We start from the raw sequence: 57,671 nt of genomic DNA, 5'->3' as shown, positions 1-57,671 counted from the left end.
TTGTAATATGAACGGAAAAACTCTATATAGGATGTATTTTTCTTTATTCTAAAAAACTATATAACAACTTGAAACTAGAATATTATTAATTTTTGAGTGTGAATAAATTAAACTTTAATTTTTAAACAAACGTTTGGTTAATTCTATATAAACAATTTATAAGGATAAATTGAATTTAAAAAAGTTTCTTTATAGTGGAATAAAAGCTGCAAAATCAAAAAGGTGAATTTTATCAATACGAGTTTTTGCTTTTATATATTAAAATAGAAGTACCCTTTCAATGTATGCTGAACCCCTTCACAAATCGTGGAGGGATTTTTCGTTTAATAAATGAATTTTACAAAATATACAAAAATATTTAACTCATGAAATCCACTGATATCATTGGATTTTTATTTGGATATTTAACGACTTGTATTGCAATTTATAAAATGATGTAAATTTAGTTTTACTTTTTACAGATGAATCTTCCTAAAAAGTGATCAGTGTTTATAAAGGCACACCCTTTGGTTCGCTTTTTATTATTACTTGTTCAAAGATATAGAGAGCATTTGATATACCTATAAAAGTGTACCTTTATAAACAGTTATGAGTTGTAGGTTAGTAACTAGAAACGAAATCAATTTTCTATTGACTTACAATTTGAATTTTATTAAGGAATAAAAAGGGCCTATACTTCACTGAAGTATAGGGGGAGAGACTACAAGCAATCAGTTATTAATTTTGAATAGATACTTAAATCGATGAATTTTCCATTTGATTTTTCACTTTTTCTTAGAGTTCCTTCTAATGTGAATTTTAATTTTTTTAAAACGCTTATGGAATTTAGATTTTCAGGTTCAACTTTTGCTTCAATGCGGTTTAGTTTTAAATCAATAAATGCATAATCTATTAAAGCGGAGATTGCTTCAGGTGCATATCCTTTGCCCCAAAATGCTTTTGAAATATCATAGCCGATCTCAGTTTTAGAGTTTTCAAAATCTAAGAAATTATAACCACATGAGCCAATGATTTGATTAGATTTTGCTTCAATAATAGTAAATCGGATTGCTTTATTGTTTTGAGCCAGCTCATTTAGAAATTTAATCATATCTTTTGCCTGATCCTCATTAGTGAAATTAATAATATTCATGAATTTCGTAACATCTGGATCAGACCATATTTTAAATAAGCTTAATGAATCAGATTCTTCTGTTTTTCTTAAATATAATCTTTGTGTGTATAGTTCTGTAATCAATACTTTTACCTCCATTATATTGGTGATGGGTAGATGAAAAATATTGATATCTGTGCATAATTCAGCCCTTTCTACTCTTAGTTATTTTTTTATTATACATGAGATAAATAGAGGGGGGAATTATGTGGTTTTTTATATCAACTTTGTTTCTTAATTGTTTATTCCATTTAATAGCACGCGCGATTTTATTAAAATGAGAGGAGAAAAACTCTTGAATAGAAAGGATATTTAGTAAAAATTTATTCAAAGAGAAAATCTTTACTTCAAATATCGGTACATGATTGATATTAGTAATAATGAAATAGTTATTTAAACTTTAGGGGAGGAACAATAATATGGCAAAAGTTCTAATGTTTAATTTTCCAGGAGAAGGACATATTAATCCGACAATTGCACTTGTTGAAGAACTAATAAAAAGAGGCGAGGAAGTTATTTATTATTGCGTAGAAGAGTATAGAAGTAAAATAGAGAATACAGGAGCTTTGTTTCGACCATATGAAAATTTCATATCACAAATAGACATGGTAAAAAGAATGAATGGGCAAATAAATTCTCAAGAACTATTATTACACATGGTGAAATCCATGGATAAAATAATAGGGATAATTTTAGAAGAAGTAAAAGAAGAAGAATACGATTATGTTATATATGATAATAATTTCGCTGTTGGATGGATTATAGCTGAAGTACTACAAATACCTAAAATTTCTTCATGTACAACATTTGCCATTACTAAAAAAATAGTATCTGCTCTTATGAAGGATCATGAGGAAGAGAATAAAAAATCTCCTTTATATCAGAAAGTTATGCGTATTTTTAAAAAATGGGAAGATATTTATGGAATTACTCTTAATGAAAAACAAAATTTGATGACATGCCCAGGAGATATTACAATTGTATATACATCAAAATTATATCAACCAAATGTCGAAGAATTTGATGATTCTTATATATTTGTTGGGCCCTCTATTGCACAGCGTAAAGATGTAGATTCTTTTTCCTTAGAACAGGAAAAGGGAAACAAGCTGATTTTTATTTCTATGGGAACAGTATTTAACCAGCAACCCGATTTTTATCACACATGTTTTGAAGCATTTCGAAATATCTCGGTTACTGTCATATTAGCTGTAGGGAAGCAAAATGATATTAGTCAATTAAATAATATTCCTTCTAATTTTAAGCTATGTAATTACGTTCCTCAATTAGACATTTTACAACATACTGATCTATTTATTACACATGGGGGAATGAATAGTTCCAGTGAAAGCTTATATTTTGGTGTTCCTATGCTAGTTATTCCAGTTATGGGAGATCAGCCTATAATTGCTCAAAGAATAGAAGAATTAGAAGCCGGAGTCCAGTTAAATCGTAAATTGCTTACTCCGGAGATATTACGTAATACAGCAATGCATGTGTTATCAAATGATATTTATACAAAAAATAGCCATAGAATTGGAGAATCTTTAAAAAATGCTGGAGGATATAACAAGGCAGTCGATAAAATTGAAACCTTTAAATTTAAAATAGGTATTAAATAAAGCAAAACTATTGTGGCTGAAGAATTTGTGGAGCATGTGGTGATTGGAATGAAAATTCTATCGAATAACCTATCAGTTTTATATTGCTTATTGTTATTCAGTTAGTCGTTTATATCGTGTGTTTTACTGTAATCATGTTAATTTTTGGGATACTAGAAGTTGAATAATTAACAATAAATATGCTTGGTTTATATGTTGTTTTTTGGTTATTACGGTATTGAGTTATATGATGATACAATATTTTCTTATGTACGGAACCCAAGCTAGTTTAGTTCAAATGAAACTGATGTTTATTATCAAATTAAGTGTATTTTGGTATGTTATTTAGGGTACCGCCACAAGCCTATCAATCTAGTGAAATGAAACATCCCCAAAACATCTTTCTTGTTTTTGGGGACATTATGAAAAAATAGCTTATTGGCTATGGGCAGTATCCATATAGAAGGACTTTTTAAAAAGAGGTAGCTAAAATTCATCACCAAATTTAACTCTGAAATTGGTGAACAATGTTGATTATTTAATATAGAGTAATGTTTACAAATAATAAAGTTGGGTTTAAAATCTCTTTTTGTCTTTCGCGTACAATTCCCAGAATGACATAGTGCCCCCTAATAAAAGGAGAAATGAAATTTGAAATCATCTACAGATAATATTCAAGAAAGTGCAAAATCAAAAAATCAAGGGCAACCAATATGGAAATCAATGTCTATGTTTTTAGTTCCCTTGCTTTTAAGTAATATATTACAATCAGTTGGACAATTGTTTGGTATGGTAGTGGTAGGGCGATGGCTTGGTGTGAATGATTTAGCTGCTATTTCAGCGTTTTTCCCATTATTCTTTTTACTTGTATCATTTGTAATTGGGATTGGATCAGGTAGTTCGATTTTAATTGGTCAGGCATTTGGTGCCCGTAATGAAGATCGTTTAAAAGCTATCGTTGGTACGACGCTGACTTTTACCTTTATAATAGGAGCTATTTTGGCAGTAGTAGGAAGTATATTTGCCCTAAATATTATGCGCCTTATGGGTACGCCAGAAAATATAATTGATATGAGTGTGCATTATGCGCGTATCTTATTTATTTCTATGCCAGTTTTATTCTTATATTTTGCCTATACAACATTTATGCGAGGTACAGGAGATTCTAAAACACCATTTTATTTCTTAATTGTTAGTACAGCTTTAAATATGATTTTATTACCTATTCTAATTTTTGGCTGGCTAGGAATGCCGAAGTTTGATGTGTATGGGGCCGCTTATGCTTCTGTTATCTCAACAATTGTAACATTTGTTGTTATGCTTATTTATTTAAAGAAGAAGAATCATCCACTGCAATTAGATAAAACAGTACGGAAATATCTTCGTATGGATTGGGATTTATTAAAACTATTATTACGCCTTGGGATTCCAGCGAGTATTAATATGATACTTGTTTCGTTATCTGAGATTGCGGTAATCGCATTTGTGAATCGCTTCGGATCTGATGCGACTGCTGCATATGGGGTTGTGAACCAGGTTGCAAGTTATGTTCAGATGCCGGCAGTCAGTCTTGGAATTACGGTATCCATTTTCGCTGCACAATCCATTGGTGCGAATCAATTTAATCAATTACAGAAAGTTATTCGTGCTGGAATTGTTATGAACTATATAATTGGTGGAATATTAATCGCTCTTATTTACTTGTTTTCAAGAGAAATCCTATCGTTATTCTTAACGAGCCCGAATACAATCGAAATTGCTCATAGTTTAGTGATGATTACACTTTGGAGTTACTTAATTTTCGGTCATGCTCAAATTATTGGTGCGGCAATGCGAGCAAGTGGAACTGTACTATGGCCCACTGTTATCGGTGTCGTATCAATATGGGTTGTAGAAGTTCCAGTTGCTTATTACCTTTCTTATCATACAAATCTTGGTATAAGAGGAATATGGATTGGATATCCAGCTGCATTTATTGTGAGTTTACTTTTGCAATACGGATACTATAAACTTTCATGGCAGAAGAAACGAATTTCACGACTTGTTAGTTAGAATAGAAGGTGAAATTGGGTTTTAGAGCATATATATGACGATGAATTGGAGGACTTTCCGCTTTCTTCTTATATAAAAGTTGAAACAGCAAAGAGAAATATTCCAGAACTAGAAGATGAAATCGATTTTCAGCGTTATTTTAATAAGGATACACCTTACGACTTTTATTACTCGGATAAGATGTTTGCACTAAGAATTTTACAAGACGAGGGGCGATTCAATATGGCAAACATTAATGGTGTATGGGAAAGGTATACAGAAATGGTTTTAAAAGATGAAGAACCTTTCTGCAAATGGGATGATATGAAATATGTTGGAGGAATTTTAGGTGTATTAGGAGTATGCATTCTCATCTATCCAAATTTAAATAATTTTCAAGGTTTCAATGATATAAAAGGAATTATGGTCGCAATCTTAGGTACGCTTCTTACAGCAATAGGTGATGCGAGCTCGGCAAGAAATGCAAGTCACAAGGTGAATCCTATCTATGCAAATGCTATTGGATTTACAGTAGGTAGTTTATTGATGGGAGTAGTTGTATTATTTCAAGGACAAGAATTTACATTTCCGACATCTTTTTCATATGTATTTATGTTGCTATATTTAACTCTGTTTGCTTCTTTTGTAGCATGGTTATTCTATTTGAAGCTTGTAGAAAAAATTGGAGGAGCTCAAAGTGGATATATGGTTGCGCTATTCCCTGTAATTGGAGGGATAGCTTCCGTTTTAATCGGTGAGTCAGATCCATCTCTGTATTTGTTTGTTGGTTGTTTTTCAAGCTGTATTGGAGCGGCTATCGCATTAGGGTTTAGAGCTCAAAAGCAAGAATCGAAATTAACTCTAAAAAAGGTTAATTAAGAAAGGAATAAGTGAAATGAACTTGAAAATAGAGCCCATATATTTTTTGTTTTTTATGTATGAATTGTGAAGGTTCTTTTGCAAAAAAATACGCTATAAGGCGCTCAAAACCTGGGTAGATAAGGATTTGTTTTCTCCGATTTAAAGAAATTATGTATCAGCACTTTGAAAATATATCATGATATCCGTTCAATTTAATACGTATTATTTCATACTCTTTTTTAAACTTCTATATTGATAAAAGATTTAACATTGAAGTGGATACATAATAGTGGAGATAAGATTCAGAAAGTGTATAAGAAGTATATACGTTAGTTAATCGAAAAAAGCCCTACAGGGGACGTAGGGCAAGTCTAAGGGTATTGAAGAATTATCGATTCTAAAAATAAAGGACTTCTTGGAATGTAATAAGTTTAACATATAATCCGTTAAAATTATATATAATAATGTTAAATAAATGTGAATTTCTGCTTCTAAAGCATCGGCATTTAAGGCTGGAAAAGAATTAAAAAGAAGCAGTGAAATAATTATGGATAGTAAAAAAAGATTTGATATTCATATCAGATCCTTTTTTCATTATTAGTTTAGTATAATTGCTCATCGTAGCTACTTAATAAGGGTTTAGAAACTAGATATTTTTCAGGTACTACAATCTGAACCTAATAATTTTTTTTGTTTTTGGTATTCACTTTTCTTAGCTTAACGGACATGGGGCACTATATTATAAAAAGAAAATCAGATGTTTAGTATTAAATAAAATTAGTATCAAGACTATCTAGGTTCTTTAAGGAAACCAAATTAGAGAGCAACATTTCAAAGAGTATCCAGTGATATAACTAAGTAGAATTTTAAACAAGGGGATGATGAGATGAATAAATTGAAGGGGAAAGTTGCATTAGTAACAGGGGCTAGTAGGGGAATAGGACGAAGTATTGCATTACATTTGGCACAGGCTGGTGCGTTAGTTGTAGTTCACTATAGTAAAAGAAAAGAAGAAGCAGAAAATGTAGTGGATAAAATTAAACAAGATGGCGGTGCCGCATTTGCAATCAGTGCAGATTTAAGTACTTTTAAAGGCATTAATAACTTGTATTTAATGATGGATCAATCTCTTCAAAAACATATAGGTAATACTACATTTGATATTCTTGTAAACAATGCTGGAATTGGGCAGATTTTAATGTTAGAGGAATCTACAGAGGAGTCTTTTGATGAGGTTATGAATATTAATGTGAAGGCTCCATTTTTCATAATTCAAAAGGCTTTGCCACGTTTAAAAGATGGAGGGCGGATTATCAATATTTCATCATTTGTTACACGAGTAGCCTCCCCAAGTGTTTTTGCCTACAGTATATCTAAGGGGGCAATTAATACACTTACTCATACTTTAGCACAACAACTTGGTGCTTGTGGTATTACAGTAAATGCAATTCTCCCGGGTATAATTAATACAGAAATGAAAGCTGAGACATTGGGGAATAAAGATGGCCAAAAATATGCTGCAGGTTTATCGACTTTTAATAGGTGGGGAGAACCTAATGATATAGCTGATATTGTAGGTTTTCTTTCTTCATCAGACAGCCGATGGATAACTGGTGAGTTAATCGATGCAAGTGGTGGATCTTGCTTATAATGCTAGAGGAAAAACCGACTTAAATAGAGTTGGATTTGCAATTCTATTTTTTATTTGTTAAATAACCGAACTACGCACCATTTATTAGCTCTTACAAAAGTCACCTTGAAACGAGTCCAAGTATTGAAAGTCAATCAAGGTAGAGAACCAATTATGCTGTAGTAGGATTAATGGTAAATGCAATGAATATGCACAATTTCATATATAAATAGGTACTTTTTGTTAACTCTTTTACAGGGAACGAAATGTATGAAATTAGTATGATAGAATCAATTTGTATTAAATATAAAGGGGATGAGTGTATGCTAAAAAGAATGATTTTAGGAGTTTCATCATTAGTAGTGGGAGCAACAGTTGGTTTAGCGACAGATGTATCTGCAGCACCTGCACCACCATTAACATCATTAAATGTAGTAAAAGTTGAATCTCAATTAGGCGGAGTTGAATTTATTGGTGCAAACAACTTAAGTACGGTTAAAGATCATGGAGGAAGCTATTTATATATTTATACAAATGAAATGGGATATGGTAGAAATCCGATTGCTCAAATGAGTGGTCAAAAACTAAAAAAAGTAGATTCTAAGATGATTGATATTAATGGTGATAGAACAGTTGATGGATGGGAATATAAATGGGATGCTTCGGGACAGCAAAATGGACAATTCAAATATCAAAACACATCTACAAATGCACCTTGGAATACATTATTTACGTCATTAAATATCAAATAAGTTAACAGAAGAATTTAATGTTAATTTTTGGTTGGTTGTAATATTTAATGTTTAGGTAACTAAAGGAGTCTACGTTTTTTGTGGGCTCTTTTAATCTATTGAAAAGACACGTGCAAATTGATAAGCTATCTTATCTAATTATCACGATATATGTTTACATAATGTTATTTCCGTAAACAAATTTTAGTTAATAGTGTGAGTAATTAAGAAAATAAATCTATTGAAAAATCATGAAATATCAAAGGAGTCTTTTCAGCATCCTAATCTAAAACTATATATTTATGAATTTTTATAATATTTTTAGCCAACATTTAGTCATAAATCATACGATTTTCTTACAAAATACTATAATTTGATTAGTAATAGTAGTGAAAAAAACATTAAACATAACTAGGTAGTATAGCTAATGTTATTTTTTTACATAATTTGTTTAATAGTATGTATATCGTTATTATTCAATGTAACTAAAATAATTTAAAAGGAGATAGGAAGTTATGTTTAAAGAAAAAACAAATGGAAGATTAAAAAAGATTGTTATTATTACTGCGGCTTGCACCATGATGTCAATGTATGGAGCACCAATTTCTAGTACAAAGGCAGCAATCCGATCTCATGCTCCATCAGTTTATGTAACACCACAAAATACTGCTGCTTCAGATATTATTAGCATAGACTGGTCACCAGTCCAAACAGCACCTTATACGTATTGGGCTGTGCATAACTGGAATCAGGGGGGAGAGGGTGGTGGTTATGCTGGCTTCCAACAACAAAGTGGTTTTGATCAAACCGGTAAACGTACTCTTCATTTTGCGCTTTGGGATCCAATAGCATCAAACCAAGCAATAAAGGCTGAATATTTATCGCCGACTTCAGAAGCCAGTAGATTTGGTGGAGAAGGAACAGGTCTGAAGGTACAAACAACTTATAATTGGAAAGATAGTGAATGGTATCGAATGACTCTACGTTCTTGGCAAGAAGATGGCCATACAAAGTTTGGCCAGTGGATAAAAGATAATAAATTAAATCAATGGAAGTTAGTTGCTATTATGGATCATCCAGTTGCGAATGTTGCATTTAACTATGGTCTATCGATGTTTCAAGAGGACTGGGCTGGTAATGGACAAGATGTAAGAGAAGCACGCCTTAAAAATGGATACAGCAGAAAAGTTTCGGATCAACAATGGAATTCTTGGAATAATCAGCGTATCTCTGGGCAACATGATACGTCCTATCAATACGATGGAGGAGTAACTTCAGAATATCTCTGGGTTAAGGCAGGAGGAAATACTCAATCAACTATTGGTACTGGAAAAAGTTTTAATATAAATCAGCCTAGTCAACCAGAAATGGGAATTTTAGATTTTGATATTCAAAATATTCGCTTTGAAGATGAGAAATTAAATGTTTCTTGGAAATTGAAAGAACAAAGTACTCCACAATTTAAAGGGAAAATTGAAATCTATGACAATGAAAAGTTAATGGGACAACCTTTGAAAGTAATTGATAATATTAAGTCCTACCAAACTGAGGTAAGTCAAACTATGCAATTGCCTCAAACGGCTTTTGTTAAAATTACATTAACAGACATATTTGATCGAACTGTAGAGAAAAAAGTAGGAATTACAAATGGAAATTCTGATATTTTAGTAGGGACCCAATTTGCATGGTCTCTAAAGGGATATAGTGATCGAGAAATTGCAAAAGTAGATTATAATAAAGCGGCAGAAGAGTTGAAAATCAAATTAGAAGCTGGTGTACCGCATTCTTACTTCAATAGCACATATGCAAGTATGAAGGTCCAAAACTCATCTGGTAGCGTATTATACAATAAGGAAATCGTGGGGAATAGACAACAAAATACCGAAAGCCAAACTGTGTCTGTAAAAGTGGGGGATTACATTGAATTAACTCATATAGAAGGAGACGCAGTAAAGGAAAAGATACGCGCAACATTAACGAATCTTGAAAATAACAAAAATGAGACTATTGGAAAGACAGCAAGGTATCTGGTTACTAAAGAGGGATTAAAGAAAGTTGAAAAAATGCCAGAGACAACAATTCTAGATGGAAAACAATTTGCATGGTCATTAAAAGGATATAGTGATCGAGAAATTGCAAAAGTAGATTATAATAAAACAGCAGAAGAGCTGAAAATTAAATTAGAAGCTGGCGTACCGCATTCTTACTTTAATAGTACATATGCAAGTATTAAGGTCCAAGGCTCATCCGGTAGCGTTATGTACAATAAGGAAATCATGGGAAATAGACAACAAAATGCTGAAATCCAAACAGTACCTATAAAAGTGGGAGATTATATAGAATTTACTCATATAGAAGGGGAAGCAGCAAAGGAAAAATCGCGAGCGACTTTAACTAACCTTGAGAATGGAAAACAGGAATATATAGGTAAGAAAAGAACATATCAGGTCACATCCACAGGATTAATAAGACAATAGATGTATAAAAAAGTTGGGGGAATCCCCAACTTTTTTATCATTTTAGCCAAGAAGACTCCTTCTTCAAGGAACACGAAGTGAGTAGGTGGAGATGAATTGGCTTCGGACAAGGGATGGTAGGAAGCCATCTTAATTGTTCTACATACATAAGCTGTTACTCCACCGCCCATCGAATGTATGTAGGACTAAAGGATTTTGTCATCTTGTCAGATGGAATAACCTATAAAAATCCGAAGTTTTTCCAATCATTAGAAGAGAAGTTGGCGAAATCACAGCGTGTTCTTTCTAGAAGAATGAAAGATTCTTCTAGAAAAAATAAACAACGAGTGAAAGTAGCTAGAATTCATGAATAAATGAAAAATTCTACAAAAGATTACTTAGACAAAGTCTCAACTGAAATCATTAAAAACCACGATGTTATCGGAATAGAGGATTTGTATATATCAAATATGTTAAAGAATTGTAAGTTAGCAAAAGCGATTAGTGAGGTATCATGGTCACAGCTTCGAACTATGTTGCAATATAAAGCAAAATGGTATGGCAAACAAGTCATTGTCGTATCGAAAACATTTGCTTACAGCCAATTATGTTCTTATCGAAACAAAGACGTTAAAAACCTATACCTATGTAAATAGGACTGCCCCTCTTAATATGTAATACTCTATATAAACTTTATTAAATATGAACGATATTAACAGAACTTTGTTGATAATTAGTTAAAAAAGTATTGTATGATTAAACACATTATGTTACATTAATGTTACATTAATGTCACAAGTTTGTTACATAGTGTTATAAATGTTTCGATATTATTTCCTGTTATTTCCGTAGTGTTACAAAAAATGTATATGTTTTTATGTGTATAGGAGTGTGTGTAGTAAAGGGTCTGAGTTGAAAATACGTGCAAACTTTAAATTTTCTTTCTGTCTGAATGAAGAAGACTACCAACTAATTAAGGGGTTTAAAGTAAAAACTTTAAATAAAATGTGCTTCCTTTCCCACACACAATTTAGTACATATTTAAAGTACAGCCTAGTTGCTACACAGACTCTTGTACATATAAACATCAAGGTGAAATAGAGATAAGGATTCTTTATATAAAAAGCATTACTTAGCTAAACGTAAAAATATCATCTGTGCATTTTTATGAAATGTTAAAATGCCTAGATGATATTTTTTTGGAAATTTCTTGCATGTGTTTATGAATAACAATTTCTAATACTTAATGATTCTCTATTACTAAAATATCCAATTATTTGTGTAATTGGATTTACGGAGTGTATGTACAATCATTTATATAGGGAAAATGAGGTTTTTCATATGAAGTATAGTTATAAAGTTTTTATATTTATTTGGACAATTATTTTATTGTTTTTTCTACTTTGTTATGGTTACAATAAAATTTTCGAAACCGAACAAGTTCCAGTCATAATGATCAAACAATAGAAGTAAGAAATATTGGGAAAGCCAAATGAGATAAAAATAGATACAGTAGAAAGACTACTATAGGAAGTAATTAATCGTACGGAGTTAGATGGAATATTAGAAAGAAAAACTTTAATGGAACTGTTGTTTAGAACTTTGTTTTTGAACTAGAAAGCCCTTATGAAGTAATTGTTTAGGTGGATATTCTTAGTGGCTCGATTAAGTGTATATAAAAGAAGGACAGGAGAGGAACATCCATGAATCTGTGGGTAGCTCTCCTGATTTTTTTGGCAAAAAACCCACAGCAGTCAGTGAGTAGATAGCATTAAATAACCGTAATGCATCTACCTTTTCTATTTATTGGGAGTATCTCTACCGTGAAGTAACCCGTATTTATTTATGATAGGAATACAAGTTGGGTTTTTATCAAAATTACCCTGTTGGAAAACTTGGTTTAAAAAACCTAATACAGATACAAATGCAAATGCAACTAAATAGGCCTTATCTTTAGATTCGTCCTTTTGCGATACATCTTCATTTACTGTTATATACTGGTGTTTCAAACTTACTTTTTTTCCGGTTTTATACTTTTCGAACCTTTGGGATATAAGCATACGTACAATACCTGCAATAATAATGATTAAGCTTGGAATGGTTATCAAATAGTTTTCGTTCTCATAACTATATTCTTATTGTTAGTCTTGATGTAATTTATGTATAAAGTTTGATAGTCTAAGAGATTCTCTACTGTTGTTATTTTGTTTAATATAAAAATATTTAAATGTCCTTTTGTTATTATACAAGATGAATTGGAAAATTTAGAAATTGATACTAACATACACTATATTTAGGTATTATTCTAACCTCTCAAATGCATTCATATTGTAAGAATTTTAGAATATATGAGATAATAGCGCAAAGAAGAGAGGTGAAGACATGCCTACAATTATATATCTTGTTGGATTACCCGCAAGTGGAAAAAGCTCGTATGCAAAGATGCTTCAAAAACAATACCGTGCTGCAATCGTCTCGACAGATGAACTTCGCCAAACGTTATTTTATAGCGAAACGAAACAAGGGAAGACGGGAATGTTATACAGATATGCAATGGAACGTGTTCGTGAGCACTTAGAGGATGGTCGTAACGTCATTTTAGATGCGACAAACATTGAAAGGGAATTCCGTGTGAAAGCACTGCATCGTCTACGTGATATACCAAATCTAGAAAAACGATGTTATGTGGTGAACACACCCTATGAGGAATGTCAGAAGAGGAATCAAGAGCGAAAGCGAACGGTGGAAGAACGGATACTAGAAAAAATGTACAAAAAGGCTGAGTTCCCAGTAAAAGAGGAAGGATGGGACCAAATCGAAATTCTGCATACACCAGGTTCGTACAATATATCAAAAAATGAATTTCAAGAACTTCTGACTGGGTATCCAAGTTATGAAGAATTCTACGAAAGACTAAACACTATCTCGTTCTTTTCTGACATGTTTCAATATGACCAAGGAAACCCCTATCATTCCTTACCATTATGTCAACATACGTACATGGTCTATGCACATTTAACTGAGAATTATGTAGGAGAAGATTTGTTTCTACTACAAACTGCTGCAGCACTTCATGATACAGGGAAACCGTTCTGCCGTGTATTTAAAAAGCTGAAAGGCTATCATTCGTACTATGGTCACGAATATGTCAGTACCCATATTGCTTGCCACTTTTTAATGGAACTTGGTTTCGAATGGGAGTTTATTGAGAAAGTGTTAATGATAACCGAGTTTCATATGAAGATGCTACATGGCGGGGAAGAGGCAGTGCGTGAAATCTACCATTACTGCGGTGATGAGATGTTGACAAAACTATACTTTTTCCGTGATGCAGATGCATTTGCGAAGTAGAGAGGTGAGAAGAATGCTTGTGAAATATCCACGAACATTGCATGTCCCTTGGTCGATTGGGATAACAAGTGATGACCGTGTTCTTCAGAATATGGACGGGTTTCAAAATCAAGAAGTGGTGGTACTGGAAAAATTAGACGGTGAAAATACATCCTTATATAAAGACGCTATGCATGCTAGATCGTTATCGAGCATGCATCATCCTTCGCGTACATGGGTAAAGACATTACAAGGGAGTATAGGCTATAGAATTCCAGAAGGTTGGCGCATTTGTGGTGAAAATGTATATGCCTGTCATAGTATTCACTATACAGAACTGACATCCTATTTTTATGTCTTTTCTATATGGAATGAAAAGAATGAATGTTTATCGTGGGATGAAACAGTTGTATGGTGTGAAAAGCTAGGCCTTGTGCACGTTCCTGTGTTATACCGTGGTCCCTATAATGAAAAAGCGATTCGTTCATGCTATAGCGGAAAATCAATCTTTGGTGGCATTCAAGAGGGCTATGTACTTAGGTTTACGGAAACATTTCACTATGATGATTTTTCACAATCGGTAGGGAAATTTGTTCGAAAAGACCATGTACAAACAAATAAGCACTGGATGACACAGACGGTTATCCCAAATCAATTAGCAAAATAAAAACACACATTTCCAAATGGAACTGCGTGTTTTTTCGTTTTCTAACATCTTTTGACGTTCATGTATGGTGATTCATATGAGAGAATACAACTACCAAACAGGGAAAACTATTAATCGATTAGTTTTTATTCGTGATTTTTAAAGTATCTAACACGACTTTAGTTGTGCCTGCTATAAGTTTATCATCGTATTCTGCATCTTCTTTATCATGATTAGAAAGGATGGCAAGAACAATTGGTTTTTTATTTGGTGGCCAAATAATTGCAATATCATTCCTTGTCCCATAAGATCCTGCACCTGTTTTATCAGCTACTTCCCATCCTATTGGTACGCCCGCACGAATTAATTTATTAGAATCAAAAAAAGGAAGTAGCGGATTTAGAAAGTTATACAAAAGATAATAAATAATTTTAAGGAGAGTATATTTTGTATAAAAAATTGAAATGCAATTTAAATTGGCGATAGTAATAAAGTAAAACAATTAATAGCTAATGATAACGGGATTATAAATAAAAAGACTTTATTTTAAACCTAGTTACATATAGCTGCCAAAAAGGAGAATTCAATATAGTCAAATTCATCAGCTGAAGATAGTAATTTTGGTTGAGATTTGCTATGATGAAGTCCGAAAAACAATATACATATCTAAATTATAGTAAACTAATGAGAATCTATAATTTTAACGTATAAAAAGAATGCATCTAGAAGAGAATTTTTTTACTACAATAACTTTAAAGTAAATATTGTAATTGTCTATAAGAAAGTAATAAAAACACTCGAATTGAGTGTTTTTATTACTTTCATTTATCATTTATCTGGTACATAACAAGTGTTGTTATCCATATAGCATTTCTCTATCTTTGTTTTAGTATTACCTTTTTTATCCCTGTAAAAAACCTTAACTGTTCCCTTTGCACCATTATAATCAAATTCATATGCATTAGGGTATTTGTCTCTAACCCATATCAATCCTGAACCCGCACTTGCAGGCATTGCTGAAATAAGTAAAGCGGATGTTAAACTTAGCGCCCCAACGACCTTTTTAATTTTTGACTTTGACATAAAAAATCCCCTTCTATTTTTTTATTAATCTATTAGAATAACATATATTTAATTGGTTAATGGAATGGTGAAATATTCCACTTATGTTTTGTATTCGTTAAACTTGATAAATAAATATAAGAAATTATAAATGTACAATTTGATATTTTGTTCCGTATAAAAATTAAAGAATTAATATTATAAAACTATAAAATTTAAATTATACATATTAATATTATAGTAAACTAGATTGTTCGAATATGATAGTATCACTGTTGATTTTCTATTTAAATGGATGGAAATATAATGAAATAGAAGTAGAAATGTATACCGTGTGAGGGGATAATACATCGGGTTTTTGTTTGAACTTTTAAAAGAGAGTGAAAGAGCAATTAAGCGTGAGTATTCAACATATGTGCTAAGAAAGCAAGTGTATAAAAGGATGGCGGAAAATCCATTTTAGCTGTGGTAAGGTCGAGCGTAGGTCTAAAAAAGTAAAAGTATAGTAACGATCCTCTTGATAATAGCATCTTGTCTTTTTTAATTTATGTAATTTAGTTAAGTACTATACTTTTTATATTGAATATACATTAATCATACTATATTCTTGATTAATTCTTTATATTTTACTGTGAGAATTTATAATTCTGTTATAAAAAAATAGGCAATCCTCTTTATAAAGGAATTGCCTAATCAAATGAATTAAAACAAATAACAGATAAATCGATTATACTATAAATCTTAATATAATTATATAATGATTATAAAAATTTTATTTTTAATTAACAAAGGCTAAATATTCTATTATTAAATATACGTTAACAAGATATTAATTATAAGTAAATATAATTAAATGTAAATTAATTATTGTTTGCTCTTTTAAAGGAAATTTAACTATTAAATCTACCTTATACATAAGTCAATTATGATACTATGGAAATTCAAATTCATATAAATATCATACGTTTTTGTAAAAGACATCTATTGACACTTGTACATATAAGTAACTATAATCATTACATCAAATTGAATGCATGTTAATACAATCTGATTATGATTACAGGCATGTAAATATAAAAATAGAAAATCTCAATTTGATTAATACGATAGAATGGTAGAGGTGTATATTCTTATGAAGCACAAATTCATCGCAACAAGTATCCTCGCAGGAGCAATATTATCTTATTCTTCTAATATTTTAGCAGATACTCACAAATTTCCTGATGTTCCAAAGTGGGCAGAGCAATCCGTTAATTATTTAGTGGATAAACAAGTAATAAGTGGTTACCCAGACGGAAATTTTGGCTCAAATGATTCACTAGACAGAGCTTCCGCCGCAACAATTATGACAAAAGTTTTAGGTATACAAATTGACTACGATGCAAAACCATCCTTTACAGACTCACAAAGCCACTGGGGAACACCTTATATTGCCGCAGCTGAAAAAGCTGGCATTATTAAAGGCGAAGGTAATGGTATCTTCAATCCATCCGGAAAAGTAACGCGCGCTGCTATGGCGGCAATGCTAGTAAATGCATATAAACTTCAAAGTACAGCAAATGATAATGTCCAAAGTAAATTTGAGGATTTAACAGGCCATTGGGGTGAAAGATTCGCCAATATTTTAATTGATTTAAAAATTTCCGTTGGTACTGATAACGGTTGGCAACCAAATAGATTCATAACACGCGCTGAAGCTGCTCAACTTACTGCAAAAACAGATATGATGCAACTAACTCCAAAGAATGTTTTAAAGGAAAAAGAGATTATTACTGCTACCTCATATGAAGATTTGAATTTAACGGTGACTTCTAAAATTACAGCTCAAGAGATTGATAGTTTTATTGCAAAATATCATTCAGATAGTCCATTAGTTGGACATGGGCAAGATTTTATCAATGCGCAAAATCAATATGGCGTGAATGCTCATTATTTAGCGGCGCATGCGATTTTAGAATCTGGATACGGTAAATCAGAAATTGCATATCAAAAACATAATCTATTCGGATTACGTGCTTATGATAGAGATCCATTTAAATATGCAAAATACTTACCAACGTACGGAGACAGTATTGCTTATAACGCTAATTATGTACGAGAAAGATATTTAGAAGAAAGTGGTATGCATTATAACGGACCAACGTTAGCTGGTATGAACGTGAAATATGCATCAGATAAAGGCTGGGCAAAAAAAATTGCGGGTATTATGGAACGTATGAAACCATTCCGTGCAGAAGACTATACATATGCAAAAAAATTACCAAAGAGCCCTGAAACATTAGATGTTGAAGCATTATCTAATGAAATACCGTATAAAATGTATGCAGATGGTTCGAGCGCAAATATAGTATCATCAGCTACTTATTACTATGTACCTTATCCATTTGATTTGAAAATTAAAAGTAGATCAGATGTAGATGTAACGCAAAATAATGTTGGTACATTAACTCCTGGAACAAACATCTTTATTTATCGTGAAGATCCAAATGGATGGGTCGAATTCTCTTTTGACGCTAATGGGGAAAAATACTGGACATTAAAAAGTAAATTAAGCATGTAATCAAAAAGCTCTACTTTACTATTCTTAATTGTTTAGCTTTTAATCTCATATAATTAAGAGACAAGTTTTTTATTTTCTTAAAATATAGTTATGTATACAAAAAGTTAGAGAATTATTTTCTCTAACTTTTATCCGATAGTATATGGAATTAAAAAGATGGTGGGGTTACTCCGAATATAACAGTGACTTTGTTTAAAGAAGTGTTTTCCCATTTATGCTTTGCATATGGTGGGATTTTAACACTATCACCTGTATTGAGAAGTAAAACCTCATCATTTAAGTATAGTTTTACTTGTCCTTCCATAATAAATGCTATTTCTTCACCTTTATGTGCCACAGGTTCTATAGATGAAGCGGTTTGAGGTAACAGGTTCATTAAAGCCAATTCCAGTGATCCATCTAAATTGGGAGATAACAACTCATATGAAACGTTACCGCTTTCAGGGAAAGTTATTTTTTTTCTTTGATTAGCTCTTACGACTAATTCTTCCGTATTTGTATCTTCTAAGAAAAAATTAAATAATGGAATATTTAATGCTACAGAAATTAATTTTAGTGTTTGTAATGATGGATTCGTGATTCCTTTCTCAATCTGACTTAACATGGAAGGTGTTATATCAGCTAATTCAGCTAAACGTTTACTAGTTAATCCAGCAGCTTTTCTAAATGCCATAATTTTTTGACCAACATTAATATTGTTCATATGCGTAATCCCCTTTAAATAAGTAAAAAATATTAAATTAAAATTAATTTTATTTACTTATACTAAACATGTTGTTAATATATACTTAATTATAATAAAGTATGATTAATTTTCCAAGCACCTGTAAAGTTGTGAGAATAATAAATAAGACGAGAAATGAACGATATGTATTCTCGATGTTTGTTTTAGGTATGATGACCAGATTGCATGAGGGAATTTCCGTACAAGATATTAGGATTGATAATAAAAAAATAGCTGATGAACTGGCAGTAGGAAGAGCATCTGGGTTTGTAAATAGAACATTAAAACCATTTTTAAGCGGTGCATATACAACTAGTATTGTTTATTTATATATTTTATTAAAGCGATTAATAGATAAGGAGGATACCAGGTTAGAATTATTAGAATTAGCAGGAACAAATGGCCAATTAAATTGTATAAAGAGGGAAAAAACTATATACAAAAAAGTGCTTTAAAACAAAATTTGAATCAAGGTACACATATTGTATGAGGAATAGGAGGAAGTATGGTTCCAAAAGAAGTTATGGAAGAGTACTAACAAACAGATTCTTAATCAAAAAAAGAGTTTGGTTAAAGAACTCTGTTATTTAATAAAATGATGAAACTAAAAAACATAGAGTGGAATAATAGGATAGAAAGAAGAATTATAGTATGAAAATTAAGCTTAAGAAAAAAAGAATTATAAGCGTTTTGCTGGCTATTACATTAGTAGCAATAGGTTATTACATGTTTCAATCTATAACGAATCCTAAGCTAGTAAATGCAGAAGAGGAAAATAGTGTTCAACAAGTGAGCAGTCTTCCTAAAAATGAATTTAGAAAATCAATACCTAGTCGTTTTGATGGTAAAGAAAGAAAAGTTGTATATTTAACTTTTGATGATGGACCAGGAAAATATACAGCTAACCTATTAGATATATTAAAAAGAAATAATGTGAAAGCAACGTTCTTTTTAATTGGTGACAATGTGAAAAGGTTCCCAGATTTAGTGAAACGAGAACATGTAGAGGGTCATTATGTTGGCATGCATAGCATGACACATAATTTTAAAAGGTTATACACCAATAAAGAATATGTTAAGGAAATGAAAGAGGATCAATCTTTAATTAGAAATGTTATTGGAAATTCACCGAAATTAACACGGCCACCATATGGATCAATGCCTGGTTTAAATGAATCACTTCGAAATGAAGTGGTCGGAAATGATTTAAAAGTATGGGATTGGACAATTGATTCTTTAGATTGGAAATACAATAAATTAGCCGTTGATGTAGCAGCCGCAAAAATTGTGCAAAATGTATTGGCAGGTGCGACATCTTCAAAAGAAATTGTTTTAATGCATGATATTCATCCCCAATCTGTCGCGGCAGTTCCAGCAATTATAAAAGGATTAAAAGAAAAAGGTTATGAATTTGAAGCTTATAATGAGAATGATCATTTTCCAATAAACTTTTGGCATGATAATCGTATTTAAAAAGATATGTATTAGTAAAAAGGAAATCAGAATGGAATAAGCAATTACTATAGGGTTTAAATATTAGCAGGAGCGTGTTTAGATAAATAGATGAAAACACGCTCTTTTTACCGGACTATATTTAAATTTAGATTTAAATATGAACTTTCTTATTTTAGAAAACTTTATACGGTTTTTTAATAGATATAAACAATTAAATGTCTTTTATTTATGTAAATAAAATTATTTAATCATAATATAACAATGAGGTGAAGTTAATTGTCGTTTTTTAAAAACAGTAAAATTGGTACAACATTAAATGTATTAGTAATTATAGCAAGTGTGGCTTGTATAATATTATCTATACTAGGATTTTTGGGCCTGAAAAAGGGGGAGCATGCATCTAATACGATGTATGAAGATAGTTTATTACCAATTCAGTGGATAGGAGCTATAGAGTCTAATTTTTATCTAATCAATATGAATGTAAAGGAAACTATTCTATCAAAAGATCAGGAAAGAATAAAGGAGCTTTTGGCAGAAATAGATGTAGCTCGTACAGAAACTGATCAGTTAATAAAGAAGTTTGAGTCTAGAGTTAGTTCTAATAAAGAAAAAGAATTGTATTCAACATTTCATGAAGTATTTAATGAATTAAGAACACAACTGAGGAAAGTACAAGATTTGGGACAATCTAATAATGAAGAAGCATATGCTTATTATCTTAAAGAAGTTGACCCTAATATGAAAAAGGCAGTGCAGGCTATTCGTGAGCTCATTCAGGTTAATAATAATAATGCAGATCAATTACAAAAAAATAATACAGCCAGTGCAACAAATACTATAATGCTGTTTGTTAGTATCTCTATTATAGCAATCGCAATCGTTATTTTTATTGGATATATCATTAAAAGTGCAATTAGACAACCAATTGTATTATTAGAAAGAGATATGGAAAAGGTATCTGCAGGTGATTTAACGATACGTACTTCTTATAAATCGGATAATGAATTAGGAAGTATTGTAAGGTCTTTTAATAGTATGCTGGGTAACTTACAACAATTAATTGGAGAAGTAAAAATCACAACTCAAGAGGTCATTTATTCTACCAATGGAATGTTACAAGATACTAAACGAGCATCTCATATATCAAGAGAGGTAGTTCAAACTATATCCGAGGTTGATAAAAAAATAGAAGGGCAAGTTACTAGTATTCAAGAAAGCTCTTCATCAATGGAAGAAATTGCGACTGGCGTTCAAACTGTAGCTGAGTCTTCAGCAACGGTTACAGAAGTGGCGGTCACAACAACAGAACAAGTCAATTCTGGTAGTGAAGTAATCAAACAATCTATACTTCAAATGAATAGTATTCATGAGGTTGTTGAAGAAACATCCAAAGTAATAGAGAGACTTGTTATGCGTACACAGCAAATTGATAAAGCTCTAGATGCGATTACTAATATTGCTGAACAAACAAACCTCCTTGCCTTAAATGCTTCAATTGAAGCTGCACGTGCTGGAGAAAATGGAAAAGGATTCGCAGTGGTGGCAGCGGAAGTAGGGAATTTAGCTGAACAGTCTAAAGCATCTGCAGATGAAATCAATCATTTAATACTAGCCATTCAACAAGATACAAAAGATACAGTTGAGGCAATGCAAAAAGGTCAACAAAAAGCGTCGGAAGGAAAAGAAACAGCTAATAAAGCGGATCAAGCATTCTCATCTATTATGGTAGCTATTAATAAAATCACTAGTCAAATTCAAGAAGTATCTGCAGCGACAGAAGAAATGTCTGCCGGCACAGAAGAAGTAAACGCCTCTATGTCGAGTGTTTCTGAAACCGCAGCGCAAGTAGCTAAAGAAACAACTCAAACAGTACAGTCAATCGAATCACAGGCAGCCTCAATTGAAGAAATCTCGAATCAATCTAACAAAATAAAAGAAAAAGTAGAAGCATTATCAGAGTTAGTTTCGAAATTTATTATTGAGAAACAAGGCAAGGAGAAATAAGAGTAATAAAAAAGACCATTGTAACTTTTATAAATATGAAGTGCACCCCAATTGTTAGACACATAATTAACAATTGGAGGTGCATTTTTTATGGATAAATTTTCTTCAAAAGATAAATACAAGCAGTAAAACGATAATATCGTAAAATAGGTTATGTAATTAATATAAGAGAGCTATCTGTGAGAATTTAACATATTTTTCATTTTAGAGGTGACCCATTTTTTAGCTTGATAGCGATGTGGTGTTACCCTATGCCCATCAACTTAAGAATTCAGAATTACCCCAAAACGAAAAAATGAGCTTTTTTGTTACATATTAGTACAAAATTTCGTTCTGGGATACTATAGAATTTTAGCTTAATGGGCAGTGGGAGAGTTACCTCTATACATTTAATTTGCCTTTTATGCAGGGAAATAAGCATTATTTTCGAATAGATAGTTAGTAAAGTTAAGTAAATGAGGGGAATTTAAAGATCGGTTAAAGAAATATCATAAAAATCAAACAGCAATGAATTATGTAGTAAAGTTATACAAAGAAGGAAATATGACTGTACATCAAATTTGTGAAATTACAAATGTATCTAGAGCTTCATTATATAGAAAGTTATCGGAAGGGAACAAATAATCATTCCTTATTCTATTAAATGAACGAATTAATAGAACAAGAATAAATTATTTCTTCTATCGAAATATAATCCCAAAACAAAATAATCTATTAAGTAATTCTCATTTTACAAAAAAGAGGTGTGAAGAAATGTCATTAACATCAGTTTTATTAAATGTGTTATTTGAAAAGGGTGATGCTAAAAGAGATAAAGGGTTAACTACCCCAGAAAATATCGCAAGGTTTGACAACCTTGATTACTACGGGGATAAAAGTGAAGACCATTTGCTTGACGTGTATTATCCAAAAGATACGGAAAAACCTTTGCCAGTAATTATATCGATTCATGGTGGTGGCTGGGTGTACGGGAACAAGGAAGCTTATCAATTTTACTGCATGAATTTAGCCCAGTATGGGTTTACGGTAGTAAACTTCAACTACCGCCTTGCACCAAAATATAAATTTCCAGCAGCTCTGGAAGATGTAAATTCGGTTTTTCATTGGGTGAAGAATAGTTCAACAAAGTTTCATATGGACTTAAATAATTTGTTTATTGTAGGTGATTCAGCGGGGGCACAGATTGCAAGTCAGTATGCAGTAATTTTAACTAATTTAAAGTATGCAAAACTGTTTGACTTCAAAATGCCTGATATTAAAATAAAAGCAATGGGATTAAACCATGGAATGTATGATCCACTCGATAGAATAAAAAACAAAGAAACGAAAAAATGGTATAGGAATCTTTTAAATGCTTTGATGAAGGACTATCTTGGAAAAGAAATTTATAAATATGAAAAGGAAATGGATTTTCAGTCAAACATTACACCATCTTTTCCTCCGTCCTTTGTGACTTGCAGTGTTAATGATGGATTGGTTGGGATTCAACCTGCTTTCCTTAGTAAATTAGAATCCGCAGGACTTCATTATATTTACAAGGAATATGGTCATAATGACAAAGCGAGCGGTCATGTATTCCACCTTGACTTAAGAAAAGACGAAGCAACAATACTCAACAACGAACAAATAGAATTTTTCCACCAATACATATGCAAATGAGTAGATATCTAGTAAGAAAGTAATTAAAACAAGCTGAAAATGGGGTATCCCCACATGCCCATCAAGCTAACCAAGTAATTTAATAGGTACGAAATGATCCTTGTTTCAAAACTAGCAAGTGATAGAAAAGTAGGCATGCTAAAGAAGCCTATTAAAACGCGATTTTTTCGCTAGGCAGCTTGTCTATGCTTCACCGCCGTTTTATACACAATCCCTAGAATATTAAAGACGGTCATCTTCTTATACCTATGACATTTACGACCGTTTTTTTTTTGAGCAGCTGATAAAGGCGATGCAGAATTTTTAAAAGTTCTTCTGTGCCAACGGCTATCGCTTGAAACAGTAATGGAAAGTAATCTTTAATCATATAAATCGCTTTGTATTCACTCAGCTCCTGCTTTTTCTTTTCAAGCAGAAGCTGACGTATTTGAAACATCGTAGAAGAACAGAGGAGAATGCCGATGAGTTGTCCATATAAATGGCACTCTAGGCGTTCTCTTTTTATATTTTGACATTTATCAATTTCAAAGAATGACTTCCACGTTTTAAACAAAATTTCAATATGCCAACGAAGTGAATATAATGAATGCACGTAGTTCGTCGGTACTTCTTCTAGCGACGTGTTCGTGATATATACATTCATGCCCATTAAACGTTTACTTTTATCCTTCATGACAATGCCTTTCTTCTTTTCACGTATCGCTTGGTTTTTCAGTCGTGTTTGCGTTTGATCATCGGTTAAACGATGGATAATAACACGTGCTGGAAGTTTCTGATTTTGGCCAATGTATGCCTCAGGGATTTCTATCGTTTCACCAGGGATTAGATCAGACATCATTTGTGTCATATCAAGCTGGATGTATTCTGTCTGCTTTTTTACCGTACCATTGTTGAAGTATTCGGGTTCAGGGTTCTTGGTATAAATGTGTGTATTCAGCTTCAACCGAGAGATATAGTAAGCCTCTTTATCATGAATGGTTTGTAAGTCTCCTAAATCGAAGTAACCAAGATCACGTAAACACAAATCGCCTGCTTCTACGGTTTCAAGGCAGATGGTACCATATGTTTTATCATTATTCTTTCCTGGCCCAAGCTGCACGTTAAGAAATTGACCACTAAGTAAATCGTATTCTAATTGGATTTTCACGCCTGCCTTATTACTACTCCCACCTGAACCTTGATAGTCAGTAGCGAATTGATCAGGTAGTTGAAACACTGTTGCATCGAGAATACGGATACGATTAAAAGTAGAGATTATATGTGCAGAAAGTGAGTGATTTGAACAGAGTTTTTGTGTGAGAAGGGAAGTAAACACTTCTCGAAGAAATGCGACAGCTGCTGGATTAAAGCGTTGATTCAGTCCTTCTGGGCTCATGAGTGTAGCTGTATTTGTATAAAGCTGACTACATAATCGAGTAAGAGAATCGCTTGCTACGTGTTGACTACTCCAAATACATAAAGCGGCCAAATCTCGTGCGCCATATTTACTTTTACGTTTTACGAAACCCGTCTCCTGTGCGAGCTGTTGAAGGATACTTGGGGATAGATATCGCTGTAATTCTTCAGCGAATAAATGAAACTCATCTTGAATCGATAGAGTCATACAAAACGCCATCCTTTCTGTATTTTTCTACAAAAAGAATAGCGTTTTTTTGATTATATGGATACAAATTTACCTTAGATTGATAGCGATGTATGGTAACCCCAATTAGACTAACGATTTCTCCTTGGCTGAGTTTCGCTCCCCGACTTTTCCTATGGAAACGTAGAAAAACAAATGATTAAACAATTTATATTTTGTCTTTTTGTGGCTTTGTAAAATAGATTGATCATTTATAACAAAGTTTGATAATTAATAATAAAGATTGATGAAATTGTTAATTCAAATAAGACTTGTATTTGAATTATTCGTAATCTAAAATAATCAAATTTTATTTTACAGTAACAATAAAACAAAATTATTGACCGAGTGGTACAAAAAGAGTATTCTATTAATGTTATCTTTAAAATGAGAGGAGGATACGATTGAATAAACGCGGCAGACCTCGAGAGTTTGATTATTCCTCAATTGTAGATGTTGCAATGAAAACATTTTGGTTAAGAGGATATGAAGGGTGTTCTACACAAGATTTATGTAGTGATACAGGACTTGGAAAAGGAAGTTTATACAATACTTTCGGTAGTAAACATGAACTGTATAACCAAGTATTAGAACGCTACCATGAAATTGGGATTAGGGAACAAAGGAAATTGTTAGATACTCCAATTCCAGTTAAAGAACGATTAAGTAATTTTTTTGAATGGGCATTGAAAGAAGACTTTGAGAATATTGATCAAAAAGGATGTTTATTGATTAATGCCAGTATAGAACGTGCTAAAAACGATTTAATGGTACAAGAAATTTTCTCGAAGCATGTTGAACTTCTTAAACAAGCGATTGAAACAGTGATGGAGGAAGGATTGCAAACAGGTGAAATTTCAAAGAAGCAATCAGCTGAGGAATTAGCTAGTCTGCTTTTAAGCAGTTATTACGGATTCCGTGTTCTTAATGTATCGATGCAAAATCGGATGTTGTCTGAACAAGTTATCAAAGGAACAGTGGAGTCTATTTGTGGCGCTTAGTGCGCTCTTTTTTCGCACTATTTTTGTACCAATCATTACAATAATGAATAAGGAGTGTTTTTATGCCATCGATTATTTATTTATTAGCTTTAGCAATCTTTTGTATGACTACATCAGAATTTATGGTTGCAGGTATGATGAATGAACTTGCTGTTGCATTCCAGGTTTCTGTATCATCTATTGGGTATTTAATTTCAGCTTATGCAGGAGCAATGGTAATAGGAGGCCCCATTTTAACTGCAATCCTCTTACGAATGCGCAGCAAACAAGCATTATTGTTTTTAATGTTCGTATTTTTAATTGGTCAATCGCTCGGAGCTATTGCTTGGAACTATGATATTATGATGATTTCACGTATTATAACTGGTATTGCTTCAGCTTCATCTTTTGGAGTTGCGATTTCCTTTTCTGCAACATTGGTTCACTCTGATTCAAGGGGAAAAGCTGCATCAATTGTACTTGCAGGTTTAATGTTCGCAACTGTATTAGGTTTACCTATAACAACCGTTGTTTCGCAATATTTTGGCTGGCGTATTAGTTTTGGGGCTGTTTCTGTTCTTGTGCTAGTATCAGGGATTATGATTCAATGGTTGTTACCATCATCTTCAAATAAAGAGCAATTGAATTGGAAAAACGAACTTCTGCGATTTAAGAATATTCATCTTTGGGCAGCGTACGTAACAAGTATGTTCATTATTGGTGGTACGTTTGCAGCATTTAGTTATTTCACTCCTATCTTTACAAATGTCACAGGCTTTTCAAGTGCAAGTATTCCATATTTACTTGCTCTCTATGGTAGTGCGACGGTAGTTGGGAATATAGTGATTGGCAAGTTTGCTGATAAATATACAATGAAAATACTGGTGAGCGGATTGATTATATTAATAGTAGCATTGTCTTTATTTGCTTTAGGTGCAGAGAATAAATACATTGCGGTTATTTCTACGATTTTTATTGGTTTAACTGGTGTAGCATTGAATCCGGCTATGGTTGCGAGAGTAATGAAAACAGCTAGTAATGGAACAATGATAAATACCGTTCATAGTTCTTTTATTACGCTGGGTATTGTTATTGGTTCCTCACTAGGTGGTCTTGGAATCAGTAAAGGATATGGTTTTGTATCTCCGCTATGGATTGGAGCTTGTTTAGCTATCCTTGGGGTAATTTCATTATTTCCATATTTACATAAAGGAAAGGCAGATTAAGATGTTTAAAATTTCTTTATATAGGGTCACCATACATGCCCATCAACTTAAGAAATTGGTAGTTCCCCAAAACGAAGAAATTTTCGTTCTGGGGGTATTATAAAATTTAGCTTGATGGCGATGGGGTATCCCCAAAAAGATATAAATAATATCTTTTGATTAGAATTCTCCTTTGAACTACCCCCACTTTCACTTCGTTTAGAAGTGAGGGATTCCTAAGTAAAGAGTTCTATCGAACTCTAATTGATTAGGCTAACTCCGCAGTCCTTGCGGTTAGAAGCCTTACCGCTTCATTCTTTATATTGATACTTGCGTTAATATCCCTATCATGGTGTGTACGACAAGAAGGACATTCCCATTCACGTAAGTTTAGATTTTTAACGTCTTTATTTTGATATCCACAACAAGAACATAATTGGCTGGAAGCAAATGTTTTCGATACGACAATGACTTGTTTGCCGTACCATTTTGCTTTATATTCCAACATAGTTCGAAATTGTGACCATGATACCTCACTAATGGCTTTTGCTAATTTACGATTTTTTAACATATTCGATACTTGCAAATCCTCTATACCGATAACATCGTGATTTTTGATGATTTCAGTTGAGATTTTGTCTAAGTAATCTTTTCTAGCATTTGATATGTATTCATAAATTCTAGCTACCTTTACTCGTTGTTTATTCCAGTGAGAAGATCCTTTCATTCTTCTAGAAAGAACACGCTGTGCTTTCGCCAACTTATCTTCTAATGATCGGAAAAACTTCGGATTTTTATAGGGTGTTCCATCTGACAAAATGGCGAAATCTTTTAGTCCTACATCTATTCCAATGTAAGAATGTGTTTTCGGAAGTTCTTGTACTTCTGTTTCAACTAATAGTGACACAAAATATCTGCCAGAAGGGTTCCGTCTAACTGTAGCATTTACAATACGTCCCTCTACTTCGCGACTTTTGGCAAATCGAACAAGGCCTAGTTTCGGCAACTTTATTTTGTTCCCTACAACGGCAATGTTTTCATTTGTTTGTTTTGTGGTGTAAGATTGTACGTTGTTCTTCTTTGATTTAAAGCACGGTACGCTGTTTTGTTTTTTGAAAAAGCGCGTATAAGCATCCGCAAGGTTGCGAACAGACGACTGAATCGCAATACTATCCACTTCTTTGAGCCAAACAAACTCTTTCTTCATGGTAGGGAGTTTGGCAGAGCATGTACCATAGGTCAAGCCTTTTCCTGTCTCTTTGTATGTGTGATCCCATAAGGATAGGAAATGATTGAATACAAAGCGGGAACAACCAATCGTTTTGTTGATTAGAATTGCTTGTGCTTGATTTGGATAGATACGAAACTTATAGGCTTTATTGATCATCATTTCATTCACCTCCATTTCGGTATATAACTATTATACACCAAACATACATTCGATAGATAGTAAAGTAACACTTTCTGTATGTCGAACAATTAAGATGGCTTCCTGCCATCCCTTGTTCGAAGCCAATTCATCTCCGATCTACTCACTGGGCTGGGACCCTTCACGCTCCTTGAGGAAGGAGTCTTCTTGGCTAAAATGATAAAAATAGTTGAAAATGTAAATTTAGACGAATTTTGAACAAGGTTTTTCAAATATGGTATTTTGCAACTTTCTATTCCTATTATCTAAGATTTATAAGGGAATATTCTTATTACAATATAGTTTTTGATGTAAATAAAATTAGTTATCTATTAATTATTAAAAATTATTTAGAGTTACCTTCACTACATAATAATATTAATGTTAAATATTTCAAGTATTTACTATTATAAGTTATAGAAATTGCTTAGATGAGTACTCTTATATTAGAAAAGTATAAAAAATATACCAAGTCAGACTAAGTTTGAAAAATATCTAAATGTATTCCAAATCCTTCAAAAAAAGGGTACGTTTGTTATGAAAGTAATTATTATAGAAATATGAAATTTTATCCGAATTTTAAAATTTATTTTAAGGGAGACAAAAAAATGGGACAAAAAAGAACGCTATTCACTGTTATATGTGCATGTGGGATTGGGTTTGCAAGCTACACTAATTGTATTTCAGCTGCCTCTTTAGACAATGATACATTAATAAATAATGGAAACAAAATCAATTCTTCTATTATAACAAACTCTTCTCAAGTATCAGCTGTCGCTAAAGAGATGAAACCTTTTCCTCAACAAGTAAATTACTCAGGAATTTTAAAACCGAATCATGTTTCACAGGAAAGTTTGAATAATGCAGTTAAAAATTATTATAACGATTGGAAGAAGAAGTATCTAAAGAATGATTTATCTTCACTTCCTGGTGGGTATTATGTTAAGGGTGAGATTACGGGAAATCCAGATGGGTTTAGACCATTAGGAACTTCAGAAGGACAAGGATATGGGATGATTATCACAGTTTTAATGGCAGGACATGATTCAAATGCTCAGACTATTTATGATGGCTTATTTAAAACAGCAAGAGCTTTTAAAAGTTCCATAAACCCAAATTTAATGGGGTGGGTTGTAGCAGATGACAAGAAAGCACAAGGGCATTTTGATTCTGCAACAGATGGGGATTTAGACATTGCTTACTCACTTCTTCTTGCTCATAAGCAATGGGGATCAAGTGGGAAAATCAATTATTTAAAAGAATCTCAAAATATGATTACAAAAGGTATTAAGGCTAGTAATGTGACAAAAAATAATGGTTTGAATTTAGGGGATTGGGGAGACAAAAGTACATTTGATACTAGACCATCCGACTGGATGATGTCTCATTTAAGGGCATTCTACGAATTTACAGGAGATAAAACTTGGCTTAATGTTATTGATAATCTCTACAATACTTATACAAATTTCACAAATAAATATTCACCAAAGACAGGATTGATTTCTGATTTTGTTGTAAAAAATCCACCACAGCCTGCACCGAAAGGTTTTTTAGATGAATCAAAATATACTGATTCATATTACTATAATGCGAGTCGTGTACCACTCCGAATTGTTATGGACTATGCAATGTATGGAGAAAAGAGAGGTAAGGTGATTTCTGATAAAGTTGCTACATGGATAAAAGGTAAAACAAAAGGTAATCCATCGAAAATTGTTGACGGCTATAAACTAGATGGAACAAATATCGGTGATTATCCAACAGCCGTATACGTTTCGCCCTTTATTGCCGCTGGTACCACTAACAGCAAAAATCAAGAATGGGTAAATAGTGGTTGGGATTGGATGAAGAATAAGAAAGAGAGTTATTTCAGTGATAGTTATAATCTTTTAACCATGTTATTTTTAACAGGGAATTGGTGGAAACCGATTCCAGATGAAAAAAAGATACAAAGTCCAATAAATTTAGAAGTACAATCTGAATTGAAGGAACAGGATTAAGATTGTATGAATACCAAATTTAAAATTTGATATTTTTTTAAAATATAGATAAGCAATTAGCAGCAACTTATATAGTAAAAAACGTAGGAATTCATAATTTCTACGTTTTTTACTTATAAGATAGCTATATGGATTATATAAATCTTGGAGGATGGAAATAAAATATTGTACCCGTAGGAAGTTGATGTAAATAAACTTCAAAACTTTTCAATATATGATTTTACAGCTTGTAATAAAAACTCTTCTTGCCCCATACCAGATTCAGCAGCCATTTGAATTACTTTTTGCTTAAAGTCATGATCTGCATGAAAAGTTAATGGCTCTACATTACTTTTAAAATAAATACCTTCAACATGAGGGAGTATTGAGCCTGACTTCATATGTGAATGTAAATACTTAATCTCTTCTTGGAACTGTAATGGCTCTACCTGTAAAACAAATGGTTTAATTTCCAATCTGATGATATCTTGTGTAGTAGTCAATCGCATATTTGTGACACCAAGCTCTTTATAAAATAAATTTATTAGATTATAAGTAATAGAATTAAATAACTGAGGCTTTTTAAATGTAAAAGATAAATAGCCTCGCTTCGTAATCACTGTTTGTTTTTTGAAGGGTTCAAGGGAATAATCATGTTCTTTATAAGCTGATAATGAGAAAATTTCTTCATCTTCTGTAAGAACCTTTCCATCGGATCCATTAATTTCTATTACCCTAGCTTTTTTTTCTGTATGTCGCTGTATTAATAATTGATATAAATAAATGTCTGTGTCCTGAATCTTAGTAATGAATGTTTTACGTTCTTTTGTTGTAGTTTTTTCGTAATTAAGCTGGAAATTTTCTAGTTCTTCTTCATCAATGACATATACTTGTTTACCCCGCTTTTCTACCATCGTGGCTTTTAATTTTCCAGATTTAATATATGTAAAGATAGTGGAGGGTGCTACGTTTAGAATTTCTGCTGCTTTTTTTGTACTTAATCCTTTTATTTCATCGTTATTCATTAACCGTTCAATATCTTCTAAATAGAATATTTTACTTCCGAATTGCTTCCAATTATCTTTATATACACATTCTATTAGGCCTTCTTTTTCTTTTTTTAAAATGGTCTGAACGGTAACTCCCATTAAATCTGCTGCTTCTTTTGTCGTTACTGTAGGTTTTGTGATAAACAGTAAATCTTGTGTCATGAAAGTATACCTCCTTATTTACTCACGATAATTCATAAAGTATGTATATATCATATCAGATTCTTAATTAGATATAAAATAAGATTTAAATATAAAATAAAATATCATAAAACAAATATGTTAATGTACTTTATAATTTTATTTAAATGTAAGGCATAATTTAATGTCTATTAATATGTAGATATTTTATGAAATTGTATAAATTAACGTCATATGTTTATCTATTTAATAAAAAATTATTAGAAATTATATATATAATTAAATATAGAAGAATATAGACTTATTACAGAAATAATATGATTATTAATTTCTATAATTGATGTAAGTGATATAAAAATCATAGTATACTTAATAAATATACTAAAGATTAAAATCTATACAAGAAGAGGTGATGTATAGGTATGGATAATAAAAGTCAAAACGAAAATTTACCTATTTTAAAAAGTCAAAGAGAATTTACAGATATATATTTAGACAATATAAAAGGTATATCTTCATTTATGTATAACAATCGTTATATGAATGATTTGGAACAAAAGATAGAGGATGCAGAAAAAGAAGGAAAGGGAAAATATGCATTTCTAGGTGATCTTGAAGTGATATATCATTTTGTAAATTTACAAAATGATATGGATGAAAAGAAAAATAGAAAGGATGATACAAAAAAGAGTTATGTGTCTGAGATACTATCATTTTGCGAATGTATGGTGCAGCATGCAGAAGAGTTTGAAGTGAATGGGGAAGAAGTTCAGCGAAATGCTTCCTTATTAAAAACATTAAAGCCTTGGCATATTCGTAAATTTAATTACTGGTTAAAAAATATACAAAATGGTCGAGGTGGGAATACGTATGCTGTTGCAACTTTGGCGAAGAAAACGGTATTGATTCGTTCTTTTTTAAAACATCTTCATGTATTTGGGTATATTGAAAAACCACTTCATGAAGAATTACAGCGTGCAAATGTAAATGAAAAAGATCGGCCGAATCGAGATTTATCCTATGAGGAAGTCATGAAAATATTAGGTTTTTATAAAGAAAGAGGACATTTAATAAACTATACAATAATACTTGCATTAGCTAGTACTGGTGCACGTATTCAGGAGTTGTGTACTGCAAGAGTAAAGGATTTACACTATGATGGAAATTATTGGTTAAAGGTTAGGGGGAAAGGGGACAAAGTGCGTGAACTTTTCGTTTCAGAACATTTATACCAATGTATTTGTGAGGTGAGGAGAAGAAGGGGTTTCCAAACGGTATTGGAAAAAGGGGATGAGAGTCCGTTATTTATAAATCAAAGAGGAAGTGCATATAACTCTAAAACATTATCAAACCAAGTAACAGATATGATAAAGAAGACAAACTTAGAGTTCTTACAATATCGTGAAAATCCAGTAACCGCACATACATTTCGACATGCTTTTGCAATTATGGCAGTAGAACAAGGAAATGCAGATTTATATCATTTAATGCAAACACTTGGTCACGAAAATATTCAAACAACAAAAATTTATTTAGAAAAGCATATGAAGCGTAAAAATAACGTTGGATCTGCTTTCGCTGATATGTTGATATGAGTTTTATAATGATTATCACTTGTATTTAATTATGTATTTTTTACATAATTAAATACAGTTAATTCTCATTTATTTTTAATTGATATGAGTCATTAATCAAAATTAATTAATTGAAGATAAAAAAATTACTTCTATTATATACAAAGTTATCCATAGTGAAAAAACACATAAAAGTGCATAGAGTCAAGTAGAACTGTTAAATATAATCTCTATGAATAGTAAATGATAGATTTGATTAAATATAGAAAAAACCAGGATGATATTAAAAAGTTATCCTGGTTTTTTGAATGAACATAATTAGTAGGTTATTTTGTGCAAATTATAAGTCAGTAGAAAATTTCCTTATTTCAGGATTAATATTAGTTTATATTTTTAGTAGTGAATTTTTAGGATATATGAAACATATGGATATGAAACAAACAACGGTGGAATTTTTATATTGAAGAGAAGGGGACCTTCTTTACATATGAGCGTACGCCAAAGCAGAGTATTTATAGTTTAGAAGAGTTATTCCGTCATGAATTCACTCATTATTTACAAGGAAGGTATGAGGTTCCTGGTTTATTTGGAAGCGGAGAAATGTATCAAAATGAACGATTAACTTGGTTCCAAGAAGGGAATGCAGAATTTTTTGCAGGATCTACACGTACAAATAATGTTGTTCCGCGTAAAAGTATGATAAGTGGCTTATCATCTGATCCAGCAAGCCGTTATACAGCAAAGCAAACTTTGTTCTCAAAATATGGATCATGGGACTTTTATAAATATTCCTTTGCACTACAGTCATATTTGTATAATCATCAATTTGAAACATTTGATAAGCTTCAAGATTTAATCCGTGCAAACGATGTGAAAAATTATGACTCATATCGTGAATCATTGAGCAACAATACACAATTGAATGCAGAATATCAAGCGTATATGCAGCAGTTGATTGATAATCAAGATAAATATAATGTACCGCAAGTAACAAATGATTATTTAATTCAACACGCACCAAAGCCGTTAGCTGAAGTGAAAAACGAAATTGTGGATGTAGCAAATATAAAAGATGCAAAAATCACAAAATATGAGTCGCAATTCTTTAATACATTTACCGTGGAAGGCAAGTACACAGGTGGTACATCAAAAGGTGAGTCTGAAGATTGGAAAACGATGAGTAAACAAGTAAATCGAACTTTGGAGCAGTTATCCCAAAAAGGTTGGAGTGGTTATAAAACAGTTACAGTCTATTTTGTAAATTATCGTGTGAATGCAGCTAACCAGTTTGAATATGATATTGTTTTTCATGGTGTTGCAACAGAGGAAAAGAAAAAAACAACTACTATAGTAAATATGAATGGACCATACAGTGGGATAGTAAATGAAGAGATTCAATTTCATAGCGATGGTACAAAAAGTGAAAATGGAAAAGTTATTTCTTATCTATGAAACTTTGGAGATGGTATTACAAGTACAGAAGTAAATCCTACCCATGTATATGGAGAAAAAGGAACATACACTGTGGAACTAACAGTAAAAGATAGTAGAGGAAAAGAAAGCAAAGAACAAACAAAAGTTACTGTAAAACAAGATCCGCAAACAGATGAATCCCATGAAGAGGAGAAGGTACTCCCGTTTAATACGCTGGTAAAAGGAAATCTGATTACTCCTGATCAAACAGATGTTTATACGTTTAATGTTACAGATTCAAAAGAAGTAGATATTTCTGTGGTAAATGAGCAAAATATTGGGATGACATGGGTACTTTATCATGAATCAGACATGCAAAATTATGTAGCTTGTGGTGAAGATGAAGGACATGTTATAAAGGGGAAATTCGCAGCGAAACCAGGTAAATATATATTTAAATGTATATAAATTCGATGATAAAAACGGTGAATATTCATTATTAGTAAAATGAATTTATTTCTAACATGTATAGAATGGTTGTTTTAAGGAGGAGTCTGTTAAGATAGGCCCCTCCTACTTTTTATTTACATATTAGAGCCATTAAGAATAGAAAAAAATCGTGTTTGAAAAAAGTTTAATTATTTCCTATCTGCATTACTATAATATCAGACTCTTTTCTTTAATAAGTCTAAAAGTCAATGTAGAGAATTCAAGTGCTTATAAGGAATACTTAGCTAACTGTTCACCCCAAGATGATAATTCAGTTTCAATAAATCCTGCTTTTTTATATACAAATTTAGCTGTAAGTTTTTCAGGAGCATATCCAATCATTATTATAGAAATGTTTGCGTTATTATTTCTTCTTATCTCATCAATAACTAGATGTATAGCTAGTTTTCCTATACCTTTTCCTTGAAATTCTTCATCAATCATAAGTCTATAAATCCAATAATTTTTATCATCAGGGTCTATCTCAAACATAGTAAATCCTATCATTTTCTCATCAAAATAAATACCTTTTGCATAGAAATTATCTAGAAATTGAACTTCTGCGATAGAATAAAGGTTAGATGCAATAAATGCTTGTTGTTCTTCTTTAACAGAAAGTCTAATTGCTTCTTCCCAATTACTTTTGTCAATAGCCTTTAAATAAACCTTATTCAATCTGATACTCTCCTTCCAATATTGAAGAGGAAGCACGTAGTTTATGGGCTAGTGATACGTTATCCTCTTGTTTTTTTGCCCAATCAAATAGAAATATTTTCTCATCGACAACGCCTCCTTAAAGGTACAATTCAAAACACATTATTATAATCAATATAAATATATTCTTTCCACTATAAATTATTTTCCTGTTGAAAAGATCCTATTTTTCTATCTAATTTATCCAAGGTATATGATACCAAATATCGGGAGCATCTCTTTGCAAACAATTATATTTCACCTTGAATAAAGAATGATGTTTTTTGTTTTGGAGAAGAATATGATTTTTGTTTCTATTTACTTATATTTGCATTGTTACTGAACTCTCCTTCATTAAAAGTTTGTTTATATCCCAGGTTGCCTCGTGTGAAAATAAGAATAAGTAAAGCAACAAATCCCAATCCTATCACTACAAATATATCCGTATTTTTTAAAACAGGGTTGGTGGAATGAGTTTGTGCCAAACTAAACGTATTTACACTCGCATGAATTAGCATGACAATAAATAAGTTACCGTGATTGCAGTTATAGACCCAAGTAAGAATGATTGAGATCGGCAAACATAGTAGAATAAAAATTGGCAAATGGATATATAGGAGAGAAAGGTCAGAACCCGGGCCACCCCTTTGTGCAGCCGTTAAAAAATGCGGAAGATGCCAAAAAGCCCACAAAACACTAAGAAGTAATGTTGCTTTTAACGGTCCGAATTTCGATTGTAATCGAGGCAGAGCAAAACCACGCCATCCGATTTCCTCGGGTAAAGGCCCACCGAGAAAGAAAATTGCCACAAAAGAGAAGAGATAGGTTATAAAAAATTCAAAATTAAGGTCACGGAAAGTAGGTATCTCTCCATTTACTATAACCATCCCCAGAAACATTGCAGCTGGGATAACGATGAGAGTAAACAAGTACCACTTCAAACCGACCTTAGTAGTTAGAATGCTTTTTCTAACTTTTTTCCATGACTCTTTGCCTTCAAGAGTTCGAAACATGATACACGCTGCTAACATAGGGCCTGCAAATGCATTGGCAAAAAAGAAAATATCAAATGCCTTTGTTTTAGGGAAAATACCCCATTGGGATAAGATAAATGGAATTAATACACTCCATGAGAATACATATGCCATTACAAAAAATGAAGTTAACGGATAGGATTCCAAATACCCTCTCAGACCTGTTGATGAGTTTTTTGATTTTGTTAAATAATTCAACACAATCACCTCTTCATTTATATAAACCTGCATATGTGCTAATTCTACATGTTTTGATAAAGAACCTTTTTGATGTAATAATGTTCAGTTTTTTGTAAAAAAGGAACGATGCGTTACCAAAGAAATGTAGAAATTTTTTAAAAGAAAATCACCTAACAATGAGTTAACTAGCTTTTGACATTAATTGAATTTTTAATATATCCTCAATCGAATAATGTTCACTAAGATTTATTTGGTTTGCCGGCTCCAAATAAGAGAAAAAACCTTGCAGAATCTTTCTGTAAGGTTTTTTCTTTAAAAATATGAGTTATCCGTACTAAAAAACTACAGAACCACATCTAATCTTGTTTCATTAGTTAATTCAATAGTATTAGTAACATCAGTTGGAGAATCATTTTTAGTTTGGCTTGATTCCTTCTCCTTATCAGCATGGAACTTGTTTAGCATCTCCATAATAATCCATAAGGGGACACTTTTATCTTTTAACATGTTCCATAAATCCATTTCAGTAAATTTGACACTAGATTGTTTTCCTTCTTTTTCTGATGACCGAATATCTAATTTGATAGCGAAATCATTAGTAGCTTCTTTTCCTTGAGTAGAAGGGAAGTCTTGAGTATTTTTTTCTGTACCCACAGTTGAATATATTGTAGATTGATTTACCCTATGTGCATGTAACCCAAATTCCATTTCTTACACCTATTTCTATTAATTTAATATATAAATATAGTTATTTTAAAAGTGCTTTGTAAAAATAGCAAGTACTAATTAAGTGTGAAGTTAAAATTCAATTCTATATAAATAGGGGTATCACCACATTGCTATTAAGCTAAGCTCATATAACGTCAATTATAGTAGAATTACATATATTAAATCACTATGAATTTAAGGGTGGTAATTATCTCTCATATGCAGGTGTTGGTATACGCAACGATATTTACAGAAAGCAGCTACGTATATTTATGAAGGTGCGAATGGCCCCCAAACAATTCGTTTGCGAAAAGGAGACTTGGTAGGAGATAAGCACCTAGTTACAGGACTTACATACGATGCTGAAGGATTTCCTATTTTTGAATCAAAAGGTGAGAAACTATTAAAAGAGACAGATTTAAAAAAGTCTAGAAATTGTAGTAAGGCATTATATGAGAAAATAATAGAAAATCCTGAGAGGAAGCAATATATCCAGTTTGCTCAACATTTACAGACTTGCTTGATAGTCTATATGAATTTGATGATAAAGAATAAAGAATAAAGAATGAGTTATACCATAACTTATCCTTTATATTTTTATCATTTATTGGTATTAATAAAAAGCACCCGACATTTTTTGAACAACAAAAATCGGGAAAGATTTCCTTATTTCATACATAATATCCTTGAAGGGAGGGGTTACATCTGGACTGGCTGGAGAGAATGAACAGAGTAATGAATTACATTGAGCAGAATTTATCAAACAAAATAGATGCTAAAGAAGTAGCAAAATTAGCTTGTTGTTCAGAATATCATTTTCCAAGAATGTTTTCGTCAATTACAGGATTTACTTTGTCGGAATATATTAGACGAAGACGTTTGTCACAAGCTGCATGTGAGCTACAAAGTGATAAGACTATACGTATTATTAATCTTGCTCTTAAGTTTGGGTATGACTCACCAGATGCATTTAGCCGAGCTTTTAAAAATCTGCATGGTGTATCTCCGACAGCAGCGCGATGTAATGGGGTTGAGTTAAAAATGTTTCCGAAAATCTCCTTTCAAATTATGATTAAGGGAGATGTAGAAATGGAATATCGAATAGAAGTACTAGATGATGATATTGAAATTATAGGGCTAAAAAAAGAAGTAATGACGGAAGATGCTTTTCATACAATTCCGCTATTATGGGAAGAGGCGACAACAAGTGGGTTCCTACAGAAACTTATTAACATGTCATGGGAAAATCCAAAATGTAGATTAGAAGGGCTTTTGGGGGTATGTGGGAAGCAAGCAGCTATTACCGATGAAACCTTTCACTATATGATGGGATGTCGTTTTCATGGAGAATATACAGCTGATATGGAGAAAATCGTAATACCTAAAGGCACATGGGTTGTTTTCCCGGATATTTCTACAGCATGGAAACGTCTTTATACAGAATGGTTGCCAGCATCTGAGTATGAGCTAGCAGACCTTCCTTGTATCGAGAATTATTTAGCTCCTAATCGCAAGCCAAGTAGTGAACTGTGGGTTCCAGTTGTTCAAAGATAAAAAAACGGCCTATATATTAGACCGTTTTTTTATGATTTACTAGTGTTCCAACCATCATCCGTTTTCTCTAGTTCAATTACGATTACTTTTTAGGATTACCTTTAAATACAGTATCAACAGTTACTGTAGCAATTTCATTTTTCTCTTCAACTTTTCGAATTTTATAGCTTTTAAGATCTTTACTAACTGATTTTATTAGATTTGCATTTCCGCCCACAAAAACAACAATTTTCTTCCCTTCAGGAGTGAAGAACTCTCCAAAATCTTTTACATTTCCTTCTTTTGCATCTTCGAAATACGCTGTAGCAACTTCTTCAGAATCACGATTATTTCCACATGCTGCAAGTGCTGTAACTGATAAAACTTTTCTGCATAACCTTTAAAAACACATCTTATCAAGGTTTATTTGGAATACGTATTTTTAACAACATACAAAATACCAAGCATGTAGCCATCAAGCTCGGAAGGTCATAGGGTACCATTCCTTAGCTTAATAGTGCATGTGATGCGCCTCCTACTTAACCTTTCTGCATAATTTTTCCTAGCTAAATTTTATATTTATTAATATTAAAAGGGAAACCTCTATAATCGAATATACATATAAAATAATATAATTAATTATTCTGAATCCTTTTGATAAATATGTTATGGCAGGTACCTTTTATTACCTAATGTGTTAATATATTTATATGTGATTTATTAAATATACTTGATAGGGGTGGAAATATGATTAAACTCAAGAAATTATCTACATTATTACTTGCGAGCGCTTTATTGATACTACCTACAAGTGCAAGTGCAGCAAATCTGTATGGTGTTGTGAGTAATAAATGGGATGGAATTGGCACTATTCAGGAAGCTGTAGGTATCGATGGGGATACTATTTTTGTTGGTAATTCTACTGATTTAGCTGTATTAAGCACTGAATCTGGTGGATCAATGGTTTCACATGAAAAGAACAAACCTTCTTTTCCTACAAAAGGCATTGTAAAAACATCTGATGGTAACTTTTTTATTGCGGGTACATCAGGAAAATGGAAAGTTGTAGATTCATCTGCAGGTTTAGTTGAACAAGGGCAACTATCGGATAAACGTAATCCGAGATTTGTTAAGCAACTAGCGGATGGAAGGCTTTTATTAGTTTACGATAAAGGTTATTATGCTATCCTTGATGGTGATTCTTATGGCGTAACACGAACAGGAAAATGGCCAAATGATTGGAATATTAATGATTCAATTCAGTTATGTGAAGACCAGATCTTGATGGTAGGTGATAAAGGGAAATTTCAAGTCATGTCACTAGCAAATGGAAACGTCATCAACTTTGGAGATTGGGGATCAACAAAACATGATATTACGTCAATTGACAGACTTTCTGATGGTACTATAATAGCTGTTGGAGAAGGTGCAAAATTCGCCCTCTTTAATAAAGAAGGGAAAAAGATTGAGAGTTCAGAACTGACTGATCAAGAAAGTAAAAATTATAAATGGAATAAAGTGGTGGCTCTCAAGGATAAACATGCAATAGTAATTAGTTCCACTGGTCAGATGCTTTTGGTTCAGATTGATGGAAATAATAAAATTTCTGTTAAAGCAAAAACAAAATTAAATAATTATACTTCTAACGGCACTGTAGTAAAAATTAAAGAGAATCAAGTATTCGTTACCCTTGCTAGTGGTCGATATATGGTTTATCAAGCAGATTTATAAAAATTCGAATTCAATAGTAAAACCTTTGAAATGCAACAACCTTATTATTTATATAAATAAATTAAAATATAAAAATAACCAGGGGGATTATTTTGAAAAAAATATACTTATTTGTTGGTTTTTTGATGGGGTTTATAGTATTTAATTTGGATGGTATTAAAGTTGAAGCTGCTGAGCTAAATATAGAACAAATAAAACATTTACAGTCTTTAGGTTTCACTAAAGAAGAAATTTCGGACATGCCTGAAATGGAAATAATGAAAAACTTAGAAATTGATGGCCAAGTTGTAGCTACCAAAGAAAAGTTTATTAAAGTTACTGAAAATGGAGTTAACAATTCAAGTAAAGAAATTGAAATTGATAAGAACACGTATTTAAATGGAGTTCAACTAGAAGAAGCAAAAAGAGTTCAAAAAAGCAATGGTGTGGCAAAACTTTCTAGCGATAAAAATACAACATCTTATAAAAAGGTTACAACTAATATTGTCTCTTTAAAAGCAAAACAAAAGTACAGGGTAAAAACTTCAATAGAATGGAGTGTTATGCCTAGTAATAGAAAAATAGATGTTATAGGTACAGGTGTTAACAGTTCTTTTTGGGCTCCTTCTCCAGGATCACAATACGGACAACAAAAATGGAAACTAAAGTATGATTGTAATAAAACTAAATCTAAGAATGCAACTTATACCAAGGACAGCAACAAATGGTCAAAAGGACCTTCTGGCTATGCTTTAAATATTGATTTACCTAATGATGTTAATAAATCCTACGCTTGCTATAACGAAAAAGTACTAACTTTATCCGCATTCTCTTATTATACAGTTGAGAAATTAGCATCTACTACCCAGATAGACGCTTATGGTAAGTACTTGCATCAAGAAACAACATTCCAAGTTTCTCCGTCTATATCGTTTTCACCTCTTACGTTTGGAGTTTCAGCTAGTCAATCTGATAATTTTACAGAAACTACTACACATGCACAAGTGAAATTCTAAAAACTTTTAAAAAGATTAGCATATATTGCAAGGAGTACGAGGTGCAGCTCCTATAGAAAACAGAATGAAAGAAGCACGAAAATCTAGTTAACTTTCTGAACAAAATTTTAGTAGCGCTTCAACTACTTAACTGAATTTGAAACAAAACTAAATAATAAAAAAAGAGAGCTATGCTCTCTTTTTTTAGTCCTCAGTAAAACCTTATTAAATTTGGAGTATAACTAAAATGTAATTTAATTCTACATAAGTAACAAAAGATATTCATGAAGAATCTACTTTCTCGTCTAAATTGTTTAGAGATCCATGTCTTTGTAAACTTTTTCAAAAGTGTATAAAGGCATGAAAGTAGGAATAATGGAACATCTTTCCCTTTTTTTTAAAGCTCCAATTGGAACAGATGAGTATGCTCTTGATCAACAATATCAAACATTATTGGAATATGTGAAGAATTTCGAAGACAATGCTTAGTATTTTTGGTGACCTTAGAGTTGAAAAATATGAATGTAGTATTTGGGATAGATATCAGTGTTATTATCTGTAATAGGGAATTAATTAGGAGTGTTTAGTTTGAAGGTGATTTTGATGTAATTTATTTCATATAAAATGCCCCCCACTGATAGTTGTGGAGGGCATATAAACATAGTGTTTTAATGTTTATATTAGAAATCCCTTAATTTATGCTATAAATAGTTTAGTATAAAACCATGTATGCAAATCAATAGATTTTTTTAAAAATTATTCAATTCTATTTTCAAATCTTTACAGATAGTTCTTTTACCATACTCAATGTAAGCTATGTGACCATCGGGGCGAATTAAAATGACATCTATATTTTTTAACTGAGAATTGTGTATTTCTCCTACAATCACCTTTGTATGCGAATCAATGTTCATTTTATCTATTTCCTCTTTATAAGACGGATGTATTAATAGAATATATTTACCATCTTGCATCAATTCAAAGAGTTTATAAGTTTTCTTATTTTGAGAAGAAATAGTAAGATTTGTACATCTTTTCCCTATCAATGGATGTCTTTCTTTCGTATGCATAGAGGAATATATAACCCCTAAGCCACTTACTCTTTCAGCTAAATCTTGATTCACCTCTGGGTATGTGAGTAAATGCGAGAATAACTCTCTTAATTCTATACCTGCATTTGAAAAGTTTATCATTAATTGTTCTTGCGCTTGTACTTCTTTGAAAAATTGTCTTCCCACAGCATGTCGTTCAATATGATAACTTTCTAATAGGTTTTCATATTTTTTTTGTTTTGTAGCGAGTCCCAATTTCCATCCTAAATTAAAAGCGTCTTGTAAACCTACATTTAAGCCTTGTCCACCTGCAGGGAAATGAATATGTGCTGCATCACCTGCCAAGAATACACGCTTATGTTGATAAGTATTCGCTAGTTTGGTTGCATTTCCAAACCGAGAAAGCCATATTGAGCTTTTAATTTGAATATATTCACCTGTAATACTATAAATACTATCTATAAGCTCTTTTTCTGTGACAGCAACATGAACAGGTATGGTCTGATTTTTAGGATCTACAATTGCAAAACGAAATACATTATGTGCAATAGGTACCATTATTATTATCCCATTTATATTAGATGTAGAAAAAAATGGGTTATTTGGTACATCTTCTAAAATGACATCGCCTAATATAGCAGTAGTTGTTGTATCTGTTCCATTAAACGGTATATGTGATAACTCACGAACTACGCTTCTTGCACCATCAGCGCCTACTACATAAGGAACTTCTATTTTATATATTATTTCTCTTTGCTCTATCTCTAGTTGTACGAATGTTTCATACTGTTTTAAATTTCTTAAGGTATGACCACGTTTAATATCTACGCCTAATTCCAATGCACGATCTTCTAATATTTCTTCTGTAATAGATTGGGGAATAAAAAGCGTATATGGAAAATCAGTATCTAAATGTTTAAAGTTTAATCTGGTATCTAGGGCAGCAAAATGGCTTGTATCTGATTTCTTTCCTCTAGATAAAAATCGATTTTCAATACCTCTCATAGCCATTAATTCTACGGAGCGGGGGTGCAGTGTGAGTGCTCTAGAATTTCGAATCCGATTTAATCTTCGCTCTAAAACAACAACTTTTACGCCTTGAATAGCTAATTCACATGCTGTCATAAGTCCAACTGGACCACCACCAACTATTGCTACGTCATAATAATTTTCCATGTCATGCCCTCCATTTATTTACGTAATTAAGAGCTAATAAAAAAATTTGTACAATAGATTTGTAAATAATATCTATTGTGCAAATATAATTATACTTCATTTTAGTTTCCAAGGAAACTAAAATGAAGTATCCCCTATATCAAACATTCAATATGATGGTTAATTGGATTCAATATGAGAAAGATAGTAGGGTAATCTATTTCTAATTATTTAAAGGAAAGGGTATGTGATTGAAATGAACAATACATATAATGCAAAGAGACATAAAATGATTAATCAATTATTTGAAAAGTTTTCGTCCAAATCTCCTGGCTTCGCATATATTGCTAGTTTCGATAGTGGAGTAACAATCTCCCTATTAAAAAAAGAAATCGTAAGGCTTTACAAACAAAAGGAAAAAAGCGTAAAAGACAAACTACAAGAAGGAAACATAAAAAGAAAAATTCGAGAAAGTAACAGAGACAAGTAAACGATTCTCTATAACTGCAGCTAACGTTGCAAAACAAACCTTACCTCAACTCCTTACAGCTACACTGGTTGTCATTTCTACTATTAGAGATCTAACAGAAAATAAAAAGACATATAATAAAGAAGGGAAAGAAGAGAGTGCCTAGATTTAATTCTAAAAATAGAAAGCAAGGAAAAAAGCATGAAATCTCTGTATGTAATTGATGTAGGAATTGGTTTTATTAAGCGAGCATATCGACAGGATGGAGATTCTGAAATAACGACTAAGAGTGAAGTTTCCACGCTATCCCCTGTACCTAGAAAAAAATGGGGTGCTTCTAGGCACTAACAAGGAACGTTTGAGTACCAAAAGACATCTATAAATGCACCATTCAATACAATGCGTACATCAATTTATATCAAATAATTTTGAAAGCGTTCATACATATAAATAGTCAAAGAAAAGGCACTCCTAGGAGTGCCTTTTCTTTGACTTGAACCACGTTCCTATATATATTCCCCATCCCATAAAAACACTTCCTATAAAACAGAATCTTAGACATCAATAGACTTCATTTGAAAAATAGTTTACATATGTATGGGTGGTAACAGTAACGACACATCATGAATATGAGATGCGTTACGCCTTCTGGCCTAAGAACCTACTTTATAGAAAGTACCTTTCTCATATATTTTATCACGTGTAACATTGAGTTTGTTAAGTATTTAGTTAATATGCACAATTACATAGTAAATACTGTTTAAATAGGAGAATAAAAAATGCAAAATAAGTGTTTCTAAATATATTCCAGATAATCTCTATTTTTTTATTAAGTATTTGTTTTGCGCTCAATCATCGAAGGAAGTACTGCTTGCATTCCATTTAACAAACTTAACACATTCACATCATACATTTATTTCCATTTACTAGGGGGTTGCGTTAATGCCTTTCTAACAAGGACTTAAAAATAATGATAGAGGTTTCTCATATAGGCGCAATTGGCAGCTATGATAGCGGTAATTAACGTTTCCTCTGCAGCAACCTCTGCCAGCATTAATTCATAACGTACAAAGTACTACATGGCTGCTATACTAGAATTTCGTAAAGAGGATTACATACATCATGATTAACTCAAAAGTCGATAGTCTGCGGACAATCGGCTTTTGAGTTAATTAGAAAGAAGCATATGCAATAAATAATTCTGTATTAGATAACATCCAACCACTCAAAAATCCAGGCATAAAAAAGGAGGGAGAAGGCATCTTTTATTGAAGTTTGTTTATAATAGCTTTTTAACTTGTTAGGGGGGAATCATAAAGGAGATTAGTAATCTCTTTAATAATTTTTATTTCCCTTATAATATTTAGCTTATTGTATTAGAAAATTCAAATTCTGAAAGGAGAATCAATAAATATGAGCAAGAAAAAAAGAATAGGTAATAAGTTATTACTTGTTAGTGCAATTTGTATGATAACTATTCCTTCAGTTTCATATGCGGAGGAAGTAATTTCACCTAAAAAATTCGCGAGTTCTTCAAGTTTCTATGAGGGACAAAATACGGATATATTAAAATCAAGCTTATATCCTGGTACATATAAAAATCCGTTCAATCAACAATTTATTTCGACATCAAAGGAAGCAAACACAAATATAAAAAAAATAGACAATACTGAAGATGAAAACCCTGTTATAGCTACTACCCTTTCATTTATCCGTTATATGGATACAGAAGACTATAAATCTGCAATTGATTTAACTTCTCGATCATTACAGAAAGTAATATCCGAAGGATGGCTGAAGAGCTATTGGAAGGGACTCCCTGCGCAATTACAAGCAGGTTCTTTTATGGGAATTGGAGAGGTAACACAAAAAGAGTCAAATTCCGTTCATACGAATGTAGAGATTAAATTAGCTTTTGAACAATTTACTGTACCTTTACTAATTAAGCTAGATCCATCTGGAAAAATAGATGATTTTCAACTTAGTATGTCGTATATTCCCGTTGCAGGGCGTCCATCATATAGTAAGCCTGAATCATTTATTGATAAAGAAGTAGTAGTTGGAAGTGGTGCGTTTCCATTACCAGGAACATTATCTGTTCCAAAGGGAAAAGATCCTTTCCCAGCGGTTATTCTTGTGCAAGGATCTGGGGCAACTGACCAGGATGAAACGGCGTTTGCTTTAAAACCATTTCGCGATTTAGCTGAAGGTCTTGCATCGAAGGGAATTGCTGTCCTTCGCTATAATAAACGTACTTATGAACATGGATTAAAAACACAATCCAGTCCCTTTTATACAGTTGATAAAGAGACAACAGATGATGCTCTTCTTGTGACTCAATTTCTTAAAAATGAACCTCTGATAGATAAGAATCAAATTTATATCCTTGGTCATAGTCAAGGTGGGATGATGCTTCCGAAAATGATTGAAAAAGACCAAAATCAAAATATTGCTGGGGCAATTGTAATGGGAGGACCAGCTCGTACGATTCAAGATGTCGTTTTAGATCAATTTAAGTATCTTTTTTCTATTGGAGCAATGAAATCGGATGAATATAAATTTTATAAATCGCAATTTGAATTATTAAATGATTCTAATTTCTCTAGTCAGAATCCTCCAAAAGATTTTTATTTAGGATCAGCAGTATTTTGGGATTCTATCCGTAAAATTAAAGCAGCAGAAATGTCAAAAGAACAAAAGACACCGCTTCTTATTATTCAAGGAGAAAGAGACTATCAAGTTCAATCAAAAATCGAAATTCCTCTTTGGAAAGAACAATTAAAAAAACGAGATAATGTTGATTATCGACTATATCCAAAGTTAAATCACTTCTTTACAGAAGGAGGTGGGGAATTAAGTAAACCGGATGAATATTATAGTCCTGCTAATATCCCTGAGTATGTTATAAATGATATTGCTACTTGGGTGCAAGGAAGATCAAAATAAAATTAGCAACCATATTTTTATAGAGGTCATTATACGTACCTATCAACTTAAGGATAGAAATTAAATGGGTTTTTGTTTAAATAAACTAAATAAAGGGGTGCTCTTTATGTGTACTAGTTTGACACTACAGACAAAAAACGGTCAACATCTTTTTGCAAGAACAATGGATTTTACATTAGATTTCAATCAAGAAGTAATAATAGTTCCTCGACGTTATCAATGGAACAATATAACTGGTGAAATTATCAAGGCGAAAGAAGCTGTTGTAGGAATGGGGATTAACCATCAAGGAAGGATCATTTTGGCGGACGGAGTAAACGAATCAGGTATGACATGTGCAACACTCTATTTTCCAGGATTCGCTACTTATAGTAACAGTATAGATGACAATAAAAGGAATCTGGCACCATTTGATTTTGTGGCATGGTGTCTCACACAATTCAATTCTGTCGAAGAGTTAAAGAAATCTGTAGATAGTATTTCCTTTTTAGATGTACCATTATCTGTTTTAGGAGTTACCCCACCGCTACATTGGATTTTAGCGGATAAATGGGGAGAATGTATTGTATTAGAGCCGACAATTGAGGGGCTAAAAATGTATGATAATCCGCTAGGGGTAATGACCAATAGCCCTGAGTTTAACTGGCATTTACAAAATTTAAGACAATATATAGGTCTTAAATCGCAGCCATATGCGCCAACCCAATGGGGGAATGTACCATTAAGTGCTTTTGGACAAGGTTCAGGTTCAATGGGACTCCCAGGAGATTTCACTCCACCGTCAAGGTTTGTCCGGGCAGCGTATAGCAAACAAAATATTCAAGGGGTAGATAACGAAGAAGAGGGTATATCAGCAATTTTTCATATCTTATCAAATTGTGAGATTCCCAAAGGTGGAGTAATAACGGAAGAAGGTACATTAGATAATACCATTTATACAAGCGTAATGTGCATGGAGTCTGGTACATATTATTACCATACCTATGATTGTAGACAAATTATAGCCATACATCTATTTCATGAAAATTTAGATACAGATGAAATTAAAACTTATCCGTTCCAGCGGAAGCAGAAGATATTGTATGAAAACTAAATAGATTTGGAAGAACATTTGAAAAACAGACTTAATTAAGTTTGCTTTTTATAATAGACGATACGACTCATGCTATGACTTTTAAACACTTACACTCACGCTGACATTTTATATATAGTGTTTTTTATTAAATTTCTAATCATTTTAAGTGAAGGGTACGTGATTGAAATGGATAATACATATAATGAAAAGTCGCACACATTGATTAAACAATTATTTAACAAGTTTTCACCAAAAGCTCCTGGCTTTGCATATATTGCTAGTTTTGATAACGGTGTGACTTATAAAGGTGCGGTTGGTTTAGCTTCTATAGAGGAAAATTTACCTATAACCACAAGAAATATTTTTAATATTGCCTCAGTTTCTAAACAATTTACAGCATTTTCTATATTACTCTTAGAACAAGAGGGGAGATTGAGTTTAAATGATTCAATTGTAAAGTTTGTCCCTTCTATAGGAGCATATGCTGAACCTGTAACATTGAGACATCTAATTCATCACACTGGTGGACTAGTTGATTATATGGAATTGGCTGAAGCAGCAAATATTAAATATACTGATACATTAACTGTGGAAGAATCGTTAGAACACCTTAAAAGTCATCAAATTGCAAGGTTCCCAGCTGGCACAAAATTTGAGTATAGCAATACAGGATATTTTTTATTATCACAAGTGGTAGAGAAGGTAAGCGGCAAGTCTCTACGTCAGTTTACAAAGGATCGTATTTTTGACCCTTTAAATATGAAAGACACAACAATTGTAGATTACTATCCAACTACTATACCAATTACTAGTGGATATTCGAAGAATGAGAAAGGAACATATAAAATCTATGAAAGCCCTTGGGAACATACAGGGGATGGGGCAGTTCATGCAACAGTTGAAGACCTGGTAAAGTGGGGAGAGAATTTAACGACAGGTACCGTTGGTGGAAAAGAACTTGTTAAAAGAATGAGCGAAATAGGTCCGAAAATTTCTCCAACTGGGGAGACGATTATTGACAATGAAGATTATGCTTTTGGACTAAGGCTTGCTGAAGGTTTTAACTGTCGGTACTTGGAACATTCAGGAAGTTGGGCGGGTTATCGTTCACACTTCATGCGGTTTCCAAAAGAATATTTGTCTGTTGTAGTCCTAAGTAACTATAATAGATTTGACTCTAATAAATATGCTAATAAAATAGCAGAAATTTTTTTAGAAAAGTAAAAAATAGAGGGTAGAAGTCAGTATTTAGATTTGCTTTACCCCACGTTGTTTTAGGTGTAATTGATTTTGAGAACGGAAGGCAAGCATAAATTTATGCCTGCCTTTTTGGGTATTAAAATAAATATAAATATTAATATTCATACAGTTAAAAAAATAATTGGAAATTCTTTGAATATAGATTAATCAATAAGGCTGGATTTTATAATTTTAAAAAATAATTATAAAAATAATGTTACATTTTAAAATTAAATATTCTAATTATCAACTTTGATTTTATTGAAAATTGAAATATTAAGTAATATTCCTATTGCTATTAAATTAACCATTAAAGAACTTCCACCAAAACTTATAAATGGAAATGGAGTACCCGTAAGAGGAAATAGTCCTGTAATACCACCTAAATTTACAATGGATTGCATACCAATCATACACCCTATACCAATTGCTATAAAACTGCCGAATGGATCTACACATAATTGTGCAATTTTTAAAGAGCGAAGTACTATAGTCAAAACTCCAGCCAATAGAATAAATACACCAATAAATCCTAGTTCTTCAGAAACTATTCCCATTATAAAATCAGTATGTGGTTCCGGAAGATAACCTGTTTTTTGTATGCTATTTCCAAATCCACGACCAGTGATTCCTCCAGAGCCAATGGCAATAAAAGAATTTACAAGCTGGTATCCATTTCCTTGTGCATCAACAAAGGGATTGAAAATCGTAGTAATACGTGTCTTTTGAACTTCTGACAAACTATATTGAATTAAAAAATATAAAATAGGTAACCACAAAATAGAACCGATGGCAGTTCTTTTGATTAGTAGATTTATATTTATTCCTGAGCAAAGAAATATGCTAAAACCTATACCTAATATTAAAAGTGCTGATCCTAAATTTGGTTGTTTAAAGATAAGAAAAAAATTGCAGCTAAAAAAAATAAAAGTTTTCCGCTACCACTCCAGCTATTTTTAGCTTGTTCTTGTCGTAATGCAAAAAAACGGGCTGTTACGAGTATTGTTCCTAATTTAAGAAATTCAGCTGGCTGTATTCCAAAAATCCATGATTGAGCATTATTTACCACTTTTCCTTTCCATAAAACCATAATTAATAAAAAAATCCCCCCAACCATAATAAAGATTGAGACTATTCGTTTTTTCCATATTTCATATGGGAGTATAGCACAAACTATTAACCCTATTGTTCCTAAAAGTAGCTTTGTTAATTGAGAATCAACAAAGTGTCTACTGTTATAACCGTAATGCTGGACAGCGACAATGGAACTCGCACTATACATCATGATAATACCTAAAGTACATGTTATGAATAGAGGGAGGAGCAATAGATAATCGAGTTTTAATTTTTTTTCATTTTAATATCCTCCTGATTTAAAACAAAACATAATATTACATTTGCTAATGAATAAAACCTTGTTCTCATCAATTACTAAATAGGATTTTTGTTTAGGCAGATTCTATCGCTTACACCCTGTTTTCTTACGCAAAAATCCCCCTAGTATGTAACTAGGGGGATTCAAAATGGCATGACTAAATAAGGCTTTTTTCCCCCTAGTAGACCTTTGGCACTATACAACGTAAAGTAATGAAAATTCATCACTTAGCTATCTTAAGAAGAGCCTTAATCGGACAATTCCTGTTCTACCCATTGGCGTCTTTCGACATTTTTGGGCAATAGCCTGTGTTTGCATAGGAGCCTCACCTAACAGGTTAAGCAATATAAATTTTATGTATTTGTTTCGTGTAGCAAGCATAAATATATATTTTTTTCTTGTCAAGTAACCGTATTGCTAATTTTATATGTTTTATTGCATTATAATCCTTTGAGAAATGATGTGAGAAAATGTATGTAATCATTCTGTATAAGTACATATTTTCGACTTGTAGTGTATAGTTTGATTAAGTTGTTTAACCATATAAATTTGATAAACAGTAAAGAAGATTTTAATCATAAAAGAAGATTTTTTTAAGAATGTTCTTTTGATGTACAGAATGACTAATCATTCATCTTCTGTTATAAAGTTAAAGATTGATTATAAACAATAAATTTCATATGTTTTATAACGTTTCTTCGAATGAATTCTATTTGAATCCTATGTTTTTTAAATGGAATTTTAAATTTGTAATAGAATATAATTTTGTTTTCTATTACAAATTTTTTTAAGAATGAAATTGAAAGTGAGTTGACAAATATTAAATTCTGGTTTAAATTTTGAAGTAATTCAATAATCTTTGTTAGGTGAGGCTCCTGTATAGAGAAACGCTGCTGCCCAAAAATGTCGAGAGACGCCAATGGGTCAACAGGAACGGTCGGATTAAGGCCCTTCTTAATGTAGCTGGTTATAAAAACCTATGCTATACAGTGCTAAAACTCAACGAGGGAGTGGTATACGATTTGATAGAAAGGCACCTCTGTGATTTTGGCAGAGCTGTCTTAAGAATCATTTATTTGTATTGTGAAAAAACCTTTACTCCTTTTTGAGTAAAGGTTTTTCTGTTTAATTTTATTTATTTTTATCTTGTCTATATTCAAAAAGGAGGTAATTCTAACTAATGAATTGATTGCAATGTAACTATTATTGCTCTAATAAAAAATTTAAGACAGATAAAATAAAATAAAACCACTCATGAAACTCTAGAGTCTCCCTTAGCAATATGAGGAGGAGTTAACATGAAGAAATTATTAAAGGAATTACTTGTAACTAAAAATAATTTGGATGCAGAGAAGGTTTTACGTCTTCCGTCGTATGATGTTGCGCAAGAAGTAAAACGGTTTTCAATTGAAGATCAAGTCATATTGCTAAATACGATTCCGGTATTAAAAAGCTCTAAAATTCTTCAATATATGAGTGCAGAAGAAAAATATAATATCTTAATTCACTTATCTGAAAATAAAGCTAAAAAGTTACTAAATTTACAACCGATTGATGAATTAGTAGATTTACTTCTAGCGGTTCATCCGGAAAGACAGGCTAAATTAATGGCGTATCTAGATAAAATTACAAAACATAACGTAAAAAAATTGATGACTTTCAAACCTGAAACGGCAGGAAGTCTTGTTACAAGTGATTTTGTTGCAGTTAGGGAAAATTGGTCAGTAAAAATGACATTGAAGTACATTAGGGAACATTCTAGAAATGTAGAATCAATATCTTATAGTTATGTTCTTGATAATCACGGTTATCTTAAGGGAATCGTTTCCATACATGAGTTATTACTAGCAACAGATGAAGAGATATTATCTACTATCATGATTCAAGAGGTAATTTCTGTACACGCTGAAATTGACCAGCAAGAAGTTATAAAAAAGCTACTGAATTATAATTTAGCAGCAATACCTGTGACAACAGCAAATAATAAAATGATTGGTATTATAACATTTGATGACGTAATGAATGTTATGGAAGCAGAAGCTACAGAAGATATTCAAAAGTTAGGCGGAAGTGAACCATTGAATCAATCTTACTTTGAAGCTAGCATTTGGAGCATTTTCTTAAAACGACTACCATGGTTATTACTTCTTTTTGTTGCTGAGGCATATACAGGTACAGTATTAAAGTATTTTGAAGACGAAATTGAAACTGTAGTTGCCCTTGCTTTCTTTGTTCCATTATTAGTAGGTACTGGAGGGAATACAGGAACACAGGTTGTAGCAACAATTACTCGTGCAATTGGTATTGGAGAGGTGAAATTTAAAGACATTTTCCGTGTAATGAAAAAGGAATTTGCAATTGGTATGCTTCTTGGACTTGCACTTGCGGTAGCTGGACTCACTCGTGCTTATATGTTAGGTGTTGGAACAGAAGTTGCACAAGTTGTAGCAATCACTTTATTATTTATTGTTATTTGGGCCTCTCTTGTTGCAGCTGTTTTACCTTTGATTCTAAGAAAATTAAGATTAGATCCTGCAGTTGTTTCAGGCCCATTTATTACAACATTTGTTGACGGAACAGGATTAGTAATTTATTTCATGGTTGCAAAAACGTTATTAAATTTGTAAGTATACACTCAAATAAATACGCAATGTAAATTAAGTATTTGCATTGCTTGCTAAGACTTAGTGGGGAACTCGGGAATGAGGAAAATAAACACTTTTGTCTTTATTAAAAAAATTTTTTAATGGATTCATTGAATGTAATTAATACCGGAGGATAAAACTATGAAACATCTAAGAAAAATCTTCAAACGAATTTTGCTTCTATTTTCTATTTTCATGCTTATTGGCATAGGAATATTATTTGGTACTAGCTATGGCTGAGAGCTTCGTATAACAATCGCTGGGAGTATACTAACTTCTCAGCATCCACAATATGCGAAATATACATTCCTATCCCTAAAGGAACTAGATAAACTGCAAGATAGAATTAATCATCCAAAATGGTCAAACAGTGATGAGCATATTTATAAAAAAATAGCAGGAAAAAGATTAGAAGAATTAAAAAATCAGCCATTAGAAATTGATGTAGAAACAATTAAAAGTAATAAAGATAGTCGTTTTCTTTTCGAAGGAAGGTTAGTTACCATTAGCAATCCCTTCAATGTTAAACTTGTTAGCCATCAAGGAACACAGGGCGCTAACAGGGGAGAAAAAATTAGTGTAATGGCAAAACGTAATCATGCACTTGTTGCTGTGAATGCAAGTGGATTTGCTGATGAAACAGGAAGGGGTGGAGGAAATGTTGCAACTGGAATAATAATAGAAAATGGGAAAGCTATTGATACGAATATGGATAGTAATACCCCTACAATTATTACGGGTTTAACAAAGTTTGGACAAATGATAACAGGAAATTATTCTACCCGACAACTTTTGGATAAACAAGTCGTTTCAGCAGCAGGATTTATGCCACAGTTAATTGTAAATGGTGAAAAAATGATTACAGAAGGAGACGGTGGTTGGGGTTCTGCTCCGCGAAGTATTATGTCCCAAAAGGAAGATGGTACAATTATGTTTCTAGTGATAGATGGTAGACAAACACATAGCATAAGAGCCACGTTAAAAGAGTGTCAAGATATTCTATATGAAAAAGGAGCAATAAATGCAATGGCAATGGATGGAGGATCCTCTGCTACTCTATATTTAGGAGGCAGGGTTATAAATTCACCTTCTACATTATCACATGAAGATCGTTATTTACCGAATGCTTGGGTGGTAACAGCAAATCCGAAACAGAAAATAAATATGACGATAGATGGAGAAAAAGTAAATTCCGAAACATTCGATAAATTTGATACAAATATTATATCTCATTAAATAGTAAAAAGAAGCAAATGTAAATATGAAATGTTTTTATAAACCAATTAATGTAAAATTTATATTATGTATTTTTTATATAATAAAACTACATTTCAAGCGAAATATATATAATATTTAAACCCTTTGGTTTTTGGGTAGGGAAAAGAATAAGAGTTCAGCAATACAAAATTGCTAAACCCTTATTCTTTATTCTTTCCTATTCTGCCTAAACTATCTTTAATAGTTGTTTCCCCAAGTTGTGTATATAGCAAAGCTGTATCTTGACTGGTATGCCCAAGTTGTTGCATCACTTGTAACGAGTCTTTTTCTTCCATATATAATTTATTTGCCAATGTATGTCTTAATTTATGAGGAGACATTTTTTTGCCAAAGGCTTTAGTATATTTTTCTACTATATCTTGGATAGCCCTAACAGAAAGAGGCTGTGCAGTATGTTTATACTTCGATAAGAATACATTTTGTAATTCTTTCCCTGGAGCATATTTGTTAGCTCTAATCTCCATATATTTTTCAAGATCATTTAATGCAATTGGGGTAATCCAAACGGAATCTTCTTTGTTTCCTTTTCGGATTACATCAATTAGTCTTTCCTTTAAGTTTATATCTTCCATGCGGAGATCGGCCAATTCACTTACACGAATACCACTACCAAGAAAGAGGGAGAGGATAGCTACATCACGCTCCTTATCTCTTAGGAAATAGAATAACTGATGTTTTGTTAAAGATTTTTCATGTTCGTACTTAACATAATTCAGAAATTCTTGATCATCATCATTATGGAATATTTTAGATCTCATACGTTTTGCACGAGCATTTAATGTTTCTTTATCTTTATGTATTTCAATTTTAGCCATTACATTTCTATAAAAATAGCATTCTCCATCTTCATTCTCTGATAGGGAGGTGAGGTACTTAAATAAAGACTTTAAGGCCGAAATTTTTCTGTTAACAGAGGAATTCTGCATGTTTTGTTGTAGTTTTAGAAACCTCATAAAGTTCTCAACATCTTTTTTCTTTAAATTCTCCAAATCAGAGAAGGATATGTCTTTAATGGGCTTAAATTCAATAATTTGTTCAGATAATAGCCAATTAAAGAAGACTCTAAAATCATATACATAATTTAGTAGAGTGGAGGGAGAGGCATCATGCAATTCTTTGTACTCCACAAATTCTTCTATGTAAAAGGGCATTTCATTTAAATTCTCGTATAATTTCTTACGATGTACGGATTTTTGACGTTGTTTACTGTAATCCATAAAAATCACCTCATATATACTATAACAGAAAAGAAACTCGAACACAAGTTCGCATTAAATTCAATTTTTACACAAACTTATTTACATAATTAAATTATGAGATGCTAAAAATAATCAATAGTGAATGGAATAATGTATTTACTCAAGTAAAAATTATAGATAATTAAGCGAGAAATTTGTATTTGACCATAAAAATTAGTGCAAAAACTAGATATAAATGTATGGAAAATAAAACAAATTTGATATATAAATTCATACAAAAGATCAATACATGAATATAGTTTAAAAGTCTTTATAAAAATATAAATTGGTTTATATAATCATAATTATGGGGATTTAATTAGGTCAACGTGAGAAAGAATCTTATAAAGTAAAATGTAATTTACTATAAAAATTAGTAATGAGTTATTCAAAATTTAATAATTTCTGTATAAAGTATGAAGTATATAGGTACATACCAACATACTAAGATTCATGAAACTAAGCTCGAAATCCCTAGATACCGTTATTAGATTTTTATTTAACTCCCTTATTGTTCGTAAAATTGGTATTTCGCGCGAAGTTTTTGGTGTTTGTTTTTCACCTCTTCTTATTAACTTTTA

Annotated in this window: 35 protein-coding genes, 12 pseudogenes and 2 riboswitches; of the genes and pseudogenes, 32 read left to right on the top strand and 15 right to left on the bottom strand. The window is 32.0% G+C overall.

What is annotated here, in order from left to right:
* Nucleotides 1-700: 700 nt before the first annotated feature.
* Nucleotides 701-1,237: a GNAT family N-acetyltransferase gene (locus tag ACUN0F_RS04280; RefSeq protein WP_131935340.1), complete on the bottom strand. Its 537-nt coding sequence runs from the start codon at nucleotides 1,235-1,237 to the stop codon at nucleotides 701-703.
* A gap of 335 nt (nucleotides 1,238-1,572) precedes the next feature.
* Between ACUN0F_RS04280 and ACUN0F_RS04275 the strand changes: the two genes are divergently transcribed.
* From ACUN0F_RS04275 to ACUN0F_RS04245, 7 genes and pseudogenes are all read left to right on the top strand, one after another.
* Nucleotides 1,573-2,775 carry a macrolide family glycosyltransferase gene (locus ACUN0F_RS04275; protein WP_445539176.1) on the top strand — a complete coding sequence of 401 codons (1,203 nt, stop codon included), beginning with the start codon at nucleotides 1,573-1,575 and terminating at the stop codon, nucleotides 2,773-2,775.
* Between the two features lie 630 nt (nucleotides 2,776-3,405).
* Nucleotides 3,406-4,806 carry an MATE family efflux transporter gene (locus tag ACUN0F_RS04270; protein ID WP_087984388.1) on the top strand — a complete coding sequence of 467 codons (1,401 nt, stop codon included), beginning with the start codon at nucleotides 3,406-3,408 and terminating at the stop codon, nucleotides 4,804-4,806.
* A 315-nt stretch (nucleotides 4,807-5,121) separates the two neighbouring features.
* Nucleotides 5,122-5,664 (top strand): annotated as a pseudogene (locus tag ACUN0F_RS04265) (DMT family transporter); the annotation flags it as partial.
* 868 nt (nucleotides 5,665-6,532) lie between these two features.
* On the top strand, nucleotides 6,533-7,297 hold the full coding sequence (locus tag ACUN0F_RS04260) for an SDR family oxidoreductase (protein ID WP_131935343.1): 765 nt from the start codon (nucleotides 6,533-6,535) through the stop codon (nucleotides 7,295-7,297).
* Between the two features lie 245 nt (nucleotides 7,298-7,542).
* On the top strand, nucleotides 7,543-8,028 hold the full coding sequence (locus tag ACUN0F_RS04255; protein WP_193674364.1) for a DUF4879 domain-containing protein: 486 nt from the start codon (nucleotides 7,543-7,545) through the stop codon (nucleotides 8,026-8,028).
* Nucleotides 8,029-8,522: 494 nt separating this feature from the next.
* Complete coding sequence (locus ACUN0F_RS04250) at nucleotides 8,523-10,484, top strand: DUF3472 domain-containing protein (RefSeq protein WP_327987896.1); 1,962 nt, start codon at nucleotides 8,523-8,525, stop codon at nucleotides 10,482-10,484.
* 173 nt (nucleotides 10,485-10,657) lie between these two features.
* Nucleotides 10,658-11,116: pseudogene (locus tag ACUN0F_RS04245) on the top strand (RNA-guided endonuclease TnpB family protein); the annotation flags it as partial.
* A gap of 1,146 nt (nucleotides 11,117-12,262) precedes the next feature.
* On the opposite strand, the gene ACUN0F_RS04240 reads toward ACUN0F_RS04245, so the two are convergent.
* Nucleotides 12,263-12,571 (bottom strand): hypothetical protein, encoded by a 309-nt coding sequence (locus tag ACUN0F_RS04240; RefSeq protein WP_088008795.1) that lies wholly within the window; start codon nucleotides 12,569-12,571, stop codon nucleotides 12,263-12,265.
* Nucleotides 12,572-12,845: 274 nt separating this feature from the next.
* Between ACUN0F_RS04240 and ACUN0F_RS04235 the strand changes: the two genes are divergently transcribed.
* Nucleotides 12,846-13,814 (top strand): AAA family ATPase, encoded by a 969-nt coding sequence (locus tag ACUN0F_RS04235; RefSeq protein WP_088081606.1) that lies wholly within the window; start codon nucleotides 12,846-12,848, stop codon nucleotides 13,812-13,814.
* A 13-nt stretch (nucleotides 13,815-13,827) separates the two neighbouring features.
* Nucleotides 13,828-14,460 (top strand): RNA ligase family protein, encoded by a 633-nt coding sequence (locus ACUN0F_RS04230; protein ID WP_087984374.1) that lies wholly within the window; start codon nucleotides 13,828-13,830, stop codon nucleotides 14,458-14,460.
* 118 nt (nucleotides 14,461-14,578) lie between these two features.
* On the opposite strand, the pseudogene ACUN0F_RS04225 reads toward ACUN0F_RS04230, so the two are convergent.
* Together ACUN0F_RS04225 and ACUN0F_RS04220 are read right to left on the bottom strand one after the other, a co-directional pair.
* A pseudogene (locus tag ACUN0F_RS04225) lies at nucleotides 14,579-14,809 on the bottom strand (serine hydrolase); the annotation flags it as partial.
* 458 nt (nucleotides 14,810-15,267) lie between these two features.
* A complete protein-coding gene (locus ACUN0F_RS04220) occupies nucleotides 15,268-15,522 on the bottom strand; it encodes a LacI family transcriptional regulator (protein WP_087984373.1) in 255 nt (84 codons plus the stop codon).
* Between the two features lie 1,111 nt (nucleotides 15,523-16,633).
* On the opposite strand from ACUN0F_RS04220, the gene ACUN0F_RS04215 reads away from it, so the two are divergent.
* A complete protein-coding gene (locus ACUN0F_RS04215) occupies nucleotides 16,634-18,061 on the top strand; it encodes an S-layer homology domain-containing protein (RefSeq protein ID WP_193674486.1) in 1,428 nt (475 codons plus the stop codon).
* 148 nt (nucleotides 18,062-18,209) lie between these two features.
* On the opposite strand, the gene ACUN0F_RS04210 is transcribed toward ACUN0F_RS04215, so the two are convergent.
* Nucleotides 18,210-18,764: a helix-turn-helix domain-containing protein gene (locus ACUN0F_RS04210; RefSeq protein ID WP_087984371.1), complete on the bottom strand. Its 555-nt coding sequence runs from the start codon at nucleotides 18,762-18,764 to the stop codon at nucleotides 18,210-18,212.
* A gap of 176 nt (nucleotides 18,765-18,940) precedes the next feature.
* Between ACUN0F_RS04210 and ACUN0F_RS04205 the strand changes: the two genes are divergently transcribed.
* From ACUN0F_RS04205 to ACUN0F_RS04185, 5 genes and pseudogenes are all read left to right on the top strand, one after another.
* Nucleotides 18,941-19,240: a hypothetical protein gene (locus ACUN0F_RS04205; RefSeq protein ID WP_445539175.1), complete on the top strand. Its 300-nt coding sequence runs from the start codon at nucleotides 18,941-18,943 to the stop codon at nucleotides 19,238-19,240.
* 196 nt (nucleotides 19,241-19,436) lie between these two features.
* Nucleotides 19,437-20,258 (top strand): peptidoglycan-N-acetylglucosamine deacetylase, encoded by an 822-nt coding sequence (locus ACUN0F_RS04200; protein WP_087984370.1) that lies wholly within the window; start codon nucleotides 19,437-19,439, stop codon nucleotides 20,256-20,258.
* Nucleotides 20,259-20,516: 258 nt separating this feature from the next.
* Nucleotides 20,517-22,247: a methyl-accepting chemotaxis protein gene (locus ACUN0F_RS04195; protein WP_193674485.1), complete on the top strand. Its 1,731-nt coding sequence runs from the start codon at nucleotides 20,517-20,519 to the stop codon at nucleotides 22,245-22,247.
* 459 nt (nucleotides 22,248-22,706) lie between these two features.
* A pseudogene (locus tag ACUN0F_RS04190) lies at nucleotides 22,707-22,871 on the top strand (helix-turn-helix domain-containing protein); the annotation flags it as partial.
* A gap of 129 nt (nucleotides 22,872-23,000) precedes the next feature.
* A complete protein-coding gene (locus ACUN0F_RS04185) occupies nucleotides 23,001-23,906 on the top strand; it encodes an alpha/beta hydrolase (RefSeq protein WP_445539174.1) in 906 nt (301 codons plus the stop codon).
* Between the two features lie 170 nt (nucleotides 23,907-24,076).
* Here the strand turns inward: ACUN0F_RS04185 and ACUN0F_RS04180 are convergent.
* Nucleotides 24,077-25,509 (bottom strand): annotated as a pseudogene (locus ACUN0F_RS04180) (IS4 family transposase).
* Between the two features lie 422 nt (nucleotides 25,510-25,931).
* Between ACUN0F_RS04180 and ACUN0F_RS04175 the strand changes: the two are divergent.
* Both ACUN0F_RS04175 and ACUN0F_RS04170 read left to right on the top strand, forming a co-directional pair.
* Entirely contained in the window at nucleotides 25,932-26,528 is a 597-nt protein-coding gene (locus tag ACUN0F_RS04175) for a TetR/AcrR family transcriptional regulator (RefSeq protein ID WP_087984367.1), read from the top strand.
* Between the two features lie 62 nt (nucleotides 26,529-26,590).
* Nucleotides 26,591-27,733: an MFS transporter gene (locus ACUN0F_RS04170; RefSeq protein ID WP_001139236.1), complete on the top strand. Its 1,143-nt coding sequence runs from the start codon at nucleotides 26,591-26,593 to the stop codon at nucleotides 27,731-27,733.
* Nucleotides 27,734-27,980: 247 nt separating this feature from the next.
* Here the strand turns inward: ACUN0F_RS04170 and tnpB are convergent, their stop codons facing one another.
* Nucleotides 27,981-29,102 carry an IS200/IS605 family element RNA-guided endonuclease TnpB gene (gene tnpB / locus ACUN0F_RS04165; protein ID WP_445539173.1) on the bottom strand — a complete coding sequence of 374 codons (1,122 nt, stop codon included), beginning with the start codon at nucleotides 29,100-29,102 and terminating at the stop codon, nucleotides 27,981-27,983.
* Between the two features lie 626 nt (nucleotides 29,103-29,728).
* On the opposite strand from tnpB, the gene ACUN0F_RS04160 reads away from it, so the two are divergent.
* On the top strand, nucleotides 29,729-31,120 hold the full coding sequence (locus tag ACUN0F_RS04160) for a glycosyl hydrolase family 8 (RefSeq protein WP_426966561.1): 1,392 nt from the start codon (nucleotides 29,729-29,731) through the stop codon (nucleotides 31,118-31,120).
* A gap of 197 nt (nucleotides 31,121-31,317) precedes the next feature.
* On the opposite strand, the gene ACUN0F_RS04155 is transcribed toward ACUN0F_RS04160, so the two are convergent.
* Entirely contained in the window at nucleotides 31,318-32,310 is a 993-nt protein-coding gene (locus ACUN0F_RS04155; protein ID WP_426966560.1) for a helix-turn-helix domain-containing protein, read from the bottom strand.
* Between the two features lie 401 nt (nucleotides 32,311-32,711).
* On the opposite strand from ACUN0F_RS04155, the gene ACUN0F_RS04150 reads away from it, so the two are divergent.
* The gene (locus tag ACUN0F_RS04150; RefSeq protein ID WP_193674410.1) at nucleotides 32,712-33,884 is read left to right on the top strand and encodes a tyrosine-type recombinase/integrase; all 1,173 of its coding nucleotides are present in this window, start codon (nucleotides 32,712-32,714) and stop codon (nucleotides 33,882-33,884) included.
* A gap of 397 nt (nucleotides 33,885-34,281) precedes the next feature.
* A pseudogene (colA, locus tag ACUN0F_RS04145) lies at nucleotides 34,282-35,787 on the top strand (collagenase ColA); the annotation flags it as partial.
* 206 nt (nucleotides 35,788-35,993) lie between these two features.
* On the opposite strand, the gene ACUN0F_RS04140 reads toward colA, so the two are convergent.
* The 3 genes from ACUN0F_RS04140 to ACUN0F_RS04130 form a co-directional block, all read right to left on the bottom strand.
* The gene (locus ACUN0F_RS04140; RefSeq protein ID WP_445539172.1) at nucleotides 35,994-36,440 is read right to left on the bottom strand and encodes a GNAT family N-acetyltransferase; all 447 of its coding nucleotides are present in this window, start codon (nucleotides 36,438-36,440) and stop codon (nucleotides 35,994-35,996) included.
* A gap of 332 nt (nucleotides 36,441-36,772) precedes the next feature.
* The gene (locus tag ACUN0F_RS04135; RefSeq protein ID WP_445539171.1) at nucleotides 36,773-37,723 is read right to left on the bottom strand and encodes a CPBP family intramembrane glutamic endopeptidase; all 951 of its coding nucleotides are present in this window, start codon (nucleotides 37,721-37,723) and stop codon (nucleotides 36,773-36,775) included.
* A gap of 291 nt (nucleotides 37,724-38,014) precedes the next feature.
* A complete protein-coding gene (locus ACUN0F_RS04130) occupies nucleotides 38,015-38,380 on the bottom strand; it encodes a DUF3914 domain-containing protein (protein WP_445539170.1) in 366 nt (121 codons plus the stop codon).
* A 170-nt stretch (nucleotides 38,381-38,550) separates the two neighbouring features.
* On the opposite strand from ACUN0F_RS04130, the pseudogene ACUN0F_RS04125 reads away from it, so the two are divergent.
* Both ACUN0F_RS04125 and ACUN0F_RS04120 read left to right on the top strand, forming a co-directional pair.
* Nucleotides 38,551-38,858: pseudogene (locus ACUN0F_RS04125) on the top strand (type VII secretion protein); the annotation flags it as partial.
* Between the two features lie 227 nt (nucleotides 38,859-39,085).
* Complete coding sequence (locus ACUN0F_RS04120; protein WP_193674421.1) at nucleotides 39,086-39,934, top strand: AraC family transcriptional regulator; 849 nt, start codon at nucleotides 39,086-39,088, stop codon at nucleotides 39,932-39,934.
* Between the two features lie 29 nt (nucleotides 39,935-39,963).
* On the opposite strand, the pseudogene ACUN0F_RS04115 reads toward ACUN0F_RS04120, so the two are convergent.
* Nucleotides 39,964-40,295, bottom strand: a pseudogene (locus tag ACUN0F_RS04115) (DUF4878 domain-containing protein); the annotation flags it as partial.
* A gap of 365 nt (nucleotides 40,296-40,660) precedes the next feature.
* On the opposite strand from ACUN0F_RS04115, the gene ACUN0F_RS04110 reads away from it, so the two are divergent.
* Both ACUN0F_RS04110 and ACUN0F_RS04105 read left to right on the top strand, forming a co-directional pair.
* Complete coding sequence (locus ACUN0F_RS04110; protein ID WP_193674414.1) at nucleotides 40,661-41,644, top strand: hypothetical protein; 984 nt, start codon at nucleotides 40,661-40,663, stop codon at nucleotides 41,642-41,644.
* 92 nt (nucleotides 41,645-41,736) lie between these two features.
* A complete protein-coding gene (locus tag ACUN0F_RS04105) occupies nucleotides 41,737-42,639 on the top strand; it encodes a hypothetical protein (RefSeq protein WP_227496346.1) in 903 nt (300 codons plus the stop codon).
* A 728-nt stretch (nucleotides 42,640-43,367) separates the two neighbouring features.
* Here the strand turns inward: ACUN0F_RS04105 and ACUN0F_RS04100 are convergent.
* Nucleotides 43,368-44,846: an FAD-dependent oxidoreductase gene (locus ACUN0F_RS04100; RefSeq protein ID WP_426966557.1), complete on the bottom strand. Its 1,479-nt coding sequence runs from the start codon at nucleotides 44,844-44,846 to the stop codon at nucleotides 43,368-43,370.
* A gap of 322 nt (nucleotides 44,847-45,168) precedes the next feature.
* Here ACUN0F_RS04100 and ACUN0F_RS04095 point away from each other — a divergent pair.
* The 6 genes and pseudogenes from ACUN0F_RS04095 (at nucleotide 45,169) to ACUN0F_RS04070 (ending at nucleotide 50,539) form a co-directional block, all read left to right on the top strand.
* Nucleotides 45,169-45,460, top strand: a pseudogene (locus tag ACUN0F_RS04095) (hypothetical protein).
* 35 nt (nucleotides 45,461-45,495) lie between these two features.
* Nucleotides 45,496-45,612: pseudogene (locus tag ACUN0F_RS04090) on the top strand (ParM/StbA family protein); the annotation flags it as partial.
* A gap of 6 nt (nucleotides 45,613-45,618) precedes the next feature.
* A pseudogene (locus ACUN0F_RS04085) lies at nucleotides 45,619-45,720 on the top strand (DUF4879 domain-containing protein); the annotation flags it as partial.
* A 987-nt stretch (nucleotides 45,721-46,707) separates the two neighbouring features.
* The gene (locus tag ACUN0F_RS04080; protein ID WP_445539169.1) at nucleotides 46,708-48,240 is read left to right on the top strand and encodes a prolyl oligopeptidase family serine peptidase; all 1,533 of its coding nucleotides are present in this window, start codon (nucleotides 46,708-46,710) and stop codon (nucleotides 48,238-48,240) included.
* 106 nt (nucleotides 48,241-48,346) lie between these two features.
* On the top strand, nucleotides 48,347-49,333 hold the full coding sequence (locus tag ACUN0F_RS04075) for a choloylglycine hydrolase family protein (RefSeq protein WP_445539168.1): 987 nt from the start codon (nucleotides 48,347-48,349) through the stop codon (nucleotides 49,331-49,333).
* Between the two features lie 168 nt (nucleotides 49,334-49,501).
* A complete protein-coding gene (locus ACUN0F_RS04070; RefSeq protein ID WP_445539167.1) occupies nucleotides 49,502-50,539 on the top strand; it encodes a serine hydrolase domain-containing protein in 1,038 nt (345 codons plus the stop codon).
* Between the two features lie 254 nt (nucleotides 50,540-50,793).
* Here the strand turns inward: ACUN0F_RS04070 and ACUN0F_RS04065 are convergent.
* Nucleotides 50,794-51,836, bottom strand: a pseudogene (locus ACUN0F_RS04065) (FtsW/RodA/SpoVE family cell cycle protein).
* A 260-nt stretch (nucleotides 51,837-52,096) separates the two neighbouring features.
* A riboswitch (M-box (ykoK) riboswitch) is annotated at nucleotides 52,097-52,273 on the bottom strand.
* A 507-nt stretch (nucleotides 52,274-52,780) separates the two neighbouring features.
* Nucleotides 52,781-52,948, top strand: a riboswitch (M-box (ykoK) riboswitch).
* 279 nt (nucleotides 52,949-53,227) lie between these two features.
* On the opposite strand from ACUN0F_RS04065, the gene mgtE reads away from it, so the two are divergent.
* Both mgtE and ACUN0F_RS04055 read left to right on the top strand, forming a co-directional pair.
* The gene (gene mgtE / locus ACUN0F_RS04060) at nucleotides 53,228-54,556 is read left to right on the top strand and encodes a magnesium transporter (RefSeq protein WP_445539166.1); all 1,329 of its coding nucleotides are present in this window, start codon (nucleotides 53,228-53,230) and stop codon (nucleotides 54,554-54,556) included.
* A 267-nt stretch (nucleotides 54,557-54,823) separates the two neighbouring features.
* Nucleotides 54,824-55,810 carry a phosphodiester glycosidase family protein gene (locus ACUN0F_RS04055; protein WP_445540800.1) on the top strand — a complete coding sequence of 329 codons (987 nt, stop codon included), beginning with the start codon at nucleotides 54,824-54,826 and terminating at the stop codon, nucleotides 55,808-55,810.
* Between the two features lie 182 nt (nucleotides 55,811-55,992).
* Here the strand turns inward: ACUN0F_RS04055 and xerS are convergent, their stop codons facing one another.
* Nucleotides 55,993-57,069 (bottom strand): tyrosine recombinase XerS, encoded by a 1,077-nt coding sequence (xerS, locus tag ACUN0F_RS04050; protein WP_193674420.1) that lies wholly within the window; start codon nucleotides 57,067-57,069, stop codon nucleotides 55,993-55,995.
* Nucleotides 57,070-57,671 lie beyond the last annotated feature (602 nt).

This window comes from Bacillus sp. 1A (assembly GCF_052682215.1).
The sequence above is the reverse complement of the archived record's forward strand: the minus strand, read 5'-3'. Positions and strand labels throughout refer to the sequence as shown.

Coding starts and splice junctions, on each gene's coding strand:
- ACUN0F_RS04100 (WP_426966557.1), bottom strand. CDS start 44,846: ATGGAAAATTATTATGACGTAGCAATAGTTGGTGGTGGTCCAGTTGGA.
- ACUN0F_RS04215 (WP_193674486.1), top strand. CDS start 16,634: ATGAAGCACAAATTCATCGCAACAAGTATCCTCGCAGGAGCAATATTA.
- tnpB (WP_445539173.1), bottom strand. CDS start 29,102: ATGATGATCAATAAAGCCTATAAGTTTCGTATCTATCCAAATCAAGCA.
- ACUN0F_RS04220 (WP_087984373.1), bottom strand. CDS start 15,522: ATGTCAAAGTCAAAAATTAAAAAGGTCGTTGGGGCGCTAAGTTTAACA.
- ACUN0F_RS04230 (WP_087984374.1), top strand. CDS start 13,828: ATGCTTGTGAAATATCCACGAACATTGCATGTCCCTTGGTCGATTGGG.
- ACUN0F_RS04235 (WP_088081606.1), top strand. CDS start 12,846: ATGCCTACAATTATATATCTTGTTGGATTACCCGCAAGTGGAAAAAGC.
- ACUN0F_RS04200 (WP_087984370.1), top strand. CDS start 19,437: ATGAAAATTAAGCTTAAGAAAAAAAGAATTATAAGCGTTTTGCTGGCT.
- ACUN0F_RS04080 (WP_445539169.1), top strand. CDS start 46,708: ATGAGCAAGAAAAAAAGAATAGGTAATAAGTTATTACTTGTTAGTGCA.
- ACUN0F_RS04255 (WP_193674364.1), top strand. CDS start 7,543: ATGTATGAAATTAGTATGATAGAATCAATTTGTATTAAATATAAAGGG.
- ACUN0F_RS04150 (WP_193674410.1), top strand. CDS start 32,712: ATGGATAATAAAAGTCAAAACGAAAATTTACCTATTTTAAAAAGTCAA.
- ACUN0F_RS04275 (WP_445539176.1), top strand. CDS start 1,573: ATGGCAAAAGTTCTAATGTTTAATTTTCCAGGAGAAGGACATATTAAT.
- ACUN0F_RS04205 (WP_445539175.1), top strand. CDS start 18,941: ATGTTTGTTTTAGGTATGATGACCAGATTGCATGAGGGAATTTCCGTA.
- ACUN0F_RS04135 (WP_445539171.1), bottom strand. CDS start 37,723: ATGCAGGTTTATATAAATGAAGAGGTGATTGTGTTGAATTATTTAACA.
- mgtE (WP_445539166.1), top strand. CDS start 53,228: ATGAAGAAATTATTAAAGGAATTACTTGTAACTAAAAATAATTTGGAT.
- ACUN0F_RS04170 (WP_001139236.1), top strand. CDS start 26,591: ATGCCATCGATTATTTATTTATTAGCTTTAGCAATCTTTTGTATGACT.
- xerS (WP_193674420.1), bottom strand. CDS start 57,069: ATGGATTACAGTAAACAACGTCAAAAATCCGTACATCGTAAGAAATTA.
- ACUN0F_RS04110 (WP_193674414.1), top strand. CDS start 40,661: ATGATTAAACTCAAGAAATTATCTACATTATTACTTGCGAGCGCTTTA.
- ACUN0F_RS04075 (WP_445539168.1), top strand. CDS start 48,347: ATGTGTACTAGTTTGACACTACAGACAAAAAACGGTCAACATCTTTTT.
- ACUN0F_RS04260 (WP_131935343.1), top strand. CDS start 6,533: ATGAATAAATTGAAGGGGAAAGTTGCATTAGTAACAGGGGCTAGTAGG.
- ACUN0F_RS04070 (WP_445539167.1), top strand. CDS start 49,502: ATGGATAATACATATAATGAAAAGTCGCACACATTGATTAAACAATTA.
- ACUN0F_RS04250 (WP_327987896.1), top strand. CDS start 8,523: ATGTTTAAAGAAAAAACAAATGGAAGATTAAAAAAGATTGTTATTATT.
- ACUN0F_RS04130 (WP_445539170.1), bottom strand. CDS start 38,380: ATGGAATTTGGGTTACATGCACATAGGGTAAATCAATCTACAATATAT.
- ACUN0F_RS04160 (WP_426966561.1), top strand. CDS start 29,729: ATGGGACAAAAAAGAACGCTATTCACTGTTATATGTGCATGTGGGATT.
- ACUN0F_RS04155 (WP_426966560.1), bottom strand. CDS start 32,310: ATGACACAAGATTTACTGTTTATCACAAAACCTACAGTAACGACAAAA.
- ACUN0F_RS04185 (WP_445539174.1), top strand. CDS start 23,001: ATGTCATTAACATCAGTTTTATTAAATGTGTTATTTGAAAAGGGTGAT.
- ACUN0F_RS04210 (WP_087984371.1), bottom strand. CDS start 18,764: ATGAACAATATTAATGTTGGTCAAAAAATTATGGCATTTAGAAAAGCT.